The organism is Microvirgula sp. AG722 (assembly GCF_003269145.1).
Classification (GTDB): Bacteria; Pseudomonadota; Gammaproteobacteria; order Burkholderiales; family Aquaspirillaceae; genus Microvirgula; species Microvirgula aerodenitrificans.
Genome location: NZ_QLTJ01000016.1, coordinates 1 through 57,671 on the forward strand (window position 1 = coordinate 1; position 57,671 = coordinate 57,671).

The 57,671-nt window shown below is 64.3% G+C and carries 44 protein-coding genes (1 of these 44 running past the window's edge); 15 read left to right on the forward strand and 29 right to left on the reverse strand.

From position 1 onward, the window contains the following. Window positions 1–1,608: RHS repeat-associated core domain-containing protein (locus DFO50_RS15665; protein ID WP_199489861.1), on the forward strand; the 1,608-nt coding region annotated here is incomplete at its 5' end. An 8-nt stretch (window positions 1,609–1,616) separates the two neighbouring features. Then, window positions 1,617–5,870 carry a hypothetical protein gene (locus tag DFO50_RS15670; protein WP_107889676.1) on the forward strand — a complete coding sequence of 1,418 codons (4,254 nt, stop codon included), beginning with the start codon at window positions 1,617–1,619 and terminating at the stop codon, window positions 5,868–5,870. 48 nt (window positions 5,871–5,918) lie between these two features. Here DFO50_RS15670 and metG read toward each other — a convergent pair whose 3' ends face one another. The 3 genes from metG to DFO50_RS15685 all read right to left on the reverse strand — a co-directional run bounded on the left by metG (window position 5,919) and on the right by DFO50_RS15685 (window position 9,945). Next, entirely contained in the window at window positions 5,919–7,976 is a 2,058-nt protein-coding gene (metG, locus tag DFO50_RS15675) for a methionine--tRNA ligase (protein WP_199489862.1), read from the reverse strand. Window positions 7,977–8,063: 87 nt separating this feature from the next. Further along, entirely contained in the window at window positions 8,064–9,314 is a 1,251-nt protein-coding gene (locus tag DFO50_RS15680) for an MFS transporter (RefSeq protein WP_112692844.1), read from the reverse strand. Window positions 9,315–9,642: 328 nt separating this feature from the next. Then, on the reverse strand, window positions 9,643–9,945 hold the full coding sequence (locus DFO50_RS15685; RefSeq protein WP_028498915.1) for a hypothetical protein: 303 nt from the start codon (window positions 9,943–9,945) through the stop codon (window positions 9,643–9,645). A gap of 181 nt (window positions 9,946–10,126) precedes the next feature. Between DFO50_RS15685 and apbC the strand changes: the two genes are divergently transcribed. The 3 genes from apbC to DFO50_RS15700 all read left to right on the forward strand — a co-directional run bounded on the left by apbC (window position 10,127) and on the right by DFO50_RS15700 (window position 12,069). Beyond that, window positions 10,127–11,269, forward strand: a complete 1,143-nt coding sequence (apbC, locus tag DFO50_RS15690; protein ID WP_084299963.1) for an iron-sulfur cluster carrier protein ApbC — start codon at window positions 10,127–10,129, stop codon at window positions 11,267–11,269. 93 nt (window positions 11,270–11,362) lie between these two features. Next, a complete protein-coding gene (locus DFO50_RS15695; protein WP_107889672.1) occupies window positions 11,363–11,803 on the forward strand; it encodes a ribonuclease domain-containing protein in 441 nt (146 codons plus the stop codon). Further along, window positions 11,794–12,069: a barstar family protein gene (locus tag DFO50_RS15700; RefSeq protein ID WP_028498918.1), complete on the forward strand. Its 276-nt coding sequence runs from the start codon at window positions 11,794–11,796 to the stop codon at window positions 12,067–12,069. Before DFO50_RS15695 ends, DFO50_RS15700 begins: the two co-directional genes overlap by 10 nt. A 69-nt stretch (window positions 12,070–12,138) precedes the next feature. On the opposite strand, the gene cydX is transcribed toward DFO50_RS15700, so the two are convergent. The 5 genes from cydX to DFO50_RS15725 are packed head-to-tail and all read right to left on the reverse strand — an operon-like array spanning window position 12,139 to window position 15,852. Beyond that, window positions 12,139–12,321 (reverse strand): cytochrome bd-I oxidase subunit CydX, encoded by a 183-nt coding sequence (cydX, locus tag DFO50_RS20010; protein WP_112692845.1) that lies wholly within the window; start codon window positions 12,319–12,321, stop codon window positions 12,139–12,141. 18 nt (window positions 12,322–12,339) lie between these two features. Beyond that, window positions 12,340–13,473 (reverse strand): cytochrome d ubiquinol oxidase subunit II, encoded by a 1,134-nt coding sequence (gene cydB, locus DFO50_RS15710; RefSeq protein ID WP_107889670.1) that lies wholly within the window; start codon window positions 13,471–13,473, stop codon window positions 12,340–12,342. Window positions 13,474–13,486: 13 nt separating this feature from the next. Then, entirely contained in the window at window positions 13,487–15,064 is a 1,578-nt protein-coding gene (locus tag DFO50_RS15715; RefSeq protein ID WP_028498923.1) for a cytochrome ubiquinol oxidase subunit I, read from the reverse strand. Window positions 15,065–15,082: 18 nt separating this feature from the next. Then, window positions 15,083–15,301, reverse strand: coding sequence for a cytochrome oxidase putative small subunit CydP (gene cydP / locus DFO50_RS15720; RefSeq protein WP_028498924.1), 219 nt, complete (start codon window positions 15,299–15,301; stop codon window positions 15,083–15,085). Between the two features lie 5 nt (window positions 15,302–15,306). Further along, entirely contained in the window at window positions 15,307–15,852 is a 546-nt protein-coding gene (locus tag DFO50_RS15725) for a GbsR/MarR family transcriptional regulator (protein WP_028498925.1), read from the reverse strand. A gap of 215 nt (window positions 15,853–16,067) precedes the next feature. Here DFO50_RS15725 and DFO50_RS15730 point away from each other — a divergent pair, with 215 nt between their 5' ends. Continuing rightward, complete coding sequence (locus DFO50_RS15730; protein ID WP_051528774.1) at window positions 16,068–17,519, forward strand: sigma-54-dependent Fis family transcriptional regulator; 1,452 nt, start codon at window positions 16,068–16,070, stop codon at window positions 17,517–17,519. On the opposite strand, the gene DFO50_RS15735 is transcribed toward DFO50_RS15730, so the two are convergent. The 6 genes from DFO50_RS15735 to DFO50_RS15760 all read right to left on the reverse strand — a co-directional run bounded on the left by DFO50_RS15735 (window position 17,516) and on the right by DFO50_RS15760 (window position 23,861). Then, entirely contained in the window at window positions 17,516–18,475 is a 960-nt protein-coding gene (locus DFO50_RS15735) for a branched-chain amino acid ABC transporter permease (protein WP_112692846.1), read from the reverse strand. The two genes, DFO50_RS15730 and DFO50_RS15735, sit on opposite strands and share 4 nt — an antisense overlap. A 1-nt stretch (window position 18,476) precedes the next feature. Beyond that, complete coding sequence (locus DFO50_RS15740; RefSeq protein ID WP_036385643.1) at window positions 18,477–19,385, reverse strand: branched-chain amino acid ABC transporter permease; 909 nt, start codon at window positions 19,383–19,385, stop codon at window positions 18,477–18,479. Window positions 19,386–19,457: 72 nt separating this feature from the next. Beyond that, window positions 19,458–20,660, reverse strand: coding sequence for an ABC transporter substrate-binding protein (locus DFO50_RS15745; RefSeq protein ID WP_028498928.1), 1,203 nt, complete (start codon window positions 20,658–20,660; stop codon window positions 19,458–19,460). A gap of 33 nt (window positions 20,661–20,693) precedes the next feature. Next, complete coding sequence (locus tag DFO50_RS15750) at window positions 20,694–21,437, reverse strand: ABC transporter ATP-binding protein (RefSeq protein ID WP_112692857.1); 744 nt, start codon at window positions 21,435–21,437, stop codon at window positions 20,694–20,696. Continuing rightward, a complete protein-coding gene (locus DFO50_RS15755) occupies window positions 21,430–22,161 on the reverse strand; it encodes an ABC transporter ATP-binding protein (RefSeq protein ID WP_084299969.1) in 732 nt (243 codons plus the stop codon). The genes DFO50_RS15750 and DFO50_RS15755 overlap by 8 nt, the downstream gene beginning before the upstream one ends. A 41-nt stretch (window positions 22,162–22,202) precedes the next feature. Then, window positions 22,203–23,861 carry an AMP-binding protein gene (locus DFO50_RS15760; RefSeq protein WP_107889668.1) on the reverse strand — a complete coding sequence of 553 codons (1,659 nt, stop codon included), beginning with the start codon at window positions 23,859–23,861 and terminating at the stop codon, window positions 22,203–22,205. Between the two features lie 316 nt (window positions 23,862–24,177). Here DFO50_RS15760 and DFO50_RS15765 point away from each other — a divergent pair, with 316 nt between their 5' ends. Further along, window positions 24,178–24,969 carry an MOSC domain-containing protein gene (locus DFO50_RS15765; protein WP_112692847.1) on the forward strand — a complete coding sequence of 264 codons (792 nt, stop codon included), beginning with the start codon at window positions 24,178–24,180 and terminating at the stop codon, window positions 24,967–24,969. Between the two features lie 9 nt (window positions 24,970–24,978). On the opposite strand, the gene pncB is transcribed toward DFO50_RS15765, so the two are convergent. The 5 genes from pncB to DFO50_RS15790 all read right to left on the reverse strand — a co-directional run bounded on the left by pncB (window position 24,979) and on the right by DFO50_RS15790 (window position 34,829). Next, window positions 24,979–26,202: a nicotinate phosphoribosyltransferase gene (gene pncB, locus DFO50_RS15770; protein WP_112692848.1), complete on the reverse strand. Its 1,224-nt coding sequence runs from the start codon at window positions 26,200–26,202 to the stop codon at window positions 24,979–24,981. Between the two features lie 342 nt (window positions 26,203–26,544). Continuing rightward, window positions 26,545–28,197, reverse strand: coding sequence for an acyl-CoA synthetase (locus DFO50_RS15775; RefSeq protein ID WP_028498934.1), 1,653 nt, complete (start codon window positions 28,195–28,197; stop codon window positions 26,545–26,547). 422 nt (window positions 28,198–28,619) lie between these two features. After that, on the reverse strand, window positions 28,620–30,062 hold the full coding sequence (gene tldD, locus DFO50_RS15780; RefSeq protein WP_028498935.1) for a metalloprotease TldD: 1,443 nt from the start codon (window positions 30,060–30,062) through the stop codon (window positions 28,620–28,622). 91 nt (window positions 30,063–30,153) lie between these two features. Then, entirely contained in the window at window positions 30,154–30,960 is an 807-nt protein-coding gene (locus DFO50_RS15785; protein ID WP_112692849.1) for a carbon-nitrogen hydrolase family protein, read from the reverse strand. After that, the gene (locus DFO50_RS15790) at window positions 30,957–34,829 is read right to left on the reverse strand and encodes a YhdP family protein (protein WP_112692850.1); all 3,873 of its coding nucleotides are present in this window, start codon (window positions 34,827–34,829) and stop codon (window positions 30,957–30,959) included. The genes DFO50_RS15785 and DFO50_RS15790 overlap by 4 nt, the downstream gene beginning before the upstream one ends. Window positions 34,830–34,887: 58 nt before the next feature. Between DFO50_RS15790 and glnE the strand changes: the two genes are divergently transcribed. Continuing rightward, entirely contained in the window at window positions 34,888–37,560 is a 2,673-nt protein-coding gene (gene glnE, locus DFO50_RS15795; RefSeq protein WP_107889664.1) for a bifunctional [glutamate--ammonia ligase]-adenylyl-L-tyrosine phosphorylase/[glutamate--ammonia-ligase] adenylyltransferase, read from the forward strand. Between the two features lie 18 nt (window positions 37,561–37,578). Here the strand turns inward: glnE and DFO50_RS15800 are convergent, their stop codons facing one another. Further along, on the reverse strand, window positions 37,579–39,507 hold the full coding sequence (locus DFO50_RS15800; RefSeq protein WP_112692851.1) for a Cache 3/Cache 2 fusion domain-containing protein: 1,929 nt from the start codon (window positions 39,505–39,507) through the stop codon (window positions 37,579–37,581). Between the two features lie 209 nt (window positions 39,508–39,716). On the opposite strand from DFO50_RS15800, the gene DFO50_RS15805 reads away from it, so the two are divergent. Then, entirely contained in the window at window positions 39,717–40,655 is a 939-nt protein-coding gene (locus DFO50_RS15805; RefSeq protein WP_028498939.1) for a DUF808 domain-containing protein, read from the forward strand. Between the two features lies 1 nt (window position 40,656). Here DFO50_RS15805 and DFO50_RS15810 read toward each other — a convergent pair whose 3' ends face one another. Further along, window positions 40,657–41,844, reverse strand: coding sequence for a DUF418 domain-containing protein (locus DFO50_RS15810; RefSeq protein ID WP_199489864.1), 1,188 nt, complete (start codon window positions 41,842–41,844; stop codon window positions 40,657–40,659). 23 nt (window positions 41,845–41,867) lie between these two features. Next, on the reverse strand, window positions 41,868–42,470 hold the full coding sequence (locus DFO50_RS15815; RefSeq protein ID WP_112692852.1) for a TetR/AcrR family transcriptional regulator: 603 nt from the start codon (window positions 42,468–42,470) through the stop codon (window positions 41,868–41,870). Between the two features lie 176 nt (window positions 42,471–42,646). Here DFO50_RS15815 and DFO50_RS15820 point away from each other — a divergent pair, with 176 nt between their 5' ends. Both DFO50_RS15820 and DFO50_RS15825 read left to right on the forward strand, forming a co-directional pair. Further along, window positions 42,647–43,756 (forward strand): OmpA family protein, encoded by a 1,110-nt coding sequence (locus DFO50_RS15820; RefSeq protein ID WP_112692853.1) that lies wholly within the window; start codon window positions 42,647–42,649, stop codon window positions 43,754–43,756. A 454-nt stretch (window positions 43,757–44,210) separates the two neighbouring features. Further along, window positions 44,211–44,954 (forward strand): siderophore-interacting protein, encoded by a 744-nt coding sequence (locus tag DFO50_RS15825; RefSeq protein ID WP_028498943.1) that lies wholly within the window; start codon window positions 44,211–44,213, stop codon window positions 44,952–44,954. 120 nt (window positions 44,955–45,074) lie between these two features. Here DFO50_RS15825 and DFO50_RS15830 read toward each other — a convergent pair whose 3' ends face one another. Genes DFO50_RS15830 through pdhA form a run of 3 tightly spaced genes read right to left on the reverse strand, consistent with a single transcriptional unit; the run spans window position 45,075 to window position 48,266 of the window. Further along, window positions 45,075–46,178: a dihydrolipoamide acetyltransferase family protein gene (locus tag DFO50_RS15830; protein WP_028498944.1), complete on the reverse strand. Its 1,104-nt coding sequence runs from the start codon at window positions 46,176–46,178 to the stop codon at window positions 45,075–45,077. A 41-nt stretch (window positions 46,179–46,219) separates the two neighbouring features. Next, window positions 46,220–47,197, reverse strand: coding sequence for an alpha-ketoacid dehydrogenase subunit beta (locus tag DFO50_RS15835; protein ID WP_028498945.1), 978 nt, complete (start codon window positions 47,195–47,197; stop codon window positions 46,220–46,222). Then, entirely contained in the window at window positions 47,190–48,266 is a 1,077-nt protein-coding gene (gene pdhA / locus DFO50_RS15840) for a pyruvate dehydrogenase (acetyl-transferring) E1 component subunit alpha (RefSeq protein WP_028498946.1), read from the reverse strand. Before pdhA ends, DFO50_RS15835 begins: the two co-directional genes overlap by 8 nt. Before the next feature lie 222 nt (window positions 48,267–48,488). On the opposite strand from pdhA, the gene DFO50_RS15845 reads away from it, so the two are divergent. The 3 genes from DFO50_RS15845 to dnaE all read left to right on the forward strand — a co-directional run bounded on the left by DFO50_RS15845 (window position 48,489) and on the right by dnaE (window position 53,654). After that, a complete protein-coding gene (locus tag DFO50_RS15845) occupies window positions 48,489–49,193 on the forward strand; it encodes a hypothetical protein (protein ID WP_112692854.1) in 705 nt (234 codons plus the stop codon). 158 nt (window positions 49,194–49,351) lie between these two features. Next, the gene (locus tag DFO50_RS15850; protein ID WP_112692855.1) at window positions 49,352–50,164 is read left to right on the forward strand and encodes a 3'-5' exonuclease; all 813 of its coding nucleotides are present in this window, start codon (window positions 49,352–49,354) and stop codon (window positions 50,162–50,164) included. Between the two features lie 52 nt (window positions 50,165–50,216). Then, window positions 50,217–53,654 (forward strand): DNA polymerase III subunit alpha, encoded by a 3,438-nt coding sequence (gene dnaE, locus DFO50_RS15855; protein WP_028498948.1) that lies wholly within the window; start codon window positions 50,217–50,219, stop codon window positions 53,652–53,654. 110 nt (window positions 53,655–53,764) lie between these two features. Here the strand turns inward: dnaE and panB are convergent, their stop codons facing one another. Continuing rightward, complete coding sequence (gene panB / locus DFO50_RS15860) at window positions 53,765–54,661, reverse strand: 3-methyl-2-oxobutanoate hydroxymethyltransferase (RefSeq protein WP_107889658.1); 897 nt, start codon at window positions 54,659–54,661, stop codon at window positions 53,765–53,767. Between the two features lie 10 nt (window positions 54,662–54,671). Further along, complete coding sequence (locus tag DFO50_RS15865; RefSeq protein ID WP_028498950.1) at window positions 54,672–55,289, reverse strand: LysE family translocator; 618 nt, start codon at window positions 55,287–55,289, stop codon at window positions 54,672–54,674. Between the two features lie 214 nt (window positions 55,290–55,503). Here DFO50_RS15865 and DFO50_RS19910 point away from each other — a divergent pair, with 214 nt between their 5' ends. Further along, entirely contained in the window at window positions 55,504–55,956 is a 453-nt protein-coding gene (locus tag DFO50_RS19910; protein WP_028498951.1) for an Lrp/AsnC family transcriptional regulator, read from the forward strand. A gap of 63 nt (window positions 55,957–56,019) precedes the next feature. Here DFO50_RS19910 and DFO50_RS15875 read toward each other — a convergent pair whose 3' ends face one another. Further along, window positions 56,020–56,694, reverse strand: coding sequence for a M24 family metallopeptidase (locus DFO50_RS15875; RefSeq protein WP_036385647.1), 675 nt, complete (start codon window positions 56,692–56,694; stop codon window positions 56,020–56,022). A 230-nt stretch (window positions 56,695–56,924) separates the two neighbouring features. Then, window positions 56,925–57,671, reverse strand: the 3' portion of a protein-coding gene (locus DFO50_RS15880) for a RidA family protein (protein WP_028498953.1). The gene runs 525 nt beyond the window's last position; the window shows 747 of its 1,272 coding nt (coding positions 526–1,272); its start codon lies off the right edge, out of view; its stop codon occupies window positions 56,925–56,927.

Consider the following 57,671-nt stretch of genomic DNA (forward strand, 5'->3'; position numbering starts at 1 on the left):
GTGGCGAGCTACCTGCCGGGTGGCCTGACGCCGGAACAGGCCAGCGTCTCGGCCAGCGACGCGCTGCAGGGCATGGCCGAAGTGGTGATTTACGCCGCGGGCAGCTGGACCGGCAACGTCAATACCCGCCAGCCGGCACACCGGCTGGTACTGAGCGCTGACCGGGTGAGCACGGATCCGGCACGGCAGATCCGGCAGCGGATGGATTACCGGGACGGGCATGGCCGGCCATGGCAGCAATTGCAGCAGGTCGGGCCTGGAGACGCGTATCTGCTGACCGCCTCTGGCGCTTTTATCCTCGATGAGAATGATGAACCGATGACAGGCCCGGCGGACCCACGCTGGCGCATTGCCGCCGGCGACGAACGCAGTGCTGGCGGCGTGCCGCTGCGCCACTATCCGGGCTATTTCGTCAATCGGGCCCGGTCAGTCAGTGTCCGCCCGCAGCTCCCCTACGAGCAGACGCTGCATGGCGCCCTGGGTCGACGCACTCTGGTGCATTCCGCAAACGGCAGCTACAGCTTGTCCCGGACGCAGCCATGGTACCGCGTCACGCTGGACGAAAATGACAGCTATCTGATTGACGCCCCGCAAGCCAGTGTAAAAGTCACGTCCAATCAGCCAAAAATTGGCATGCACGGCGAACATATCGAGTGGATAGGCGAGCTCACACAGCTATATAACCTCGGCAAAGGCATACGCAGTTACGAACCGACTTCTCGCCGCTTTCTGAGCATGGACCCATACAGCCCATTCTCCATCGGCGGAATAAATCCGTACGCCTTCTGTGCTGCTGACCCGATCAACCATTCCGATCCCTCCGGGTATGCCAGCATCGAAACACTCTCCATCTGCCTGGCGCTACTCACCTTTTTCACCAGCATCATGACATTTGGCATAGCTGCGGCAACCCTCTCTGGCATTTTCGGGGCCATTACTCTGGCCGCCTCATTGCTGGGCGCAACAAGCGGGGCAACCGGACTGGCCGCAATCAGCCTGCAAACCAGTGACCCCGCGACGGCCCGCATTCTGACTTATGTGTCGCTGGGGACGGGTGTGGCATCACTGGTAACGGGACTGCTGGGGAGCAGCGCCCTGGCATTACTCCGGTCAACAGGTCGCCTGATTCATGGCGTCTCATCGGGGCAGCGATATTATCTGAACACGCCAGGAAACTGGTATGGAAAAGGCAGCAAGGTTTTTCTGTATACAGAGAATTTTCGCGATGGCAGCCTGTTCATGGTTCATGGCAGCAAAACTGCAAAGCTGCAAAATCATTTAGGAGAGATGATTACGGCCAAAGCCTGGGCAAAAGAGGTCGCTCAGCTCCCTGTCTACATAAACAGCACAAACCGCGGCCCCATCTACCTGATGGCATGTGGCTCCACCTATCGCGGCTGCCGCTCTGCTGCCGCCATCGTGTCCACAGAGCTGGGAAGAGACGTCATCGCTTTTGAATCCCGCTATACCATGCTGGCGATGAGCAAACTGGGAGGGGGGGTCAGACTGGCGCCGATCCGGGAATCCATGCACGCCTTCTATGTACATAGTTTCATGGGGTCCGACCTGACTGCGCCAGCCTGTTTCGTCAATGGCAAGATCATTTAGGACAAGCCATGCTCTTCTACTCCAATGTATTCAACATGATCGACTGGCTAGCCAACGGCGTTGAGCCTTGCACCGGCATGTATATCCAGAACATCAAGCTGGTTCATATTTCAGCCAATAATCTGCAAGGGCCGAATCTGGATATTTTTATCCGTTTCAATCAATTCAGCCAGGTCAACGATGGCTTCGGTGCAGGTTGGGAGTTCAATCTGTCAAAAATTGAAACAGAAGATGGAGTGCAGACTCTCATCCTGTCTGATGGCCGGCGTTACAGAATGACGGAAACAGATAATGTCATTGCATTGCAATACAAGCAAGCCAATGATTTCACCATTCAGAAAAAAAGTGACAACACCTATCTGCTGACAAACAAAAGCAATACTATTGAAACGATTACCGATGGGAAATGTACAGAAATTTCCTATCCAAACGGAAAAAAAATCAGCTTGGGCTGGAATACACCAGACGGCTTGCTTCTCAATATTTCTGACGATAATAAAAAAACATTTCTTACTGCAAAATCGGTTACTGCGTCATCCACGACGACTGTCACCGTCAATACATTCAACGGGATTTTCGTTTATTCAATAAAGCTCACCGCGGGGTTGATTCCGTCACTATGCAGCATTGCCTACACTCCACCCGCCCCTGAAAAACCCGTCCAACTTTACTCGGTTGAATATACCACACACAATACCAGTTATTTGCTGATCACATCATTTACTTCGGATATTAAATACCATCAAAAAGAGATCGTGACCTATACCCCACTCCCCGGACCTGAGGGTCTGGATAAAACCATTTATTCCGCGATGACTCTCAAGAAAATTTTGACAACAGACGATCTTGCGCCGTCCTGCAGAGACATTATCTACAACAACCCGAAAAGCAACTATCTGGGCAGCGGCCAAGTCACGGCATGGAAACAGGACGAAGACAATCTGCAGTTCCTGCCTGATGATTTTTACTTTACGCACACCACACAGGAAGGCAGTGAGCGAACCACATGGTGCGATTACAATAAATTCTATCTGCAAATCCGGGAAGAGCCCATGCTGACCACGGATACGCCCAGCGCAGGATCATCGACGACAAGAAAATTCAAGGTGTATGACTATGATCTGGTTGCAAATAGCACCATCGCGGCTCAGCCCCCCTCTTTTATGTTCCCCATTACACAGCACAATAATGTGCAGCAACGTCTGCAGGGAAAGATCAAATCCCGAACGGCCCTGATACAGTTCAAGTATGACACTTTTGCCAATCTGGTTGAATTTGTCGATGTAACAGGCATCAAGGAAACCTGTACGTATTATCCTGCTGCAGGAGAGATTGACTCGGTGACCGGGCGCGTTCTTTGCCCCCCCGACCCGACCAACAGCATCAACTATATCAAGGAAAGGACTATCACCCCATTTCCTGGTGCGCCCTACTCGACACTGACAAGACTTTTTCATTACGAATACCTGTCCAGCAACAACCTGATTCTGTTATCCACAGAACAATTTTATGAGATTACTGTCGACGGCAAGCGTTCTCTGCTGAAACAGAACATCTACAGTTATGACAGCAGCACTCTTTTTTCTGGCCAGCCAAGTCAGTTAACAGAAGGCATGCCCCCCTTCACCCAGGATGAAGCAGGCAATGAAATTCCAGCCCAGTCAACACGGTTCAATTATAGCCGCACACTATCCAGCGACAACAGCACCCTGACAACGACAAAAACGAATACTGGTTTTGACGGTCAATCAATAACAGACAGCGTCACCCAGGCGACGACAACCGGCGCCGTTGTTTCATCAACAGACAAAAATCAATTGACAAGCACATTCAAATACGACGCTCTGGGGCTGCTTGTTGATACGACCTGCGCAGACAGCAATGGCAACAAAAAAACGACAACCATCAGCTATGACCCCCTCCATAATAAAATCACGACCCGGCATTCTTCAAATCAGTTTAGTGAAATACAGGTCGTCGATGGCCTTGGCAATCTGACACAAGAGTGGCTGATGGTGCCCTCTGCCACCACGCCAACCGGGTTTAATATCCGTGCGTTCAGCTATAACGCTCTAAACCAGCTCATATCAAAAACCGAGTACGACTACACACAGGATAATGTGCTGCTCAGCACGGAAATCACGCAGACGACCTGGAATATATTCGATGAACCAATAGCAGAAAAAAATGCAGACAAAAGCAAAAAAAAGTACCAATACAATTATATAAAAAACACATGCACCGAGCTTTGTCGCCCTGGTCGCAGTAAAATTATCAGCCGATACAATGATCAGGACCAGTTGATCATGAGATCAACTTACCCGAAGCACAGCAGCATGGGTGCTGATATTACCGAAATTTTCAGCCACGATGGCTTCTGGCGTCTCAGAAAGTACTTGCACACCGGCCAGGAAGATCAGCAGTACGAATATGATGCCTTTGACAGACAAATCAGGCAAACCGGCAGTGTCAGCGGAATCAAGCTCACCAGCCATGCAACCCACACCAGTGCCGACTGCCCCACTGCAATCACACTCAGCGACGTCGATGGCAGCAACAGCAAGGTAATCGGTCAGCAATATTATGACGGGCTTAATCGAAAAATCGAATCGTCCACCAATGGCAGCATCACTACCTATAATTATTCAGGAACGCCGCTGTTCGACTCTCCGCTCCAGGTCACAAGTGGTCGTCAGTACAATTATGAATACAATGCATTATTCAACCAGGCTACCAAAAGGTCCGTCCGCTATCCAACAGGCGCGTCGTCCCTCCAGAGCCAGCAAGTCTTTTCATACGATGTAAAAACAGGATTATTGTCTGAAAGCGAAACGGCCTCGGCAACGCCTACCGAGCATTTTTATTCCCAATTAAAGTATGACCAATTCAATCACTTGAATCATGAAACTTCCGTTTTCCACCAGCAATATCAGGCGTGGCACGTCAAAAGCGAAACAGCCGCAACACTGACGGTCAAAGGCAAACCACTGCAGTCCACTACCACTGTCAGTTACGCTGAAGGAATGAAATTCAATCCGGCCATCGACGTCAAAACCGTGTATTCATATGAAAAGGACGGCGCCATCCAGCAGGTTGACTACTACATCAATGCCATACTGGCCACGCGCAGTATATTTCATAGAGCGGCCAATGGAAATTTGACACACATAGAAAACTATATGCAATGGCCTAACGCGCGCTACGCGAGAATTGATAAAAGAATCGCCTTTACCAGCTACAACCTGATTGATACCATTACTTATCAATCTCCTGATGAGAGAGAAAACAAGGAAGTCTTTGGCTCCCACTGCATCCTGAGAGAACAATACCAGTATGATCGTCAGCAACGATTATCCCGGCTTTATTGTCGATTTGAGACCAGTCCACCGCAAACCAGCACGGAAAATTATAGATACGACAGGAAAGGACAGCTTGTCACCTGGAAAAAACGTGGCGATCTGCTTTACTCTGACAGCCATTACAACCGACTGTTTTATCAGAAATTCTCTTACGATCTGTATGGAAACCTGCTTGATGAAAAAACGGAGTACCATCACCCCCCCAGTCAGGGGGCCAGCAATATCGCAACTTATAGTTACAAAAACATTTCCACTCTCGTTTCCATCAGCAACAAAACAGTCAATGCATCCCCAACCCCGGCCAACATCCAATTCACCACCGACAATGAAGGAAATGTGATTGAGCGCCTGGAGTATGCAGCGGATGGGGCAATGACCAAGAGCGTTTCATATCGTTTTACAGGGGATAATAATTTCTCATCCATAACGGAGAAATTTATTGGAAGGAACATAAAATATGAACATTATCATTATTATGATTCCTATAACCGGCATATTTCCACAGTCATTCGCTACGCAGAGGATCCGCAGGACAAGCATCGGATCGTAAAGTCAAAAATTTACGCCGGCGACGTACCTTTGATTGAAGACCGGTATGTTCTGAAGGACAAGAATAATATTGAACACACGGTTTATCATTACGTTAATGGCGAAGTCATGTTCATTTCTCTGGTGGACAGCAAAAAGAACATCAAGACTTTTCCCTGCCTCAACCAGGCTGATGGCACCCTGCTGGCGCAAGGCTATCCCGTGGCAAGGCGGGTGTACTGGTACAAATACGAACCCACATACAAATTCAGAACCACCGGGAAAAACGCTTACGGATTGGCAATGGGACTGTCAACGGTGCAGTTTTCCATTCCCCGGATGTATCCGATCGATGCGCTCCCCGATCAGCAATGACCGCCTGCCCGACAGCGGAGGGCTGCCGGCAGCCCTCCGCACATGGAATCAACTCACGCGCATGCCCGGCTTCGCGCCGTTGTCGACATCGAGCAGGAACAGCCCCTGCGAGTCGTCATTGCCACTGGCGCAGACAATCATCCCCTCGGACACGCCGAAGCGCATCTTGCGCGGTGCGAGGTTGGCGACGACGATGACCTGACGGCCAATCAGTTTTTCCGGCTCCGGATAGGCGCTGCGGATGCCGGAGAAGATCTGCCGGGTTTCAAAGCCGAGATCGACCTTGAAGCGCAGCAGCTTGTCGGAACCCTCAACCAGCCCGGCTTCCAGCACCGTGCCGACCCGCAGATCGAGTTTGGCGAAGTCGGCGATGCCGATGGTATCGTCCAGCGGCTCGACGCCGAGGCTGGCCGGCGTCACGGCGGCAGGCGTGCTCTGCTTGTTCGCCTCGACCAGCTTTTCGATCAGCACCGGTTCGACGCGCTGCATCAGATGCTGGTACGGCTTGACTGCATGACCCAGCAGCAGCGTCTGCGCATCGTTCCAGTTCAGCGGTGCGACATCGAGGAAGGCCTCGATATCGGTCGCCAGCTTCGGCAGTACCGGTTTCAGGTAAATCGCCAGGATGCGGAAGGCATTGATCAGCACGGTGCACACATCGTGCAGGCGCGCTTCCTCCCCTTCCTGACGGGCCAGCTCCCACGGCTTGTTCGCGTCGACATAGACATTGACCGCATCGGCCAGCGCCATGATGTCGCGCAGCGCACGGCCATATTCGCGGGCCTCGTAGGCGGCGGCAATGCCGTCAGCCTGGGCGCGCAGGGTATCGAGCAGCGGGAGGTCGGCAATCTGTGCGGACAGGCGGCCCTCGAAGCGCTTGGTCAGGAAACCGGCGGCGCGGCTGGCGATATTGATGAACTTGCCAACCAGGTCGGCATTCACCCGGGCGACGAAGTCGTCCAGGCTCAGGTCAATGTCCTCGATGCGGCTGTTGAGCTTGGCGGCGATGTAATAGCGCATCCACTCCGGGTTCAGACCGCAATCGAGATAGCTGCGCGCGGTGATGAAGGTGCCGCGCGACTTCGACATCTTCTGGCCGTCGACGGTCAGGAAGCCGTGTGCGAACACGCCGGTCGGCGCGCGATAGCCGGCGAACTTCAGCGTGGCCGGCCAGAACAGCGCGTGGAAATACAGGATGTCCTTGCCGATGAAGTGGTACAGCTCGGCGTCGGAATCGGCATTGAAATAGCTGTCGAAGTCGATGCCGGTGCGGTCGCACAGGTTCTTGAACGACGCCATGTAGCCGATCGGCGCGTCCAGCCACACATAGAAATACTTGCCCGGCGCATCCGGAATCTCGAAGCCGAAGTACGGCGCATCGCGCGAGATGTCCCAGTCCTGCAGACCGCCTTCGATCCACTCGTTCATCTTGTTCAGCGCTTCCGGCTGCAGGTGCGGCTGCGACACGCCGTCGGCGCGCAGCGTGCTGCCGGTGGTCCATTCACGCAGGAAGTCGGTGCATTCGCCGAGGCGGAAGAAGAAGTGCTCGCTGCTGCGCAGCACCGGCGTCGCGCCGGACACGGCCGAGTACGGATTTTTCAGTTCGGTCGGGCTGTAGGTCGCGCCGCAGACTTCGCAGTTGTCGCCGTACTGGTCCCTGGCCGCGCACTTCGGACACTCGCCCTTGACGAAGCGGTCCGGCAGGAACATCTGCTTTTCCGGGTCGTACAGCTGCTCGATGGTGCGGCTGACGATCTTGTCGTTGGCACTGAGCTTGCGGTAGATCTGCTCGGAGAACTGCTTGTTCTCCGGCGAATTGGTCGAATAGTAGTTGTCATAACCGATATGGAAGCCGCTGAAATCGGCCAGGTGCTCGGTCTTGACCCGCTCGATCAGCTGTTCCGGCGTTACGCCCTGCTTTTCCGCCGCCAGCATGACCGGCGTGCCGTGGGTGTCGTCGGCACAGACATAGTGGCATTCATGCCCGCGCATCTTCTGGAAACGCACCCACACGTCGGTCTGGATGTGCTCGACCATATGGCCGAGGTGGATGGCCCCGTTGGCGTAAGGGAGGGCACTCGTCACCAAAATTTTGCGTTGCGTCATCAGGATGTCTCTTCTGGAATCTCAAGCGAACGATTATAGCGACAAAGCACGCCGTACCGGGGAGCCGGGACGGCGCGCAGCCGTGGTCTACGACTGGCTGACGAGGGCCGGCTCGCCGGATTCGCGAGCGCGGGCGGCCATCGCGCGCTGCAGCACGCCGCGCGACAGCCACAGGTACAGCGCGGTCGAACAGGCTGACAGCGCGGCATAACCGACCTCGCCCCACTGCAGATAGGCGAACTTCAGCCCCTCGATGCCGAACACGTACACCACCATCGACAGCATGCCGACCGAGGCGGCGACCGTGCCCTTGGCGATCGGACTGGCGGTCAGCGCAAAACGGTACAGCACCGCAAAGCACAGCCCCTCGCCCAGCGAGGTCAGGCTGATGCCGGCAATGATCCAGAACCACGGCACGCTGGTCAGCAGACAGCCGGCCAGCATCAGCGTCGCGCCGAGCATTTGCGGCAGACGGCCGACCACGACCGAACGGCCGAGTTGCCAGCGGTCGGAAACCCGGACCAGGATCAGGTTGCCGGCAATCAGCGCGCCGAACACCGGGATCTGCCACAGCCCGTATTCCAGCGTGCTCATGCCGCCGTCCTCGATCAGGAACACCGGCGACAGCGCGATCCAGCCGAGCAGCGGCAGCGCCATGAACGGCATGCACAGCGAGGCGGCGATAAAGCCGCGGTCGGTCAGCACCGCACGGTAGTCGCGGCCGATCTGTGACAGCGGCAGCGGGCCGCTGCCGGGCTGTACCGTCTCCGGCATGAAATACCACAGGCCCAACCAGCCGAGTGCGGCGATGGCGGCAATCAGCACGAAAATCGAGCGCCACGGCCAGATTTCGATCAGCACCGCCCCGGCCACCGGCCCCAGCAGCGGCGCGATCAGCGCCACATTGGCCATCAGCGCCGTGACCTTGATCGCCGTATTCTCGTCAAAGGCTTCCTGCACGGCGGCATAGCCGACTGCGGCGATAAAGCACAGGCCGACGCCCTGCAGCACGCGCATCGCAATAAAGGATTCGATGCCGCCGACCCACAGCATGGCCAGACAGCTGAGCACGAACAGCGCCACGCCGGCGAGCATCACCGGCCGGCGGCCGATACGGTCCGACAGCGGCCCGAGCAGCCACGGCACGGTGATGCCGCCCAGCAGGAAGGCGGTCATCGACGTGGCGACCCACGAAATGTCGACGCCGAACTCGGCCACCACGTGCAGCATGCCGGGCTGGATCATGTCGTTGGCGATATAGACCGCAAATTCGAACAGCACCAGCGCCAGCGGGAAGCACAGGACGGACAGGGTCAGGGTAGTGATTTTCTTCTGCATGGTTTTCAGCCAGTTGCGACGCCCCCGGCATGCGGCCTCCTGATCGGAAGGCCGGGCGGAGCGGGCCCGTGCGGCAGCCAGGCAGCGGCAGGGGCGGTTCTGTACGGGGAAGGAAGGCCGGCGCGCAGCGGGCCTGTTCCGGGAGATATCGAGCCTGACGGCCGCGCGTGACGCGACCATGATGGCGACAAGAAGCGGCGATCCGGGCAGGAGAAGGGCCGGGCTCGCGGCGGCGTCACGGCCTGGACGGGAGTTGTTCCGGGCGGACGTAGCGGGCGATTATACCAGCGGGCACGCAAGCGAACGTTCAGATACGGGACATGTCCGTTCAGTAACCGCCGCGTTCATCCACCGGCAGCGGGCTGGCCGGCACGGCCGGCGGCGAGTCGCTCCGCTCCGACGGGCGGCGCAGACGCCGTCCGTCGCGCTCGACCCGGCGTGGATTGCGTTCGACCCGGCGGTCGACCTGACGCCCGTTGCGTGCCGCGCCATCGTCCGGCACCGCCGCGTCGCCATCGCCGGGCATGCCCTGCACCAGCGGCGCGGGCTGCGGCACCAGCGGCAGCACCAGACCGTTGGCGTCGACGGTGGCGGCCAGCGTCGACAGCATCACTGCCAGCAGACGTGGCATCAGGGCATCCCCGTTTCATTCGCACTGTTTTCATCATGGCCGACCGGCCGTCCCGTCGCCAGTGTACGCTGCCGCCCCCTCTGCCCTCCAGCCCGCGCGAACCGGCGTGCAGCGTAGACGCTGGCGCGATAAACCGAGTAAAGTGCTCGGGTATTCGTATCATCCGCCCGGAATTCACACCATGCTGTCCAAACTGACCCAGCTGTTCAAATCCGCCGACGCGCCCGCCGCCGACCACAGTGGCGAAGCCGAGCTGCTCGATGCCGTCCAGGCCCTGGTCGATCCCGACACCGGCAAGACCTATGCCGAGGCAAAGGCGATCAGGAATGTTCGCCAGTCCGCATCGGCCATCGGCCTCGACATCGTGCTCGCCTACCCGGCGCAAAGCCGCCATGACGCGATCCGCGCCCAGTTCGCCGAGGCACTGGCCACGCTGGCCGGCACGCGCCAGATCGACATCGCCGTGTCCAGCCAGATCACCGGCCACGCCGTGCAGCGCGGCATCCCGCTGCTGCCGGGCGTCAAGAACGTCATCGCCGTCGCCAGCGGCAAGGGTGGCGTCGGCAAGTCGACCACCACCGTCAATCTGGCGCTGGCGCTGGCGGCCGAAGGCGCGCGGGTCGGCATTCTCGACGCCGACATCTACGGCCCGTCCCAGCCGCTGATGATGGGGCTGCAGGGCCAGCGTCCCGCGTCCCCGGACAACAAGTCGCTCGTCCCGGTCGAGAACTATGGCGTGCAGACAATGTCGATGGGCTATCTGGTCGATGACGACCAGGCCATGGTCTGGCGCGGCCCGATGGTCACCCAGGCACTGATGCAGTTGCTGAACGACACCCGCTGGGACGCGCTCGACTACCTGCTGATCGACCTGCCCCCGGGCACCGGCGACGTACAGCTGACGCTGTCGCAGAAGATCCCGGTCACCGGCGCGGTCATCGTCACCACGCCGCAGGACATCGCACTGCTCGATGCCAAAAAGGGACTGCGCATGTTCGAGAAGGTCGGCGTGCCGGTACTCGGCATCGTCGAGAACATGTCGGTCCACATCTGCTCGAACTGCGGCCATGTCGAAGCGATTTTCGGCGAAGGCGGCGGGCAGAAAATGGCCGAGCAGTACCACGTCGAGCTGATCGGCCAGTTGCCGCTCGACCTGTCGATCCGCCTCGCGGTCGACGAAGGCCGCCCGAGCGTGATCGCCGATCCTGACGGCACGATCGCCGCCATTTACAAGCAGATCGCCCGCCGCGTCGCGGTCAAGGTCGGGGAAAAGGCGCGCGACTACAGCTCGCGACTGCCGAAGATCGTGGTCCAGAACACCTGACCCGCGCAGCGAACATGCGCGCTGTCGCATGTTCGCTCTTGCCGCCGGTCCGCTGCTTCGGCAGAATCGGCGGACTCATTCCGTTGTGGCGCCATGTACCGTTTCCTTTCTCTCGTTGTCGCCGTTGCCCTGTCGCTGCCGGTTCAAGCCGGCTCATGCGATCGTGTCGCGCGCGAAATCAACGCCAAGCTCGCCACACCGGTCAATGTCACCCAGTTCGCCGGTGTGCTGACCGCGCTGGGCGGCACCGGCCAGTTGCCGAACCGCTACGTCTCCAAGCAGACGGCGCGCGATGCCGGCTGGCGTCCGGGCCGCAAGCTGTGGTCCGTACCCGGCCTGCAGGGCAAATCCATCGGCGGCGACCGTTTCGGCAACCGGGAACACCGTTTGCCAGCGGCCGACTGGCATGAAGCCGACCTGGACTACCAGGGCGGAAAGCGCAACGGCAAGCGGCTGGTCTATGCCGGCAACGGCCTGCGCTATGTCACCGTCGATCATTACCAAACCTTCACCGAGATCCCGCCATGTCGCTGACCTGCGAGCTGAAAAATGTCCGTTCGACCCAAGACTTCTACACCCAGCTTGCCCGCGGCCTGCAGCTGCCGGCGCACTTCGGCAAGAATCTCGACGCCCTGTTCGACGCACTGACCGGTGACGTGAAGGGCCCGGCCACGGTGTTCTGGCACGAGTCGATCGCCGCCCGCAACGAAATGGGCGAGGAACACTTCGAGGAAATCATCGGCGCGCTGTACGAGGCCGCCGGCGAACGCGACGACCTGCAGATCTGGCTGGGTCTGTAAGCACCGCAACAGCCAAAAAAACAGGGCATCACCTGATCGGTGATGCCCTTGTTCACGTTTGCGGGTCACTCAGCCGGGTTTCCCTGCCCGCCGCGCCGCCCCCCGACCGGCAGCCCGGTGATGACGGAAACTGTCCTCCGTCCCCTTTGCACTGCGCGAGCCGAACGCGTACTGGCTCTCCAGCCACATCACATTGATGATCCCCAGCGCCAGCGCCAGCCCGAGTCCCAACAGCCAGGCGAAATACCACATCGTTGCGTCCTCCGGTAATCAGTAACTGTGCGTATCGTTTTTCAGGCGCTCGACCGTCACCGGTCCGCGCATGACCCGATACACCCAACTGGTGTACAGCATGATCAGCGGCACGAAGATCACCGCCACCCCGAGCATCACGCCCAGCGTCTTGTGACTGGACACCGCATCCCACAGCGTCAGGCTCGATACGGCATCAAGGCTGGACGGCAGCACGAACGGGAACAGGGCTGCGCCAGCAGTCAGGATCACCCCGGTGCAGGCCAGTCCGCTGGCCACTACCGTCAGCCGCGGCGCCCGTCCGGCCAGCGCCACGGCGGCGAAGGCACCAAGGATGCCCAGCAGCGGCAGCACCCACAGCGTCGGCCACGCCGCATAGTTGGCCAGCCAAGCGCCGCCGGTGATCGTCACCGCCTTGCCGAGCGGCTCCAGCGCCTCGTTCAGCGCGCCGATGGCGGTCAGTTGCCAGCCCGGCAGCCGGGCGGTCCACAGTCCGCCCAGCGCGAACAGCACCAGGGTCAGCAGGCCGAACACCCGGGTCGCGAACACGGCTCGCCCGCCGACCGTGCTGCCGCCGGTCTTGCTGGCCAGAAAGGCCGCACCATGCAGGGTCAGCATCGCCACCGACAGCACGCCGCAAAACAGGCCGAACGGGTTCAGCAGGTCGAAGAAACTGCCGGCGTAACGCACGTGCATGCTGCTGTCGAAGGCGAACGGCAGGCCGATGAACAGGTTGCCGATGGCAACGCCGAAGACCAGCGCCGGCACGGCGCCGCCGACGAACAGCGCCCAGTCCCAGTTGTTGCGCCAGCGCGCGCTCGGCAGCTTGCTGCGGTAGTCGAAGCCGACCGGGCGCAGAAACAGCGCAAACAGCGTCAGCATCAGCGCGACATACAGCACCGAGAACGCCGCCGCGTACACCAGCGGCCAGGCGGCGAACAGCGCACCGCCAAAGGTGATCAGCCAGGTCTGGTTGCCCTCCCAGGTCGGACCGACACTGTTGATGACCAGGCGGCGCTCGTCGTCGTTGCGGCCGATGAACGGCAGCAGCACGGCGACGCCGATGTCGAAGCCGCCGGTGACGGCAAAGCCGATCAGCAGCACGGCCATCAGGCCCCACCAGATGAGTTTCAGCGTTTCATAGTCGAACATGGTCCGGTTCCCCTCAGGACTGTTGCGGCACGGTGACGTCCGGCGTTTCGCCGTGATAGCGGCCGGTATGCAGGCTGGCCGGTCCCAGCCGGATGTACTTCAGCATCAGGTACATCTCGATCACGAACAGCAGGCTGTAGATGCCCACCAGCCCGATCAGGCTGAAGTGAAGCTGGCCCGGGTCCAGTTGCGATGCCGACAGATGGGTCGGCAGCACGCCGGAAATGGTCCATGGCTGACGTCCGTACTCGGCCACGATCCAGCCCAGCTCGATCGCCACCCACGGCAGCGGGATCGCCAGCACGCACAGCTTCAGGAACCAGCGCTGCGGGGCGAGGCGGCGGCGCACCAGCAGCCAGCAGGCGGTGGCGAAGATGGCAAGGAACAGCATGCCGAGCCCGACCATGATGCGGAAGCTCCAGAACAGCGGCGCGACGTTCGGAATGGTGTCGCTGGCGGCGGCACGGATCTGCGCCGGGGTCGCGTCGACCACGTTCGGCGTGTATTTCTTCAGCAGCAGGCCGAAACCGAGGTCGGCCTTGTGCTGCTCGAAGCGCTCGCGCACTGCCGGCGTGGTGTCGCCGGCCTTCAGCGCGGTCAGTGCCTCGTAGGCGATCATGCCGCTGCGAATGCGCACTTCGTGTTCGCGCTTCAGGTCCTTGATGCCGGTCACCCGGGTGTCGGTCGAGCGCGTGGCGATCAGCCCGAGCAGGTAAGGAATTTTCACCGCGTAATCGGTGCGTTCCTCGGCCTGGTTCGGCCAGCCGATGGCGGTAAAGGCCGCCGGTGCCGGTTCGGTGTTCCACTCGGCCTCGATCGCTGCCAGCTTGACCTTCTGCACCTCGCCGGTGGTGTAGCCGGACTCGTCACCGAGCACGATCACCGACAGGATGGACGCCAGCCCGAAGCCTGCCGCCACCGCGAACGAGCGCAGTGCGAAGCCGGTGTCGCGCGCCTTCAGCAGGTACAGACTGGACACGCCGAGCACGAACATCGCCGCCGCCACATAGCCGGCCGCCACGGTGTGCACGAACTTGACCTGGGCCACCGGGTTGAAGAACACCTCGCCCAGGCTGACCAGCTCCATGCGCATGGTGTGATAGTTGAACTCGGCCCCGACCGGATTCTGCATCCACGCATTGGCGATCAGGATCCACAGTGCCGACAGGTTGGAGCCGAAGGCGACCAGGAAGGTCACCAGCAGGTGCTTGTTCTTCGACAGCCGGTCCCAGCCGAAGAAGAACAGGCCGACAAAGGTCGATTCGAGGAAGAAGGCCATCATCCCCTCGACCGCCAGCGGTACGCCGAAGATGTCGCCCACATAGTGCGAGTAGTACGCCCAGTTGGTGCCGAACTGGAATTCCAGCGTGATGCCGGTCGTCACCCCCATGGCGAAGTTGATGCCGAACAGCTTGCCCCAGAAGCGGGTCATGTCCTTGTAGACCTGCTGGCCGGTCATCACGTACACCGACTCACAGATCACCAGGATCCAGCTCAGCCCCAGCGTCAGCGGTACGAACAAAAAATGAAACAGGGCAGTCAGCGCGAACTGCAGGCGTGACAGCTCCACTACCTCGGACACGGGCAGCATGGTTCTCTCCGTTTGCGGTCAATTCTTGTGGACAGGCGGGGCATCGCGACCGGGGGTGCCAAGCAGTTGCTGCTCGATCGCGGACTCGGGGACGGTCATGTGCCGGGCCAGCGGTTCGGAGAACCACAGCACTTTCGCGCCCCACAACAACAACAGCTTCACCGTCAGCACCACCGAGATTTCAAGCCACAGCGGCATGCCGCGCCGGGTCCGGCGCTGCAGGATGGACGGTGTCATGGTCTTTACTCCCGGCTTCCCGGACGCAGCCGGTCAGCGAATTCCAGCACCTTGTGCACCTTGCTGCCGAGCCGCATCAGGCTGGCCAGCGTGTCCGGTGACAAGCGCTGCACGTCGTCGAACCAGCCGGTCGCCAGTTCGATCAGTTCATGCATGTCGCGCATCCGCTCCTGGGCATGGCGCTCCTGCTCGTCACAGGGATCGGCCATCAGCGTATCGCGCAGCAGCGACAGGGTCGGGTCGATCTCGCGCCGGCGCTTTTCCTCGATCAGCGTGCGGAAGATCTCCCAGGTGTCGTCCGGGGTGGTGAAGTAGTCGCGCCGGTCGCCGGGATGGTGCGCCATGCGAACCAGTCGCCAGGACTGCAGTTCTTTCAGCCCCATGCTGACATTGGAGCGCGACATGCCAAGCTCGTTCACGATGTCGTCGGCATTCAGCGGCTTTTCGGACAGGAACAGCAACGCATACATCTGCCCCACGGTGCGGTTCACGCCCCAGCGGCTGCCCATCTCGCCGAAGTGCAGCACGAAGCGTTCGATCAATGGCGTCATGTCACGCGTTCCTGTTCTTTCAGAAATTTGTGAAATCATCGCCACTTTTTTGACGCAGGTCAATCTTAAGGTCAAGCAAATTTACTTGTCAGTCCCCCGGCGCACGCACTTCCCGCTCCGGTTCCTCACGCGGTGATGCTACATTGGACACATCCCGCCATGACAACAAACCGGCGCGGCCAAAGGTCGCAGCACGGATAAACGAGGAGACACGGGTGGAAGAAACGGAACTGAACCCTCCCGGACCGGCGCCGTTGTGCCAGTCCCTGCAGCACGGTCTGCTGGAGCTGTTCGAGCAGCAGTTCGTCGGCGCCCTGCTGGTCGACCGCGAGGCGCGCGTGCAATGGATCACGGCGCGCTACGCAGCCCTGCTCGGGCTCGACGATCCGGCCGGGGCGCTGAACCGGCCGGTGGAAGACATCCTGCCGCACAGCCGCATGCGCGAGGTGGTGCAGAGCGGCGAACCGATCGTGCTCGACTTCATGAACTACAAGCAGCACCACTTCGTGGTCAGCCGCTTTCCGCTGCAGGACGGCGACGGCCAGGTGGTCGGCGCATTCGGCATCCTGCTGTCCGAACGCTGGCAGCCGCTGAAACCGCTGGTCGACAAGCTTTCACAGCTGCAGGAAACCCTGGACCGGGTCCGCCGTGACAACGCCGGCAGCCGCCGCGCGCGCTACGGCTTCGACGACATCATCGGCGCCGGCGCCGCCTGCCGCGACATGCAGCGCCTGGGCCAGCGTGCGGCCGCGCTCGATACCACCGTGCTGCTGCTCGGCGAGACCGGCACCGGCAAGGAGTTGCTGGCCAATGCCATCCATGCCGCGTCGCCGCGCCGGCAGAAGCCCTTTGTCGGCCTGAACGTCGCCGCGGTGCCGGAAACGCTGCTGGAAGCGGAATTCTTCGGCGCCGTCGCCGGTGCCTATACCGGTGCCGAGCGCAAGGGCCGCGACGGCAAGTTCAAACTCGCGGACGGCGGCACGCTGTTTCTCGACGAAATTGGCGACATGTCGCTGCCGATGCAGGCCAAATTGCTGCGCGTACTGCAGGAGCAGGAAATCGAACCGCTCGGCTCGAACCGCCTGCTGCATATCGATGTGCGGGTCATTGCCGCAACCAGTCGCGACCTGCGCGCGCTGGTCGATGCCGGCCTGTTCCGCGCCGACCTGTTCTACCGCCTGAATGTGCTGCCGATCCGGCTGCCGCCGCTGCGCGAGCGGTCGGAAGACCTGCCGGCGCTGGTCGATTCACTGCTGGCGCAGATTGCCGACCGCACCGGCCTGCCGCAGCGCAAGCCGGGTGCCGCCGCACTGGCACTGCTTGCCGCCTATCCGTGGCCGGGCAATATCCGCGAACTGCGCAATGTGCTGGAACAGGCGGTAATGCTGTCCGATGGCGTGGCGCTGGACGCCCCGGTCCTGCAGCGCATCCTGCCGGTGGCCGCGACAGTCGACCCGCCGCCGCTGGCCGGCGGTGGCACCCTGGCACAGCGGCTGGCGGAAACCGAACGGCGCGTGATCAGCGAGACGCTGGCGCTGGCCGGCGGCAACAAGACCGAGGCCGCGCGGGCGCTCGGCATCTCGCGGGCAACGCTGTACGAAAAACTGGCCGATCCGCGCCTGTTTCCGGCGCAGACCGGCCCGTCGCTGGCCGGGCTGGTGCGCTAGAAGTCTTTCTTCAGCAGCCGCCCGGCTTCGCCGATGAAGCCGCGGCGGAACGCCAGCACGCAGATGACGAAAATCGCGCCGATGATCACCGTCACCCACGAGCCGAGCGACGCCAGTTCGTTGTGCAGCGCCCGCACGGTGAACGCGCCGACCACCGGACCGAGAATGGTACCCATGCCGCCGAGCAGGGTCATCAGCACCACTTCGCCGGACATGTGCCAGCTGACATCGGTCAGCGACGCCAGCCGGAACACGATGGCCTTGGTCGCCCCGGCGGTGCCGGCCAGCGAGGCCGACAGCACGAACACCAGCAGCTTGTAGCGCTCCACCCGGTAGCCGAGCGACAGTGCCCGCGCCTCGTTTTCGCGGATCGCCTTCAGCGTCTGGCCGAACGGCGAGTACACCGTGCGGTAGATCAGCCACATGCCGGCCAGGAATACCGCATAGACGAACAGGTACAGCGTCAGCGGCACGTCCTGCCCCCCGACCGACACCGTATGCGCCAGGTCGAACAGGCCGAACACCCTGCCCTGCGGAATCCCCTGCAGACCGTCCTCGCCGCCGGTCTGCGGCGCCTGCACGCAGAGGAAGAACACGATCTGCGCCAGCGCCAGCGTCACCATGGCGAAGTAGATGCCCTGGCGGCGGATCGCCACCGCACCGATCAGCAGGCCGAGCAGCGCGCAGCAGGCGGTGGCGGCGAGGATGCCGAGTTCCGGGCTCAGCCCCCACTCCTTCAGCAGGTAGCCGCAAATGTAGGCGCCGCTGCCAAAAAACGCCGCGTGGCCAAATGACAGCAGGCCGCCAAAGCCGAGCAGCAGGTTGAACGCGGCGGCGAACAGCCCGAAGCACAGCAGTTCCATCATGAAAATCGGGTAGACCGCAAACGGGGCGATCAGCCCGGCGACAACCAGCACCGCCCACAGTGCCGGATGGCGGATATCGAGCGGGAACATGTCAGGCCTCCTTGCCGAACAGACCGGCCGGGCGGTACAGCAGCACCAGCGCCATGATGATGAAGATCACCGTATTGGACAGCGGCGGGTACACGACCTTGGTCAGGCCCTCGATGATGCCAAGACCGAAACCGGTCACGATTGCCCCCATGATCGAACCCATGCCGCCAATCACCACCACGGCGAAGACGACGATGATCAGGTCCGCGCCCATCTTCGGGCTGACCGAGTAGATCGGCGCCGCCACCACGCCGGCCAGCGCCGCCAGCGCCACACCGAAGAAGTAGGTGAACGAGATCAGCACCGGCACGTTGACGCCGAAAGCACGGACCAGATCCGGCCGCTCGGTCGCCGCGCGCAGGTAGGCACCGATCCTGGTGCGTTCAATCATGAACCAGGTGCCGACGCAGACCGAAATCGACAGCACGATGGAGAACAGCCGGTAGGCCGGGAACAGCATGAAGCCAAGGTTCACTGCGCCGGACAGGCTTTCCGGCTTGGCGTTGTACGGCTCGCCGGACACGTTGAAGCCGAGCGCGACAAACACGCCTTCCAGCATCAGCGCGACACCGAAGGTGAACAGCAGCCCGTACAGCGGGTCAACCCGGTACAGCCGCGACAGCATGAAGCGCTCGATCACCAGCCCGAGCAGCCCGACCACGGCCGGCGCCACCACCAGCGCCCACCAGAAGCTCAGTTGCGCATCCGGGTTGCCGGTCCACTGGCCGAGATAGTCGGCGCCGATCAGCGCCACCATCGCGCCGAGCATGTACAGCGCACCATGCGAGAAATTGACGATATTCAGCATGCCGAATATCACGGCCAGCCCCAGGCTCAGCAACGCATAGAACGCGCCGTTGTTGAGTCCAAGCATCAGCTGCGACAACACAGCCTGTGCGGTGATCTCCATCTGTCACCTCCATTGGTATGTTCTGTCGGCCGGACGGGGCGCCCTGTCCCCGTCCGCCCCTGCTGCCGGTGGTCAGGACTTCTTGACCAGCGGGCACTCGCTGCGCGACAGCGGCATGAACGCCTGCGCCCCCGGGATGGTCTGCATCACCTTCAGCATGTCCCATTTGTTCTTCGAGTCGGCCGGCTTCTTGACCTCGACCAGGTACATGTCATGGACCATGCGGCCGTCCTCGCGGATCTTGCCGTTCCGGGCAAAGAAGTCGTTGATCGGGGTGGTGCGCATCTTGGCCATCACCGCGCCGGCTTCGACCGTCCCGGCGGCCTTGACCGCCTTCAGATAGTGCATGGTCGACGAGTAGTCCCCGGCCTGGACCATGGTCGGCATGGCGCCGGTCTTCTTGTAGTAGCGCTGGGAGAACGCGCGGGTATCGTTGTTCAGATCCCAGTAGAACGCCGTGGTGTACTTCATGCCCTGGGCGGTGGCCAGGCCCAGGCTGGCGATGTCCGAATCGAACACCAGCATGCCGACCACGGTCTGCTTCGGCATGATGCCGAACTCGCGCGCCTGCTTGACCGCATTGGTGAAGTCGGCCCCGGCATTGGCCAGCGCCACCACATTGGCGCCCGAGCCCTGCGCCTGCAGCAGGTAGGACGAGAAGTCCGAGGTCGACAGCGGATGGCGTACCGTGCCGACCACCTTGCCGCCCATCTCGCGCACCACGTCGCTGGTGTCCTTTTCCAGCGACTGGCCGAAGGCATAGTCGGCGGTCAGGAAGAACCAGTTTCTGGCGCCGGTCTTCATCATCGCCCGACCGGTACCGTTGGCCAGCGCGAAGGTGTCGTAGGTGTAATGGACCCCGTACGGCGAACATTCCTTGTTGGTCAGCGCGGTCGAACCGGAGCCGTTGTTGATGACGATGCGCTTCTTCTCCGTGCCGAGCTTCTGCACGCCGATGCCGACCGACGAGTTCAGCAGGTCGACGACCATGTCCACGCCCTGGGTGTCGAACCATTCGCGCGCCTTGGCCACGCCGATATCGGCCTTGTTCTGGTGGTCGGCCGACACGACCTTGATCGGCTTGCCGAGCACCTGGCCGCCGAAATCGTCGACCGCCATCTGCACGGCCGTGACCGCGCCCTTGCCACCGATGGCCGAGTACACGCCGGACATGTCGGTCAGCACGCCGATCTTGACGCCGTTGGCGTCGGCCTGCGCCTGGCCGGCAATGGCACCGAGGGTGGCCAGCAGCGCGAGTTGGTGTTGTCTTCTCATCTTGGAGTTTCTCCTGGGTATGGGATGGGTTGCCTACACGCCGAGATAGCGGTTCAGCAGCTCGGTCTTTTCGCCGAGTTGGTCACGACTCACGCATTCCGCCACCCGGCCGTGTTCGATCACGTAGTGGCGATCGGCCAGTGACGCCGCGAAACGGAAATTCTGTTCAACCAGCACGACGGTATAGCCGCGCGCCTTCAGCTCGGTCAGCACCCGGCCCAGCGTCTGCACGATCACCGGCGCCAGTCCCTCGGTGATTTCGTCCAGCAGCAGCAGGTTGGCGCCGGTGCGCAGGATGCGCGCCATCGCCAGCATCTGCTGCTCGCCGCCGGACAGCCGCATGCCCGGGCTCTTGCGCCGTTCGAGCAGGTTCGGGAACATCCCGTAGATCTCGTCCAGCCGCATGCCGTCCGAGCGCACCTGCGGCGGCAGCATCAGGTTTTCCTCGACCGACAGATTGGCGAAGATCCCGCGCTCCTCCGGGCACCAGCCGACACCGAGGTGGGCGATGCGGTGGGTCGGCATGTTGATGACCTCGCGGCCATTGACCATGATCGAGCCGCTGCGCCGGCCGGTCAGGCCCAGGATGGCCTTCAGCGTGGTGGTACGGCCGGCGCCGTTGCGACCGAGCAGGGTCACCAGTTCGCCACGCGCCACGCTCAGGTCGATGCCGTGCAGGATGTGCGATTCGCCATAGAAGGCGTGCAGCCCGGTCACCCGCAGCATTTCGGTCGCCGCCGGCCCGTGCGGGCTGGCCACGACAGTGTCTTCAGGCATGAGCATGGTCGGCCTCCCCTTCAGTCTGCGTGCCCAGATAGGCTTCCATCACCAGCGGATTGGTCGACACGCTGGCGTAGTCGCCCTCGGCCAGCGTCTGCCCGCGCGCCAGCACGGTGATGCGGTCGGCCAGCGATGCCACCACGTGCAGATTGTGTTCGACCATCAGGATGGTGCGGCCGGCCGATACCCGCTTGATCAGCTGGGCGATCCGGTCGACATCCTCCACCCCCATGCCCTGGGTCGGCTCGTCGAGCAGCATCAGTTCCGGCTCCAGTGCCAGCGTGGTGGCAATTTCCAGCGCGCGCTTGCGGCCGTAGGCCAGCTCGACCACCAGCACGTCGGCAAACTCGGCCAGACCGACCGAATCGAGCAGCGCCATCGCCTGGTCGTTCAGCCGGTCCAGCGTGCGATCGCTGGTCCAGAAGCGGAACGACACGCCGAGTTTGCGCATCAGCGCGATGCGGACGTTTTCCAGCGCGGTCATGTGCGGAAATACCGCCGAGATCTGGAACGAGCGGATCACGCCCTTCAGCGCAATGTCCGCCGGCTTTGCCGCCGTGATGTCGTCACCGTTGAACAGGATCCGGCCGGCAGTCGGCGCATGAAACCTGGTCAGCAGGTTGAACACCGTGGTCTTGCCGGCGCCGTTCGGTCCGATCAGCGCATGGATGTGACCGCGCCTGACTTTCAGATCGACGTCGCTGACCGCGCGAAATCCCATGAAGGTCTTGGTCAGTCCGCGCGTTTCGAGAATGATGTCGTTCACGCCTCCCCCTCTCCGTGGCGGTTGGCTGCCTCACGCAGCAGAAATTTCTGAATCTTGCCGGTGCTGGTCTTCGGCAGCGGGCCGAACACGAACACCTTCGGCACCTTGTAGCCGGCCAGCCGCTCGCGGCAGAACGCCAGCAGTTCGGCGGCATCCGGCGCCGGCACGCCGGGGCGCAGCGCGACGAAGGCGCACGGCACCTCGCCCCAGCGCGGGTCCGCGCGGGCAACCACGGCGCATTCGAGCACGGCCGGATGCTGGTACAGCACCGCCTCGACTTCGAGGCTGGCGATGTTCTCGCCGCCGGAAATGATGATGTCCTTGGCACGGTCCTTCAGTTCGAGGTAGCCATCGGGGTGGATCACGCCGAGGTCGCCGGAGTGGAACCAGCCGCCGGCAAACGCCTGCGCGGTCGCCTCCGGCGCGTTCAGATAGCCCTTCATCACGATATTGCCGCGGAACATCACCTCGCCGACGCTGCGGCCGTCGGCGATGACTTCCTGCAGGGTGTCCGGGTTGCGCACCGTGACCGCCTCCAGCACCGGATAGCGCACGCCCTGGCGGCGCAGCACGTCGCCCTGCGCGGCATCGTCCAGCTCGTCGAACTGCGGCTGCCATTCGCAGACCGTCGCCGGGCCATAGGTCTCGGTCAGCCCGTACAGGTGCAGCACCTTGAAGCCGATCGCCTCGGCGGCACGGATGACCGGCACCGGCACCGGCGCGGCGGCCGCATTGAAATGCACCGTGCGCGGAAACGGCAGCCGCTCTTCCGCCGCCGCATTGACGAACAGGTTCAGCACCACGGCAGCGCCGCACATCAGGTTGACGTCGTGCTCGGCGATCAGCCGGAACATGGCGCCGGCCTCGACCCGGCGCAGGCAGACGTGAGTACCGCCGATCGCGGCCAGGCTCCAGACAAAGCACCAGCCGTTGCAGTGGAACATCGGCAGCGACCACAGCTTGACCGTATCGGCGGTCAGACCGGCCACGATGATGTTGCCGAGCGCATTCAGATAGGCGCCACGATGGTGGTAGACCACGCCCTTCGGGCTGCCGGTGGTGCCGGAGGTGTAGTTCAGCGCGATGGCGTCCCATTCGTCGGCCAGCGGCGGCGGCGTGAAGCCGGCATCGCCTTCGCGCAGCAGCGCGCTGTACTCCGGCCCCGGCAGCCGCTCGCCGTTGTCGCACTCGCTGTCAACGATGGTGATCAGCAGCGGTGTGCGCCGGGCCAGGGCCAGTGCGGCGCGCGCCAGCGGCACGAACTCGCTGTCGACCAGCCAGGCTTTGGCGTCGCCATGGTCGAGCTGGAAGGCCAGCGTCGCCGCATCCAGCCGGTAGTTCATGGTGTTCAGCACCGCGCCGAGCATCGGCACGCCGAAATGCGCCTCGATCATTTCCGGGATGTTCGGCGCCAGCACCGCCACCGTGTCGCCGGCGACGATGCCGCGCCACGCCAGCGCGGCGGCCAGCTGCCGGCTGCGCCGCTCGACCTCGCGCCAGCTGTAGCGCCGCTCGCCATGGATGACGGCCACCTTGTCCGGATGAACCTGGGCGGCACGGGCCAGGAACGTGACCGGTGACAACGGCACGTAGTTGGCCGCATTGCGGTCCAGTCCTTGCCGGTACGGTTCTGGCCGTTGGCGTTGTGCGGGCATGGCAGGTGGTCTCCGGTGGCTCCCTGACCCCCTTTAGCGCAACCCGCGTGCCATGCGTTACCAAGTCATTGTTTTTTCAATGATTTATATCATGACCTGGCAAAAACGGATGGGTTTCCGCTGCCGGAGACGGGCCGGCGTGTCTGCCTGGCCGGACATGCGGCAATGCAGCAACATGAAATTTATTAATAAACAGTCACTTGAGCATGACCGATGTGCAAGACACGGCGTCGACATCGCCGGAACGCGCCCGCGTTCTTTGCCTGCCGGCCTGCGCCGGCATAAGCTGGGGGCGATTCTCAATCAGGTTCCTGCCATGCCCATGCTGACTGCGCTGTACCGCTATCCGGTCAAATCCGCCCACGGCGATGCGCTGGCCCACTGCCGCGTCGACGCCCGCGGCCTGCCCGACGATCGCAGCTGGATGGTCGCCGATCCCGACGGCCGCTTCATCACCGGCCGCGAGTGCCCGCAACTGGTCACGGTAGCGGCGACGGTCGACGAGGCCGGCCTCCATGTAGCGGCCCCCGGCCGCGAGCCGCTGACGGTTTCCCGCGCGGCCTTCACCGAGCCGCATCCGGCCGTGGTGTGGCGGGATGGTTTCGAGGCCTGGCATGGCCCGCACGCCGCCGATGACTGGTTTTCCGACTTTCTCGACCGTCCGGTCCGCCTGATGCATACCGGTGACACCCGGCGCCGGGTCAGTGCTTTCCCGGACATTCCGCTGTCGTTCGCCGACGGTTTCCCGCTGCTGCTGATCGGCGACGCATCGCGCCGGCAGCTGGAACACTGGGTCGGCCGACCACTGGAAATGGCACGCTTTCGCCCGAACCTGGTCATCGACGGCGCCGACGCCTTTGCCGAGGACGGCTGGAAGCGGCTGCGCATCGGCGAGGTCGAGCTGGAGCTGGTCAGGCCGTGCGAGCGCTGCGTATTCACTACCATCGATCCTGACACCGGCGTCAGGTCGGCCGATGGCGAACCGCTGCGCACGCTGGCCCGCTACCGCCGTGGCGAACGCGGCGTGCTGTTCGGCCAGAATGCGCTTGTGCGTCGTGGCGGGATGCTGACGGTCGGCAGCGCGGTCGAGGTTCTGAAAGCGGCCTGAGCGGCCGCGTCAGATCCGTTCCAGATTGAAAATCTGCCGCAGATAAGCCAGAAACACCGGGTCGTCGCACATCAGCTTGTTTGCGGTATCGGACAGCTTGGCGACCGGGCGGTCGTTGCAGCGCACCAGCTTCATCACGATCTGCAGTGGCTCGATGCCGAGGTCGTTGGTCAGATTGGTGCCGATGCCGAAGCTGACCTGGGTGCGGGTGGCGAAATGACCGTACAGCGCGATGGCGCGGTCGATGTCGAGGCTGTCGCTGAAGGTCAGCATCTTGGTTGCCGGATCGATGCGCAGCTTGTGGTAGTGCTCGATCATCTTCTCGCCCCACACCACCGGATCCCCGCTGTCGTGGCGCAGGCCATCGAACAGCTTGGCGAAATACAGGTCGAAATCGGCCAGGAACGCATCCATGCCAACCACGTCGGTCAGCGCAATGCCGAGGTCGCCGCGGTACTCCTGCACCCAGCTTTCCAGCGCCGCCTTCTGGAACTGGCGCAGGTTCACGTCCAGCGCCTGGAAGGCCTGCAGGAACTCGTGCGCCATGGTGCCGATCGGCGTCAGGCCGAGCCGGCGGGCCAGGTCCATATTGCTGGTGCCGCGGAACACGTCGGGCACGCCGGCGTGCAGTACCTTGACCACTTCTTCCAGCCAGTCGCGCGAGAAGCGGCGGCGGGTGCCGAAGTCGGCCAGCAGGAGCGGCGGCGCATTGGCCGGCAGGCTGGTCTGGAAGGCGCGGATCTTGTCGACCTTGGCGCTGATCCGGCGCCGGCCTTCTTCCAGCGTCGCCTCATGACCGCCGGCAATGCCCTGGCGGCGGATCAGTTCATCGAAATACAGCTCGTTGACGATGGCCAGCACGTAGATCTCGAACATCATCGCCTGGACCATCGGCCCGCGCGCATGGATGTCGAGCCGGCCATCGGCGCGCGGCGTCACCGAAATGAAACGGCGGTTCAGATGGAACAGTTCCAGGTAGTCGACGTAGTCCGGCTTCAGATAGCGCAGGCTGCGCAGATAGGCGATTTCGTCCGGGGTGAAACGCAGTTCGCACAGCGCATCGAGCTGGCGGTTGACCGCCGGCAGCAGTTCGGCCATCGGAAACGCCGGCGTGTTGCGGCAGCGGAACTGGTATTCGGCCTGCACGCCGGGGAACTGGTGCAGGACCACTTGCTGCATCGTCAGCTTGTAGAGATCGGTGTCGAGCAGCGAGCGAATGATGGGGTCGGACATGGGATGGCGTCGGCAATGAAGGGAACCGCCACCGCCCGTCGGGCGTCAGCGGACCGTAACGGTACCACCTCCGCCGCCGGCGTGCCGTGCCGAGCGTGGTACCGGGACGATACTGCTGCGTTTTCAGACGATGCCATGCCGGTTTTCAGCATTGCCTGCTGGCCGATTCCCTGCAAATCAGCGAAAGTGATGACGCATCCATCAGACGGGGATGCCAGCGACCGTCGCATGTTCATCGCATGCGCCATCAACGGGGGCCGGATGGCGTAACCGGTATTTTCAGGTGGAAGTTACCCAAGTTGACCGCCTTGCTCACGCAAGGCGGCCTTTTTTCGCCGGCTACTAGTTCAGCTTGAAACCGCCGTCATTGACCTGGTCGCGCAGCACGAACTTCTGGATCTTCCCGGTGCTGGTCTTCGGCAGCGGACCGAACACGAACATCCGGGGCGCCTTGTAATGCGCCAGCCGTTCACGGCAGAACTGGGTCAGTTCGATCGGCGTCGGTTCCGGCGCGCCCATCTTCAGCGTGATGTAGGCGCACGGGATCTCGCCCCACTTGTCGTCCTTCTTGGCCACCACCGCGCACTCGAGCACCGACGGATGCTGGTACAGCACCGCCTCGACCTCGATCGACGAGATATTCTCGCCGCCGGAGATGATCACGTCCTTGCTGCGGTCCTTCAACTCGATATAGCCGTCCGGATGCAGCACGCCGATATCGCCGGTATGGAACCAGCCGCCGGCAAAGGCCGCGTCGGTCGCCGACGGGTTCTTCAGATAGCCCTTCATGACGATATTGCCGCGGAACATGACTTCACCCAGCGTCTGGCCGTCGGCCGGCACCCGGGCCATCGTTTCCGGATTCAGCACGCTGGCGGCTTCCTGCACGTGGTAGCGCATGCCCTGGCGCTTGAGGATCTCGCCCTGCTCGTCATCGCCCAGCGCGTTGAATTCGTCCTTCCACACGCAGGCAGTCGCCGGCCCGTAGGTCTCGGTCAGGCCGTAGACGTGGGTGACCTTGAAGCCGATCGCCTCGGCGGCACGGATGATCGGTACCGGTACCGGCGCGGCGGCGGCAATGAAACGCACCGTGCGCGGGAAATCGCGCCGGTCGGTTTCGGCCGCATTGATGAACATCGACAGCACCACGGCGGCGCCGCACATGTAGTTGACGTTGTGCTCGCTGATCGCCTTGTACATCGCCCCCGCCTCGACCCGGCGCAGGCAGACGCTGGTGCCGCCGACGGCGGCGATCGACCAGTTGAAGCACCAGCCGTTGCAGTGGAACATCGGCAGCGACCACAGCTTGACCGTGTCCGGCGTCATCTGCGTCGCCACCACATTGCCGAGCGCGTTCAGGTAGGCGCCGCGATGGTGGTAGACCACGCCCTTCGGGTTGCCGGTGGTACCGGACGTGTAGTTCAGCGTGATCGCGTCCCACTCGTCTTCGAGGGCCGGCCACTCATAGTCGGGATCGCCCTCGTTCAGCAGCGCCTCGTAGGTCAGGCTGCCAAGGCGGTCACCGGTATCGTATTCGCTGTCGGCGATGTCGATGATCAGCGGCTTGCGCTGCGAACGGGCCAGCGCATCGCGCGCCAGGCCGGCGAACTCGCTGTCGACCAGGAACACGCTGGCTTCGCCGTGTTCGAGCTGGAACGCCAGCGTGGCGGCATCCAGACGGAAGTTCATGGTGTTGAGGATCGCACCGAGCATCGGCACGCCGTAATGCGCTTCGACCATTTCCGGGATGTTCGGCGCCAGAATGGCGACCGTGGCGCCCTTGCAGACACCGCGCTGCGCCAGTGCCGACGCCAGCCGGCGGCTGCGCGCATACACCTGCGACCAGGTCAGACAGCGCTGGCCGTGGATGACCGCCGGCTTGTCCGGATACAGCTCGGCACTGCGGGCGACGAAGCTGACCGGACTCAGCGGCACATAGTTGGCGGGGGTCTTGTCCAGGCCGATCGAATACGGGTTGTGGGGAGTGCTTGCCATAGATCGTTTCTCCTTGCGGGCATCGCCATGCGCCATCGACTCGCGACGGTCGCCGGCCTGCCCTTTTTATGCGGGAACGCCGGTCACGGCGGCCTGGCGGCCGGACGCGACATGCCCGGTGTCTTCGGGCTCCCGACAGCATGCTGTATGTATGCGGATCGTCGTGGCGATCCATATGGCTTGAGGCGGACGCATCCGCCCACACTCCCCGTGCGCGCCTTGTAGTCCTGCTGTCGGACAAACTGATTATGCAATGTGGAATGGGCGGCGGATAGCCCCTGCCGGCCCGGCGGCGAAAAAAACCCGTATCTAAGTAGGGGTTAAGGATCGGGCAGCAGGAAAAAAGCAGCGGGTCTGCAAGGCCGCTGCTTTTTTCTGCCGGCCTCTCCGTGCCAGCCTCACCAGACGGAGTCGTGCCGCCCTCAGGCCGTCCCGCCCACCGTCAGTCCGCCATCGATGCGCAGCGTCGGCTGGCCGACGCCGACCGGCACGCTCTGGCCTTCCTTGCCGCAGACGCCGACACCGGCATCCAGCGCCATGTCGTTGCCGATCATCGACACGTAGTTCAGCACTTCCGGGCCGGAGCCGATCAGGGTCGCGCCCTTGACCGGATAGGCGAGCTTGCCGTTCTCGATCATCCACGCTTCGCTGGCGGAGAACACGAACTTGCCGCTGGTGATGTCGACCTGGCCGCCGCCGAAGTTGGCCGCGTACAGCCCGTGCTCGACCGAGGCGATGATTTCTTCCGGCGCGCGCTCGCCGGCCAGCATGTAGGTGTTGGTCATGCGCGGCATCGGGATGTGCGCATAGCTTTCGCGACGCGCATTGCCGGTCGATTCCACCCCCATCAGCCGTGCATTCAGGCTGTCCTGCATGTAGCCGGTCAGGATGCCATCCTCGATCAGCGTGGTACATGCGGTCGGCGTGCCCTCGTCGTCGATGTTCAGCGAGCCGCGACGCAGCGCCAGCGTACCGTCGTCGACCACGGTCACGCCCCGGGCGGCGACGCGTTCGCCGATGCGGCCGGCGAATGCCGACGTGCCCTTGCGGTTGAAGTCGCCTTCCAGTCCGTGGCCGATCGCCTCGTGCAGCAGCACGCCGGGCCAGCCCGAGCCGAGCACCACGGTCATCTGCCCGGCCGGAGCCGGTCGCGCATCGAGGTTGACCAGTGCCTGGTCAACCGCTTCCTTCGCGTAGCGATGCAGCATCTCTTCGCTGAAATAGCTGAAGTCGAGCCGGCCGCCGCCGCCGCTGGAGCCCTGCTCGCGGCGCCCGTCCTGCTCGACGATGACCGAGATCGACAACCGCACCAGCGGCCGCACGTCGGCAGCATGGGTGCCGTCGCGACGGGCGATGTAGACCACGTCGTATTCGGCGGCCAGCCCGGCCATCACCTGGCTGATGCGCGGGTCGAGTGCGCGGGCGATGCGTTCCAGCCGTTCCAGCAGCGCGACCTTGGCCGCCGAGTCCAGACTGGCGATCGGGTCCATCGGCGCGAACAGCGCGTGGCCCCCGACACGGCGGACCGCCTGCACGCGGCCGTCACCACCGGCGCGGCCGATGGCGCGGGTCGCATCGGCGGCGGCGAGCAGCGCCGGCAGCGAGATTTCATCCGAGTAGGCAAAAGCGGTTTTCTCGCCGCTGACCGCCCGCACGCCGACCCCTTCGTCGATGGAGAAGCTGCCGGCCTTGACGATGCCCTCGTCGAGACTCCAGCCTTCCTGACGGGTGTACTGGAAATACAGGTCGGCATAGTCGATCTGGTGTTCACCCAGCCGGGCGAACACCCGGTCCAGCTGTTCCGGGTTCAGCCCGTTGCGGGCAAGCAGCAGTTCATCGGCAATGTCGAGATGTTGGACGTTCATGGCAGCTTTCGCAAAATCGGGTGACGTCGCCCACAGGGGTGACGATGAAATGGGGATGATTCGGGCAGGTTCCAGTGACAGCGGCGCGGCGTCACAGCACCCGGTGCCTCAGCGCCGGCAGGCGGGTGCGCACCGATGCCATGTAGCCCGGGTCGAGGTCGGCGGTAATCACGCCCTCGCCCTGCGCCAGTTCGGCCAGTACCTTGCCCCACGGATCGACGATCATGCTGTGACCGTGGGTCTTGCGTCCGCTCGGGTGGGTGCCACCCTGGGCGCTGGCGATCGCATAGCACTGGTTCTCGATCGCGCGGGCGCGGATCAGCGGCTCCCAGTGCGCCTCGCCGGTCACGGCGGTAAAGGCGGCCGGCAGCGCGAAGGCGGCGATCTCGCCGAAGCCCCGGTACAGCTCGGGGAAGCGCAGGTCGTAGCAGACGCTGAGGCCGACCCGGCCGATGACGGTATCGACCACCACCGGCGTACTGCCGGGATCGATGGTGTCGGATTCGCTGTAGCGCTCGCCCAGCCCGGAAAAACCGAACAGGTGGATCTTGTCGTAGCGCGCACGGCAGACACCGGCCGGATCGAACACCAGCGTGGTGTTGCGCACCTTGTCGGCCACGTCGGCGCGCAGCGGCAGGGTGCCGGCAATCAGCCATACGCCGGCATCGCGCGCGATGGCGGCGGTGGCGGCCTGCAGCGGCCCGTCGCCGGGGGTCTCGGCGATCGCCAGCTTGTCGCGATCGCTCATGCCCATCAGCACAAAGTATTCCGGCAGCACCACCAGCCTGGCGCCGCGGGCCGCGGCGTCGAGCACCAGCGTGCGGGCGGTGGCGAGGTTGGCATCCGGATCGGTACCGGACACCATCTGGACCGCAGCAACCGTTATCGGTGTGTTCATCTGTGTCCCTTTCCTTTGCCCTTGCCGTTACCGCTGCTGCCGTCGGTACGGGCGGGTGACGACTTGTCGGCCTTGCTGACCTGCGGATCGGTCAGGCTGCCGGTGACCAGGTAGTCGACCGAGAACAGCTTGCCCAGCGGGTCCTGCAGCAGTTTCTGCGCCGCCAGCGCACCGACGCCGATCACAGGGTTCAGCATGGCGGCACCGGCGGCGATGGCCACCCCTTCGGACAGGTGCGGTTCGACCCTCACCCGGATCAGTTGCGAGTCCTGGCGCAGATTGGCCGTGCCGGCGAAGGTGATGGTCGCAGCCGGACTTCTGGCCTTGAGTTCGGAAATCTCGGCAATGCCCTGATCAATGCCGATGCTGCCACGGACCGAGTCGAACGCATAGCCTTCGCCGAAGATATCGCGGAAATCGAATCGCACCCGCCGGCCGATCGACTGCAGGGTGGTCAGGCCGATCAGCCGCCCGACGCCGGGATCGAGTTTGGTGAACAGCACGTTCTCGGCGTCGAGGTCGAGCTTGCCGGACAGGCTGGCGCTGTCCGGGTCGACCAGCGCGCCATGCCAGCGCAGCTGGCCATTGAGTTTGCCCTTGCCGCCGCGCACCATTTCCGGCGCCCCGACCCGGGTCAGGAAGCGGCCGAGATTGCCGCTGTCCATCTGCACGTCGAGGCGGGAATTCAGCGCCTCGCCATCGCGGCGCTGCACGCCGGACAACTGCAGCTGCCCGTCCGGCGACGACAGGTTCAGCCGGTCAAGCCGCCAGATGTCCTTGCCCTGCCGCTCGGCATTGATGCCGAGCCGGCCGACGTCACGGTCACGCCAGTTCAGCCGTTCCACCTGCACGTCCAGCCCCGGCAACCGTTCCAGCGCCCGGTTGTCGGCAGCGGTATTCTGCACCGCGTCGGTCTTGCTGCGCGGCAGTGGCAGCGTCAGCTGCGACAGCCGGACCTGGACTTTTTCCCCCCGGCCATCGAAGGCAAAGGCGCCGGCCGCCTCGCGGGCGTCAAGACGTCCGCTCCAGCCGCCATCGCGCGGCGACATGCTGATCCGGACCGCATTCAGCTGCCGGCCGAAGGCCAGCAGCTCGTCGGTGCGCAACGCCAGCGTGACCGGGAAGGCCTGCCCGCCGCCATCCGTGCTGTTGCTGCCGCCGCCGAACAGTGCCAGCCACGGCGCCAGGTCGATGCGCCGGTTGGCGACATACACCGTCAGACCGCGCGCCGGGACCGGGCCGTTGCCGTCGCCGACCCGCACGCTGCCGCGCACCAGATCGCTGCCCTTCAGCCAGATATTGGCCGAAGCCTCGCCGCCAAGCCGGATGTTCAGCCGGTCCAGCTTGCCGTCGGGGCGCATGTCGATCGCCAGCGGCAGCGTCTCGCTGGCCCGTTTGGCAAACGGCGCCGGCAGGTCGGAGGTCACGTCCTCCAGCCGGCTGACCACCTTGATGCTTTCCAGTGTCTTGCCGATCGTGACCGTCGCCGTATACGGCGCCATGCCGCCGACGTGCGGCACCAGCAGCGGAAAATAGGTCGCCAGCGCCGCGCGCGAATCGGCGCGGCCGGTCGCGACGAAGCGCATGGTGCCGTTGGCCTGGGTGTCCGCGTTGAGGCGGCCAAAGCCACCGAGCGCCTGCAGCGCAATGCCGCGTGAGCTGACGCCATGTTCGGTAAAGCCGAGCACGCCCGTGACCTGCTCCAGCGGCGGCACGCCGCCGCCGAGTGTGACCCGGTTGTGGTTGAAGGTGAAGTTGCCGGCCACGCGGGTCGCTTCGGCCTGGAGCAGCGGAATGTCCAGCTTCAGCCCCAGCTTGCCGCGTCCGTCGATGCCCATCGTGTCCGCCAGATTGTCGAGCCGCGCGTTCAGCGGGCTGTTGCGCAGGAACCTGACGAACTCCATCCCGGCACCGTCGACCTGGCCATCGATCAGCAGATGCGGTTCATCCGCACCAAGATCGGGAATGCTGACCCGGGTATTGCTGACGGCGGCGGCACCGATCCGGCCGCGCTGCGCGGTAATCAGCATGCCGGCATTCTCGAAACGCAGATCGGCGTCGATTTCGCTGACCATCGGCCAGGCACGATCGTATTCAAGCCCGACCCGGCTGGCCCGCGTGGTGACCAGGAAGCGGCCACCGCCGTGCTCGAACGGAAACTTGTCCAGATTGCCTTCCAGCAACAGGCTGGCATCACGTGCCGTGCCGCTCTTCAGCGCGGCCGCCAGCCAGTTGCGCGTGTCGCGACCGACCACCAGCGGCAGGTACTGCGGCACCCGGCTGGCAGCAACGGCCGGAATGCTGGCGGTCAGATCGATCAGCCCGGTCCGGCTCTGCGCCGGCAGCCACTGGTAGCGGCCGGATATCGTCGCGTCCAGATCGGCATTGGTCAGTGCGACCTTTTTCAGCCGCACATCGACATTGTCGCCGCTGCGCGTCCAGCGGACATCGGCATTCAGGCGGCTCAGGTGCAGCGGTTCGGCAAACACGTGCGGCAGCGTCAGCGTGGTACCGCTGTTGTCCTCGATATCCAGCGAGCCGCCCTTCTGGTCGAACTCGATGTCGCCGTCGACACCGGCCATGCCCGGCAGTGTATTCAGCGGCTGCCAGCCGAGGCCGGCAAAGCGCCCCTTCAGCGCATAGGACGTCGGGGCCTTCAGTTCACCGCGCCAGCTGGCTTCGACATGGTCGACAAAGCCGACCGGGTCCAGCGCATTCCACGACGCGTTCTCGCCCAGCGGCAGCACGCGCAGCAGCGGACGCAGCGCGCCGAGATCGGCGCGCGACACCGACAGCTTGCCCTCGCCGTTGCGGCCGGGTCGCCATTCCGCCTGCAGGGCCGCATTGTCGAACAGCATGCCGGTACTGGTTTGTGCCAGCAGCTTGCGCGCCGCCAGGGTGTGGCGATTGCCGCGGCCGGTTTTCAGCTCGATCTCGCCGGACAGGCGCGGGACCGAGACCGGGTCACGGTGCGCGTCCGGTCGCAGCAGCACATTGCGCAGATCGAACGCGGCGTTGCCGGCGGTCAGCTCGCCGGCGGCGAATTCGCCGCTCAGCCGCGCCCGGCCTTCGCCGGACGGCAGATGCGCCATCCACGGCAGATAGCGCTGCCATGGCGCAAAGCGCGCGCCGCCGATATCGAGCGAGAAGCTGCCGCGCCAGGTGTCGGTCCAGCGGGTGATATCGTCGCCCGACCACGACAGCTCGGCATCGAATCGCGAGAACCAGTCGGCCGGCGGCGTGGCCGACAGCGTCAGCGTATGCGTCAGCAGGCCGCGTCGCAGCACCAGTCGGCCATTGCGCAGATCGAGCGCGGCCAGCCCGGCCAGATCGTCGCGCCAGTGGATGCCGGCCTGGTTGATGCGGATTTCATGCTGGCGCAGCAGCCAGTTGATCAGATGGCCGTCATGACTGCCCTGACCGAACTGCAGCCCGTTCAGGAACAGGCGACCCTGGCCGTCGCGATAGAGGTCGAGCAGCGGCCGGTTCAGTTCAATAAGGTGAAAGCGCGGTTCGAGGTGGATCAGGCTGGTCCACGATGGCTGCGCCTGCATCTGGTCCAGCGTCAGTGCCCGGCCATCGACCGGATTCTCGATCCGCACCCGGTCCAGGGTCAGGGTCAGCACCACGCCGTCGACACGGCCGCCGAGCGCACCGATGCGCACCCGCTGCCCCACGGCATCAGTCAGGGCCGCCTCGATGCGCGGCTTGAACGCATCCAGGTTGGGCAGCAGGTATTGGGTCATCCACAGCCATACCGCGGTCATCAGCACAGCAATGACCGCAGCAAGCAGTGCCAGCACGCGCGCAGTGCGCTTGAGCAGGGCACCCACCGGCCATGAGGGCAGCGAGAAACGGGAGGCGTTCAAAATCTTCTGGACGGTAGAATGGACGACGAGTCGCCCAATACGACAAAGGTCCGCAATTATGCCAGTAAACACGCTTGCCCATGCCCTTGCCCACAGTGCCTGGTTACGAAGAACGCTCGCCGCCGACCCCGAACTGGCTGCCGAACTGCCCGCACGGCTGCATGCGCCGTTCACCCGGGCGGAAATGAGCGAACGCTATGCGGCGTTCGCGGTGGCCGACGAAGCGATGCTGAAGACTGCACTGCGCCGGTTGCGCCGCGCGCTGCTGGCCCGGCTGATTGCACGCGACATGGAAGGGCTGGCCACGCTGGACGAGGTCATGGCGACGATTTCGGACTTCGCGCTGTTTGCAGTCGACACGGCGCTGGCGGCACTGAAGCCGGAACTGGCGCGCTATGGCCGGCCGATCGGTGACGAGTCCGGCCGCGAGCAGGAAATGATCGTGATCGGCATGGGCAAGCTCGGCGGTGACGAGCTGAATGTGAGTTCCGACATCGACCTGATCTTCATCTATCCGGAATCCGGCGAGACCGACGGCAATCGCAAGATCAGCAACCACGAGTACTTCACCCTGCTCGGCAAGAAGCTGATTGCCGCCCTGTCCGAGCTGACCGCCGACGGCTTCGTGTTCCGCGTCGACATGCGGCTGCGCCCGTATGGCGATTCCGGACCGCTGGTGATGAGCTATGCGGCGCTGGAAAACTACCTCCTGACCCAGGGCCGCGAATGGGAACGCTATGCGTGGATCAAGGCGCGGGTGATGACCGGCGACGATGCCGTGCTCGCCGACCTCGCCCGTCCGTTCGTTTATCGCAAGTATCTCGATTACAACGCCTATGGCGCAATGCGCGAGCTGTACAAGCAGATCCAGCGCGAAGTCGCGCGCCGCGACCTGATCGACAATATCAAGCTCGGCCAGGGCGGTATCCGCGAGATCGAATTCATTGCCCAGGTATTCCAGCTGATCCGGGGCGGGCGCGAGAAAAGCCTGCAGACCCGCTCGACGCGCGAGGCGCTGGCACGGCTCGGCGACATGCGCCTGCTGGAGCCGGAAGCAGTCACCGAGCTGGCCGACAGCTATGACTTCCTGCGCCGGCTCGAACACCGGCTGATGTACCTGGACGACCAGCAGACGCAGACCCTGCCGGTCGATCCGGCACAGCGGGCGTGCATCGCCACCAGCATGGACTGTGCCGACTGGGACGCGTTCGTCGCCCGGCTGAACCGGGTGCGCGCCACCGTGCACCGTCATTTCGAACAGGTATTCTTCCTGCCGACCGAGGAACATGTCAGCCACCCGCTGTCCGGCCTGTGGGCCGATATCCAGGAAGACGGTGCGGCAGCGCAGCTCGGCGAGCTCGGCTATGACGATGCCCCCCAGGTGATGCGCAGTCTGGCCGCCTTCGCCAATTCGCAGCGCTATCGCGACCTGCCGACCAAGAACCGCCAGCGCATCGATGCCCTGATTCCGGCGCTGATCGAGGTCGCCGCCGGCTGCGACGGCCCGGACACCACGCTGACGCGCATTCTCGGCCTGATCGAGGCCATCAGCCGCCGCTCCAGCTATATCGCGCTGCTGACCGAGTACCCGCAGACGCTGAAACGGCTGGCCTCGCTGTACTCGGCCAGCCCGTGGGTATCCAACTACCTGACCAAGCACCCGATCCTGCTCGACGAGTTGCTCGACGCGCGGGTGCTGTATGCCGAACCGGACTGGCCGCAACTGGCGGCCGGACTGGCGCACCAGCTCGACGAGGCGCGCGGCGACGTCGAGGCGCAGATGGATATCCTGCGCCACTTCCAGCACGCGCAGCAGTTCCGGCTGGTGGCGCAGGATCTGGCCGGCATGTGGCCGCTGGAAGCGCTGTCGGACCAGGTCTCGCTGCTGGCCGACACCGTGCTGGCCGCCTGCGTGCGGGCCGCGTGGCTCGATATCGGCAAGCGCCACGTCGAGGTACCGAAATTCGCCGTTATCGGCTACGGCAAGCTGGGCGGCAAGGAACTCGGCTACGGCTCCGACCTCGACCTGATCTTCCTGTACGACGATCCGCACCCGGATGCGCCGGACCTGTACGCGCGGCTGGCGCGCAAGCTGTCGACCTGGCTGACCGCCGCCACCCCGGCCGGCATCCTGTACGACATCGACCTGCGCCTGCGCCCGGACGGTGCAGCCGGGCTGCTGGTCAGCACCGTCGACGCCTTCGCCAACTACCAGCGCGGCAAGGCGTGGCTGTGGGAACACCAGGCGCTGACGCGCGCCCGCTTCGTCGCCGGGGATGCGGCAGTCGGCGACCGCTTCGAGAAAACCCGTTTCGACGTGCTGACTATGACCCGCGACCCGGGCTCGCTGCGGGCCGAAGTGCTGGCCATGCGTGAGCGGATGCGCGAATCCCACCCGCCGCGCGACGACGACATCAAGCACGCGCACGGCGGCATTGTCGACGTCGAGTTCATCGTCCAGTACCTGGTGCTCGGCCATGCGTGGCGCTTCCCGGAGCTGACCGGCAACCTCGGCAATATCGCCCTGCTCGGCCTGGCCGCCAATGCCGGCCTGATCGACCACGAGCTGGCGAAACAGGCTCAGGATGCCTACCGCCACTACCGGCGCCTGCAGCACGCGCTGCGGCTGCAGGAAGGCCGCAAGGTCATGCCCGATGCGGCGCTGCTGGTGCACTACGCCCAGGTAACGCGGCTGTGGGAGCAGGTGATGCAGCCCGGCCCCGGCGACTGACTGCCGGTCGCCGGCGACTCAGAGCCGGAAAGCGGCAATCGCGTCGCGCAGGTCGTCGGCGAGCTTTTCCATGTCCTGCGCCGAGTGCGCCAGCGCCTGCAGCGCGCCGTTGTTCTCGACGTCCATGCTGGCCAGATGCTCGACGTTGCCGGCGATCTGCCCGGTCGCGCTGCACTGCTCGGTCAGCGCGGCCGAGATGTCGGCCACTGCGCCGACCACGGTCAGGGTCGCCTCGCGCACGCCGGCCATGCTGGCGCCGGCGGCATTCGCCAGCTCGACGCAATCGCTGACCTGGCGGTTGCCGCTTTCCATTTCTTCCATCGCCCGCCGGGTGCGGGTCTGGATGTCGCCGATCATGCGTCCGATCTCGGCCGCCGAACTGGACGTGCGCTCGGCCAGCTTGCGCACCTCGTCCGCCACCACGGCAAAGCCGCGGCCGGCCTCGCCGGCCCGCGCCGCCTCGATCGCCGCATTCAGCGCCAGCAGATTGGTCTGGTCGGCAATGTCGCCGATCACGCCGATAATGCGGGAAATTTCCTCCGAACTGCCCGACAGCTCGGCAATGGTGCCGGCCGAGCGACTGACCGAATCGGCGCTGGTACGCATGCCCGCGACCGTGCGTTCGACCACATTGCCGCTGTCGACGGTCTGCTGACCGGCATCGCCGGCCTTCTGGTGGGCGAGGCCGGCATTGTTGGCCACTGCCGCCGCGCTGGCATTGATCTGCTGCAGCGCCAGGGCCAGGTCGGCGGTGATGTCACTCTGCCGGGTGACCCGGCCGGACACATCGGACGAGGTCGCCGCCAGCCGGGCGGCATTGTCCGCCACCCGCCCCGCCAGTCCATTGATGGTGCCGACCATCCGCTTCAGTGACGACTGCATGTCGGCAATGGCGCCCAGCAGGCTGTCCGGCCGCGCCGGCGGCACGGTGGCCCCCAGGTTGCCGCCGGCGATATCGTGGGCGATGGAGATCGCCAGCTCCGGCTCGCCGCCAAGCGGCACCAGCACCATCCGGTTCAGCTGCCAGTACAGCAGTATCGCCAGCAGCACGGCCAGCAGCAGGCCGACGCCGACCACCGGCAGCACGATATCCAGTTTCATGGCCCGTGCCTGCTCGAGCGGAAACGCCATCAGCACCGAATAGCTCCACGGCGCAAAGTCCCGCTTCGACACCTGCCAGCCATCACTGTTCTGCTGGATCGCCCTGACCGTGCCCTCGTCGCTGCTGGAAGAATGGAAGCGGATGCGGTCACGGTCATCGATCAGCGCGACCACGCCATGATCGAGAATGCCGGCGGCGGCGATCGCATCGCCCAGCACTTTCAGGTCGGCCTTGTAACCGACATACCAGGCGCCGATGACCTCGCCGGCCGCATTGTGGATCGGCTCGTAGCCGGTGATGAACGGATTGCCGAGAATGTCGACCTGGCCATAGAAAGCCTTGCCCTGCTTCAGATCGGCAATGGCACGCCCCTTCGGGTCGAGCAGCGTGCCGATAGCCCGGCTGCCGTCGGGCTTTTTCACATTGGTGGAGATGCGGACGAAATCGTCGCCCCGGCGGACGAACAGGGTGGCGGTCCCGCCCATGATGCCGGTCACGCCATCGACCAGCTCGAAACGGCTGGCCTGCCCTGCCGCACCAAGCTGCAGGTCGGGGACGGACTGGCCGGATACGGTCACCACCGGGCCGGCGGCAGCCGGGCCGAGGGCCTGACCACGCATCATCAGCAGCCGCATCGAGGCCTTGACCTCGGCCATCATCAACTGGTCGATGACCGTCAGCGAGTCGATAACCGTCTGTCCCTGCCTGGCGGTTTCCTGCTGGATGGCGCCATCGATGCGTTTCGATTCCAGATAGGCCATGGCGCCGGCAGTGATCGCCAGCAGCAGGCAGGCCAGGCCGAGAACGGGGAGCAGAACGCGGGTTCTGAAGCTGAGTCGGGACATGTTGATTCCTGGGGGGTGACAGACGCAGTGCTGCCGTTACTTGAGACGCACTTCCAGCACGAGAAACCCCCGGCCAGACATAGCCATAGTCGCTATCGACTAATTATCAACTAACTTTATGACAAAAACCGGTCTCCGCAGCACGGGCGAAACCGCTACACTCGCGCCCTGCCCGGGCACCCCGCCCATCCCCCCGAACGGAGATCCCCATGGCTGGAGCCAGCCTGCTTGCCCTGCTTGACGATATTGCTTCCATTCTTGATGACGTCGCCGTCATGACCAAGGTTGCCGCCAAGAAAACCGCCGGCGTGCTTGGCGACGACCTGGCCCTGAACGCCGAACAGGTTTCCGGTGTCCGCAGCGAGCGGGAATTGCCGGTGGTCTGGGCGGTGGCCGTCGGTTCGCTGAAGAACAAGGCGATCCTGGTGCCGGCCGCCCTGGCGATCAGCGCCTTCGCCCCGTGGGCCGTCACGCCGCTGCTGATGCTCGGCGGACTGTACCTGTGCCTGGAAGGGGTGGAAAAACTGGCGCACAAATGGCTGCACAGCGCGGACGACACGGCCCGCCAGCATGCCGAGCAGCTTGCCGCCGTGGCTGATGAGCAGGTCGACCTCGCCGCCTTCGAGGCCGACAAGATCAAGGGCGCCATCCGCACCGACTTCGTGCTGTCGGCGGAAATCATCGTCATTGCGCTCGGCACCGTGGCCGACAAGCCGCTGACCAGCCAGTTGAGCGTGCTGGTGGCGATTGCGCTGGTCATGACCGTCGGCGTCTACGGCCTGGTGGCCGCCATCGTCAAGATGGACGACCTCGGCCAGCACCTGCTGGACAAGACCGGCGCCGTGGCCCGGGCGATCGGTCGCGGCCTGCTGCTGGCCGCGCCGAAACTGATGAAAGCGCTGACGGTGATCGGCACCGTGGCCATGTTCATGGTCGGTGGCGGCATCCTGACCCACGGCATCGGCCCGCTGCACCACGCCATTGCCGAAGCCGGCACCACGGTTGCTGCCGTCGCCGGCATCGGTCCGCTGCTCGGCATCGGCGTACCGCTGCTGCTCGATGTCGTCACCGGCATCGTCGCCGGTGGTCTGACCCTGCTGGTCGTCGAAGCGTTCGGCAAGCTCCGCGCCCGCCTGTCCGCAGCCTGAGTCAGTCCCTGCGCCAGCGCGGCCAGGCCGCATGCGTGACGGCGCGCAACAGCCATTCGGCCGGCCCGTAACCGTGCCGCGTCAGCCACCAGGCGCTGACGCGGAGCTGGATGGCGAACAGCGCAAGGGCGATCAGCAGTGTCTGCCACGGCGCCAGCCGGCCGATCAGTCCCAGCCCGTAACCGGTGAACAGCAAGGCGCAGACCAGCGACTGCAGCAGGTAATTCGACAGCGCCATGCGGCCGGCCGGTGCCAGCGCCGCGGCCAGTGCACCGCCAGCAGCGCTGCGGAACCCGCGCAGCGCCAGCCCGACATAGGCGCCGGTCAGCAGGGGGGCGCTGAGCAGGCCGACCGCCATGCCCAGCACCCCGAGCGCCGATGCCCGACAGAACACGGCCGCATACGCATAGACCACCGCACCGGCCAGGCCGAGCGGCAGACCGATGGCGACCAGTCGCCCGGCCGGCATCTGCCGCGCCCCGTCGGCCAGCAGCCGGCGCCGGCCGGCTGCCAGCCCGAACAGGAACATGGCCAGTGTGCCCGGCGCCTGCAGCAGCACCAGCCCGGGCCACACGACGCCGGTCAGGTCCTGCCAGCGCCAGGCGATGATCGTGGCCGGCGTCCCGCGGTAGGCGGCCAGTGCCTGCCCGGCCTGCTGCTGCACCAGCGCCGGATCGACGCCATCGCCGAACACCAGCATCAAGCCGCCCAGGGCGCCCCAGACCAGCCCCGACACGAGAATGCAGGCCACGCCGAAGCGGACCGCCCCGGCCGGCGTCCAGTTTCGCCAGGCAAGCAGCAGCAGGCCGAGCAGCGCATAAAGCAGCAGAATGTCGCCCACGTACAGCAGCAGCGCATGCAGCAGGCCGAGCAGCGCCAGCCCGGCCAGCCGGCGGCAGAAGCGCGGCACGAAGGCGCGACCGGCACGCTGCGCCGAGTCGATCTGCAGGGTGAAGCTGTAGCCGAACAGGAATGAGAACAGCAGATAGAACTTGGTCTCGAACAGCAGGGCCACGGCCAGTTGCACCGCGCGGTCCAGCGGCCGGTCGAAGACCGGGTCCGGCATGCCGCTGCCGTAATAGCTGGAAGCGAACACGCCGATATTGACGACCAGAATGCCCAGCAGGGCGAAGCCGCGCAGCGCGTCGACTTCGGCCAGCCGCGGCGGCGGGGAAGGTATTGGCATCATGTCGCAGGTCCGGTCATGCGGGCTCACGCCGCTTCGCCGCGCAGGAAGTGAAGAATCGAGGCTCGCAGCCGCGCGCGGGCGACCCCGGCATCGAAAGCCGGGTCGATGACGGCACGGTCGAAGTAACCGTCCAGCAGCATCAGGACCCAGTCCACGGCGGCAGCGATATCCAGGCCGGCCGCCAGTTGTCCCTGCGCCTGCGCCCACTCCAGCAACCCGGCCAGCGCCGTGCGCCGGACGGCCTCGTTGCGTGCCGCACACGCCATCATCGCCGGATTGCGCACCGCCTCGGCCACCACTTCCAGCGTGATCCGGACCTGGATCGGATCGGTCGCCAGCGCCAGCGAGGCGTCGATGCGCGCCATCAGCGCCGCGATGGCGTCGGTTTCCCCGTCTGTCCGCGCAAAACGGGCGGCGGTCTCGCGGCCATCCTCGTCAACGATGGCGGCGATGATGTCATCCTTGCCGGCAAAGTAATGGAAGACATTGCCGGGGCTCATGCCCGCTTCGGCGCAGATTTCCGCGGTCCGGGTCTGATGAAAACCACGTCGGGCAAAACACAGGACAGCGGCGTCGAGAATCTGTCTTCGTCTGGCCTCGTGCTTTTCCGGATCGACTGTGCGCATGGCGGCTCCCGCTGGATAATTAATAGATTGACTAGTCGATCAATTAAACACCCGGACCGGCTGACCGTCAAGCCGGCCGGGCCGGCCATCCTGCTCCCGCGCAATCTGGTCTACGGTAATACCAGGGGGCCGCCCGTCCACCGCGCGCCCCCTTCCCCCGTTCCGGAAAGACCACCATGACCATCAATCTGCTGGGCACCCTGTCACAGGCACTGGACGGCCATTTCGCCGACATGGCCGCCACCGCGGTGGCGGATACGCAGGGCAGCACCCGGCGTGCCATCGACGCCGTCGTCCCGGTGCTGCTGGGCGGGCTGGTGCGACTGGGGACCGGCCCCGCGGGCGCGGGCGCTGTCATCGACCTGCTGCAGCGCACCGACCCCGGTCCCGGCACCAGCGAACTGCCGCAGGGTATCGATACCGGCACCCTGATGACGACCGGGCGCACCCTGCTGTCGTCGCTGTTCGGCGAGCGGCTTGGCGCTATCACCGAAGCTCTCGCCGCACGGCACAGTCTCGCCACCTCGACCGTAGGCGGCGTGCTGGCGCTGGCGGCGCCGCTGCTGTCCGGCAAGCTGAAGGCCCTGATTGCCGAACGGCAACTGGATGCGGCCGGGCTCGGCCAGTTGCTGGCCGAACAGAAACCGTCGCTTGCCGGCGCGCTGCCGGCCGGCCTGCCCGGCCTCCTGGGCCTCGATGGCCTGACGGCCAGCGTCGGCACCACCGCAGCCGATGCCAGTGAGCGCATCCACGCCATCGCGCCCGATCTTCCGCCGGACAGCCCGTCGCCGCCACTGCTGCGCCGCTGGCTGCCATGGATCATTGTCCTGCTGGTGCTGCTGATGGCACTGACCCAGTTGCGCCAGTGCGGAACCGGCACGACAGCCATCGGCATCGTACCCCCGCCCGCGGCACCGGCACCGGCACAGCCGCCTGCCGCCCCGGCCAGCACCATGCCGCAGGCCGCCGCCCGCCCCGCCCCGGTCCGGCTCTACTTCGATGTCGCCTCGGTCAGCGTGCCGGATGACAGCGAGCTGCAACTGCAGGCCGTCATCGACTACGCCACGGCCCACCCGGATGCCCGGATCGCGATTTCCGGCTTCCACGACAAGACCGGCAACAGCGACCGGAATGCGGCGCTGGCCAGGGATCGCGCCAAATCGGTCAAGGCGGTTCTGGTGCTGGCCGGCATCGCGGAAGAACGCATCGATCTGGAAAAACCGCTCGAATCGACCGGCTACACCAGCGACAGGGAAGCCCGCCGCGTCGAAGTCACCGTCAGGTAGGCGGTCTTTCATTGCGCTGGCGCAATGAGCCCCCACCCGGGCAAGGCGTACCGTCATGGTGGTCCCCGCGCCGGCCCCGGCCGGCGACAGCGGGCCCGGACGGGAGAAGGCATGCGCATTGAATCGATGTCGCCAGTCGTAATACCTGCTTCAAGCTGACAGCGCTGCCGCTGGCGTACTTCCCGTGGCTGCTGGCCCTGCTGCTCGGCTACGGCCTGCTGGTGCAGGCAGAGAAAGGAGTCTACGCCCGCCGCATCGCCGTGCATGGCCGGAACGCGAGCCATGGCCACGGAAAGGCGCTCGACCCTGTGCGGAAAATGTGCCCGGAGCGGCTGTTTGCGGGGTTTTGACGGGGGTTTCGCTGCCGTTGGCAATGCGAGTTTCCAGAGACAGGGATCGCTTTTATGCTAACCGGAATTCATGAGCAATTGCTCGCATTTATCCGGAACCTGTCATGACCTTCTCCCTTCCCCGCCGCCAGCCACAAATCGTGGCCCAGGTTGTTGCCGCCCGGACCGTCACCCCGCACATGCGTCGCCTGACCCTGGGCGGGCCGACGCTGCATACGCTGCTGTCGACCGACGGCATCGACGCCCCGGCCGCCTGGGTCAAGATTTTCCCGCCCGGACGCGAAGGCCGTGCCTATACCGTGCGCCACGTGGACCGCGCCGCCGGCACGCTGGATATCGACTTCGTGCTGCATGGTGATGAGCGCCATGACGACGGTTCGGTATCGGCCTGGGCACGGCAGGCCGCCATCGGTGCCGGTCTCGGCATTGCCGGCCCGCGCCACGGCGGGTTTGCCCTGCAGGCCGATGCCCGCTGGCTGTGGCTGGCCGCCGACGCCAGCGCGCTGCCGGCCATTCAGCGCATTCTGGAAACCCTGCCCGCCGATCTCGATGTGCACGTACTGGCGCTGGTCACCGACGCACGCGAACGCCAGCCGCTGCCGACCCGGGCCCGCCTGCAGGAAACCTGGCTGTATGCCGATGCGCCAGGTGCCGACATCGACGCCCTGCAGGCCGACGTCTTCGACCGCGCACGACGGCTCGGCCATGACGGCCAGGTGTGGATCGCCGGGGAGTCCGGTCTGGTCAGGCACTGGCGCAGCCTGTGGTCGCCGCTGACGCCGGCGCAGTTGAGCGCCAAAGGTTACTGGAAACACGGAGAGCGCGATCACCGCGACCGGGAGGGCTGAAATCATCCCGCCGCCACGGACGGTGTCATCCGGAGGGCGAGCGCCGACGCCACCGTGGCCGCCGTCGCTCGCCGCCATGAGTCTGGCCGGGCGGACCTTGCATCCGCCCGGGGGGCACGCTTATGCCCCGGCTTCGAGATCCGCGATCAGGACCTTCAGGAAACGCGCAGCCTCAATGCCGGTGGCCGCGCGGTGGTCGAAGGTCAGCGACATCGGCAACAGCCGGTGCACCGCCACCTGGTCACCGACGGCCACTGGCTGCTTGCGCGCCCGGCCGGCGCCGACAATGGCGACGGTCGGCGGCACGATGACCGGGCTCGCGTAACGACCGGCCACCATGCCGAAGTTCGACAGGGTGATGGTATTGCCGCGCAGATCCTCCGGTGCGACCGCGCGGTTGCCGACATCGACCTTCATCTGTTCGATCGCCGCCCGCAGATCGTCCTTGTCGCGGCCACCGACATCGCGCAGCACCGGCACGAACAGCGCATCGGCCATGTCCAGCGCGATGCCCAGATCGACCTGGGCCAGCTTGCGGATGCCGAGCGCCTTGGCGTCGTACCACGCATTCAGTACCGGCACCGCCCTGCAGGCAGCGACGATGGCGCGGATCAGCCGCCAGGTGGTGTCCTCGCCGGCCGCCCAGCCGTGGATGTCGGCATCCTCGGTCAGGGTGACGGCGGCGACTTCCTCGTGCGCCCGCGCCATGATCTGCGCCATGGCCCGGCGCGGACCGCGCAGGGTTTCCATCGGCGTGACGCTGGCCAGAATCTTCGACACCCGTTCGACATCACTGGCGAGAATGGTGCCGTCCGGACCGCTGGGCGTGACAATGGCCAGATCGATGCCGAGCTTGGACGCCAGCGCCCGTACCGCCGGCATCGCCCTGACGCCACGACCGGCGGCCGCCTGTGCCGGCTCGATATCTTCGCGCACCGACTCGCTGACCGCCTTGACGTCGCCGACCACGGTGCCGCTGTCGCCGGCCTCGCCGTCGTCGATATCGATCAGCGCCGACGCCAGCGGCACGATGTCGCCGGCCTTGACGTGCAGGCGGGCCACACGGCCGGCAAACGGTGACGGTACATCGACGATGGCCTTGGCGGTTTCCACCGACAGCAACGGCTGGTCGACCACCACGTGGTCGCCCTCGCCGACATGCCAGCTGACGATTTCGGCTTCTTGCAACCCCTCGCCGAGATCGGGCAGATGGAAGGTTTTCATGGTTTTCCCCTTGTAGGTATGCAGCAGCGCGGCAAGGCCGCTCAGAAAGACATCGTCCGCGACACGGCGGCCAGGATGCGTTCCACGCTGGGCAGGTATTCGTCCTCGCGCCGCGCCAGCGGCAGCGGAATATCGAAGCCGGTCACCCGTTCCACCGGCGCCAGCAGGCTCATCAGTCCGCGTTCGGCCAGCTGGGCGGCGATGTCGGCGCCGACGCCGCCGGTGCGAGCCGCCTCGTGCACGATCACGCAGCGACCGGTGCGCGCCACCGAGGCAAGGATGGTGTCGATGTCCAGCGGCTTGACCGTCGCCACGTCGATGACCTCGGCGCTGATGCCCTGCCCGGCCAGCCGGTCGGCCGCCTGCAGCGTCTCGCGCACCGCCGCGCCCCAGCTGACCAGGGTCACGTCGCTGCCTTCGCGCAGCGTGAAGCAGGCGCCGAGTGGCAGCGCCGTGCCGTCATCGCTGACCGGCTCCTTAAGCAGCCGGTACAAGCGGGTCGGCTCAAGGAAAATGACCGGGTCGGGATCGCGGATCGCCGCCAGCAGCAGCCCGTAGGCACGCACCGGCGAGCTGGGGATCACCACTTTCAGACCCGGCACATGGGCGAGCCAGGCTTCAGGCGATTCACCATGGTGTTCCGGCGCGTGGATGCCGCCGCCGACCGGCGTGCGCAGCACCATCGGGCAGGTCAGCCGGCCACGGGTACGATGGCGCATGCGTGCCGCCTGGTTGATCAACTGGTCGAAGGTCGAATACATGAAACCGGCGAACTGGATCTCGCACACCGGCTTCATGCCCTGGGCCGCCATGCCGACCGCCATGCCGGCAATCAGCGTTTCCGCCAGCGGCGTATCGAACACCCGCGCCTCGCCAAAGCGGGCCTGCAGCCCCTGGGTGGCGCGGAACACGCCGCCATTCGCCCCGACATCCTCGCCGAACACGGCAACGTCCGGATCGGCTTGCAGCTCATGCGCCAGCGCGGTGGTGATGGCTTCGAGCAGGGTCATTTCAGTCATGGCCGGCTCCTTCCGCATCGAGCAGGAATGCATCGCGCTGCCGGCGCAGATCGGCCGGCAACTCGGCGTACAGATAATCGAACAGGTCCTGGCGCGGCATCAGCGGCGTGGCCAGGTAGCGCTCGACGGCCGCGGTCACCTGCGCGCCGATTTCGGCGATCAGCGCTTCCTCGTCCTGCTTGCTCCAGCGCTTCTGGTCGGCCAGGTAGTGACGCAGACGCGCTACCGGTTCATTGGCCCAGGCCGCGCTGACTTCGGCTTCGTCGCGATAACGGCGCGCATCGTCGGCAGTGGTGTGATCGGACAGCCGGTAGGTCACGCACTCGACCAGACTGGCGCCCTCCCCGCGCCGGGCGCGTTCGACCGCCCGGCCGATCGCGTCGCGGACGGCGATCGGATCATTGCCGTCGCACTGCTCGCCGGGAATGCCGGCGGCGATGGCCTTCTGCGCGAAACTGACCGCCAGCGTCTGCCGGCTGCGCGGCACCGAGATGGCCCACTGGTTGTTGGTGATGACGAAGACCACCGGCAGCTGCATCACCCCGGCCGCATTCATCGCCTCGTAGAAATCGCCCTTGGATGACGCACCGTCTCCCAGGCAGCACACTGCCACCCGGGGCGACTGGCGAGACTTGAATGCCTGGGCCACACCGACAGCGTGACAGCACTGGCTGGCGATCGGCACCGCGATCGGAAAGTCTTCGCGCGGGCCGGCAAAATCGCTGCCGCGCTCGTCACCGCCCCAGTACAGCAGGATTTCCTCCATCCGTACCCCGCGCCACAGCATGGCACCGGTTTCACGGTAGGTCGGCAACAGCACGTCCTCGGGCCGCATCACACTGGCGAGGCCGACGCTGACCGCTTCCTGGCCCAGTGACGACGGATAAGTACGCAACTGGCCGGTACGCTGCAAAGCGACCGCCTTGGCGTCGAAGGCGCGGGTCAGCATCATGCCGCGATAGACCGGTACCAGCCGGTCGGGGTCGAAACCGGCCGGCGGGGCCGGCAGATGGCCGTGCGAGTCCAGATAGGCCACGCGCGGGACCCGGAAGGTAGCCACAGTATCCATTTTCAGGGGTCTCCTCTTTATTTTGGATAGGGAATGGCAAGTTCGATTGTCAGACACCTTGTGGGCGTCAGCTCAAAGGTAGGCGGGAAAAAGCGGCGTGTCATTCTGCGTTGCAGCAGGATGCGGATCGGGGCGGCATTTGCCGGCAAAGAGATGATGAGTGGATAATTGGCGGCGAAAATAAATTCAATTGCTATTCACCCATACCCCCGGGAAATCCTGATGTTGATACTCACTGGCCTCGCCGCCCTGATCGGACTCGTGTTTCTGCTGATCGCCGTGCTGGGATTGATTGCGCCGGCCCTGTTCAGGAACCGGAAAACCGGCGACACCCCGCCCCGTACCCATCTGCTGTCGGGTGGTCTGCTTGCGGCCCTGATCGCCTTCGGCGTTGCCGGCGGGCTGTATCCGAAAGCCGGGGATGGCGCGGCAGCGCCCGCGCCGGTCCTCGACCCGGCGGAAGCCGTGCAGTCGGGCAAGGGGCTGGGCATGACGCCGGAAGGATTCCGGAAATCATTCAATGCCATTGCCGGTGAAGAAGATCCCCGCTACGCCATTCCCAGGCTGACCATCAGCTCCGGAGAAAAAAACGATACCTTTACCCATCAGTTTTCCAGGCAGGCCGGCATCATGGGCGCGGTCAGCAAGCAGGACGGTTCCCTGGAATATGTGATGCTGGTCACATCCGGTTCAAAAACAGACAATTCGGAAAATGTGCGGTCGCTGGCCATGCTGCTGTTCGCCGCCCAGGCCTTGAACCCGGCCGTCCCCAGGGACGAGAACAATCAGGCGGTCATTGCGCTGGTCAAGGAAGCTGTCGCCAATATCAGCAGCCCGAAACCCGTCTCGCAACGGGTCGGCAAGCTCGAATACAGCGCGACAGCCTCCGACGTGACCGGACTGATGTTCTCCATTGGCCGCCCATAAGGCCGTTTCCGGCCTTGCATTGCTGAATGCGGTCCCGGACATGCCGCCAATGCCGACGGCATGCTCCCCGTTTCTCCCGCGCCACATTCCTGCACGCAGACACGACAGCCCGCCCCCCAGGCTCTAGAATCCGGGCACGATTTTCCGGATTCTTCCCCATGCACGCCGTTCTCGCCTTCGACATCGAAACCATCCCCGACATCTCCGGCCTGCGCGCCATCCACGACCTGTCGCCGGACATGCCCGACACCGACGTGGCCGAATGGGCCTTGCAGCGCCAGCGCGCCAGGAACGGCTCGGATTTCCTGCCGCATCACCTGCACCGGGCGGTGGCGATTTCCTGCGTGCTGCGCTGGGGTCAGGACAAGCTGCACATTGCCACGCTCGGCAGCGCCGACAGCAGCGAGCGCGACATGATCGCCGCGTTTTTCGCCCTGGTGGAAAAGTACACGCCGCAGCTGATCAGCTGGAACGGCGGCGGCTTCGACCTGCCCGCGCTGCAGTACCGTGCGCTGATCAACGGCATTGCCGCGCCGCGCTACTGGGACCAGGGCGACGGCGACTACGCCGACAGCCGCGATTTCAAGTGGAACAACTACATCAGCCGCTATCACTCCCGCCATCTGGACCTGATGGACGTCATGGCGCTGTACCAGCCGCGCGCCAGTGCGCCGCTGGACGACATCGCCAGGCTGTGCGGTTTCCCCGGCAAGCTCGGCATGGACGGCAGCAAGGTCTGGCAGGCCTTTCAGGACGGCCGGATCAACGATATCCGCGACTACTGCGAAACCGACGCAGCCAACACCTATCTGGTATTCCTCCGCTTCCAGCTGCTGCGCGGCGCGCTGTCGCCCGACGAGTACGCGGCAGAAGTCGCCCGCGTCCGCGACTGGGTCGCGCAGCAGGCCGGCGACCATCCGCACTGGCAGGCGTTTGCCGGTGCCTGGCCGGCAGAGGGTCGGCCAGTCTGAGCCGGCGAGCAGCAATTTTCGTCCTGCCGCCATCGCAAGGTAAAATGCCCGGATGACTACACCCCGTTTCGTTCACCTTCGCCTGCACACCGAATTTTCCGTCACCGACGGCATCACCCGCGTCGATGACGCGGTGAAGCGCGCCGTTGGCGAACGCATGCCCGCGCTGGGCATCTCCGACCTGATGAACCTGTTCGGCATGGTCAAGCATTACAAGGCCTGCCTGAAGCAGGGCGTGAAGCCGATTATCGGCGTCGACGCCTGGCTCGAAAACGAGACTGACCGTGACCAGCCGTTCCGCCTGCTGCTGATCGCGATGAACCGCACCGGCTATCACCGCCTGTGCGAGCTGATGACCGATGCCTACCGCACCAACCAGTATCGCGGCCGCGCCGAACTGAAGCGCGAGTGGCTGGATGCGGCATCGTGCGAACACCTGATCCTGGTGTCCGGCGCCCAGTTCGGTGACGTCGGCCAGGCCCTGCTGGCCGGCAATCTGGAACAGGCGCGGCAACGCGCCACCGAGTGGCAGACACGTTTTCCCGGCCGCTGCTATCTGGAGATCCAGCGCATCGGCAAACCGGAGGTCGAAACCTGCGTTGACCGCACGCTGTGGCTGGCCGGCGAAACCGGACTGCCGGTGGTCGCCACCCACCCGATCCAGTTCCTCGACCAGGACGACTTCAAGGCGCACGAAGCCCGGGTCTGCATTGCCGAGGGCGAAATGCTCGGCAACCCGAAGCGCCCGCGCCGCTATACCGACCAGCAGTACTTCAAGTCTGCCGACGACATGGCGGCGCTGTTTGCCGACGTGCCGGAAGCACTGGAAAACAGCGTCGAGATCGCCCGTCGCTGCAATATCGAGATCGAACTCGGCAAGAACTACCTGCCGCTGTTCCCGACCCCGGCCGGCATGACGCTGGACGACTACCTGGTCCACCGCGCCGAAGAAGGTCTGGTCGAGCGCATGCAGGCGCTGTACCCGGATGAAGCGCTGCGCGAGCAGAACATGCCGCGCTACCGCGACCGGCTGAAGTTCGAGCTCGACACCATCATCCAGATGGGCTTCCCGGGCTACTTCCTGATCGTGGCCGACTTTATCAACTGGGCCAAGGGCAACGGCTGCCCGGTCGGTCCGGGCCGGGGTTCCGGCGCCGGCTCGCTGGTTGCCTTCAGCATCGGCATTACCGACATCGACCCGCTGGCCTACGCCCTGCTGTTCGAGCGCTTCCTGAACCCGGAACGGGTGTCGATGCCTGACTTCGACATCGACTTCTGCCAGGACAATCGCTGGCGCGTGATCGAGTATGTGCGCGAGAAATACGGCGCCGACGCCGTCAGCCAGATCGCCACCTTCGGCACCATGGCCGCCAAGGCCGTGGTGCGCGACGTCGGTCGCGTGCTCGATCTGCCGTACTCGTTCTGCGACGGGCTGTCGAAGCTGATCCCGGCCGCGCCGGGCAAGCAGTACTCGCTCGACGACGCGGTCGAGATGGAGCCGACGCTGAAGGAACGCATCGCCAACGAGGAAGAAGTCGCCGAGCTGTGGACGCTGGCGAAGAAACTCGAAGGCGTGACCCGCAATATCGGCATGCATGCCGGCGGCGTGCTGATCGCCCCGGGGCAGATCGTCGACTTCTGCCCGATGTACCAGGCGTCCGGTGATGACGCATCGCCGGTGTCGATGCTCGACAAGGGCGACGTCGAGGAAGTCGGTCTGGTCAAGTTCGACTTTCTCGGCCTGCGCAACCTGACCATCATCGAGCTGGCAGTCGAATACATCCACAAGCTCGATCCGAAGTTCGACATCGACCTCAACCACATGGGCTTCGACGACGTCGCCGCCTATCGCATCCTGCAGCAGGCCAACACCACCGCCGTGTTCCAGCTCGAATCGGACGGGATGAAGAAGCTGCTGGAAAAGCTCAAGCCCGACCGCTTCGAAGACATCATCGCCGTGCTGGCACTGTATCGTCCGGGCCCGCTCGGCTCGGGCATGGTCGACGACTTCATCCTGCGCAAGGCCGGCAAGCAGGCCGTCGACTACTTCCACCCCGACCTGACCGCGTGTCTCGATCCGACCTATGGCGTGATCGTGTACCAGGAACAGGTGATGCAGATCTCGCAGATCATCGGCGGCTACACGCTCGGCGGCGCCGACATGCTGCGGCGGGCGATGGGCAAGAAAAAAGCCGAGGAGATGGACAAGCACCGCGGGCTGTTCGTCGCCGGCGCGCTGAAGAACGGCTACAAGCAGGAACTGGCCGAGTACCTGTTCGACCTGATGGCGAAATTCGCCGAGTACGGCTTCAACAAGTCGCACACCGCCGCCTACGCCGTGGTCAGCTACCAGACCGCATGGCTGAAGGCGCACTACCCGTCGGCATTCATGGCCGCGACCATGTCGTCGGAACTGGACAATACCGACCAGTTGCGGGTGTTCTACGACGATTCGCTGAAAAACGGGCTGGTGTTCCTGCCGCCGGACGTCAACGAGGGCTTCTACCGCTTCGTGCCGACCGATGGCAAGCACATCCGCTATGCGCTCGGCGCGGTCAAGGGCACCGGCGAAGCCGCGGTCGAGCATATCGTCGAGGTCCGCCGCGAAGGCCGCTTTACCGACCTGTTCGACTTCTGCCGCCGCACTGACAAGCGTCTGGTCAACCGCCGCACCATCGAGGCGCTGATCCGTGCCGGCGCCTTCGACGCCATCGACGACAACCGTGCCAAACTGCTGGCCAACGTCGAACTGGCGATGTCGGTCGCCGAGCAGGAAGCCGAGAACATCAACCAGGGCGGCCTGTTCGACATGTTCGAGGCCGAGGACGTGCCGACGGTGGACATGGTCGACGTCAAGCCGTGGGACGAGGCCACCCGGCTGACCGAGGAAAAGACCGCCATCGGCTTCTTCCTGTCCGGTCATCCGTTCCATGCCTACGAATCAACCGTGCGCCGCTTTATCCGCACGCCGCTGAACCGGCTGTCGCCGAAGAAGGAACCGCAGTGGCTGGCCGGCACCATTACCGGCATCCGCACCAAGATCGGCAACCGCGGCAAGATGGCATTCATCCAGCTCGACGACGGCTCGGCCAAGGTCGAAGTGTCGATCTTCAGCGAGGCGTTCGACGAGGCCCGCCACAAGCTGAAGGAAGACGTGGTGCTGGTGGTGTCCGGCAAGGTCAGCCATGACGACTTTACCGGCGGCATGCGCATCGTCGCCGACACCGTGTTCGATCTGGCCGAGGCCAAAAGCCAGTTCGCCAAGGCGCTGACCGTCGACATGCCGTCGTCGCGCGCCGACCTGAACCGGCTGCGCACGCTGATCTCGCCGCACGTCGGCGGCGGCTGCCCGCTGCGCATCGACTACCGCAACGCCGACGCGCGCTGCCTGCTCCAGCTTGGCGACGACTGGCGGGTCAAGCTCGACGACGGCATGCTGGCGGCGCTGCGCGAATGGCTCGGCGAGCAGGCGGTGAAGGTGGTGTTCTGATTCCGGGAAGGGAAAGTTCCTCGCCCCGGTAAAGAAAAAATGGCTGCGCCCTGTCAGGGCGCAGCCATTTGACCATCCGGACATGCCGGAGCAGCCCGGTGCGGCAAACATCACCAGCCATGCAGCCCGTTATCGGGAAATGACCCGTCCTTGACCGCCCGGACATAGGCGGCGAACGCCGCCCGCACCTCGCCGGTCTCCAGCATGAAGTTGCGCACGAACTTCGCCATGCGCCCCAGATTGAGGCCCAGCATGTCATGCATGACCAGTACCTGCCCGGCAGTGCCGTTTCCGGCGCCAATGCCGATGGTGGCGCAGGCAGTCATGTCACCGGTAACGGTCGCGGCCAGCCGGGCGGGCACCATTTCCAGCACCATCATCGTGGCGCCGGCCTGATCCAGCGCCACGGCATCCGCCCGCAGACGCTGCGCTGCCACGTCGTCGCGGCCCTGCACCCGGTAGCCGCCCAGCGCCGAGACCGTTTGCGGCGTCAGCCCCAGATGCCCGCAGACGGGGATGCCCCGCTCGACCAGAAAAGCCACGATATCGGTGGTCCAGCCGCCGCCCTCCAGCTTGACCATCTGTGCGCCGGCCTGCATCAGCTGCACGGCGGAACGGATCGCCTGATCGCGCGAGACCTGATAAGCGCCGAAAGGCAGATCGGTCACGATCAGCGCTCCGCCGCCCGCCCGGGCCAGCCCTTGCGCAACACAGCGGGTGTGATACTGCATGCTCTCCAGCGACACGCCGACGGTACTGGTCTGCCCCTGGCACACCATGCCCAGCGAATCGCCAACCATGATGCAGTCGACGCCGGCCGCATCGGCCACGGCAGCGAAAGTGGCATCATAGGCGGTCAATATGGCGATTTTCTCGCCGCCGGCCCGCATCCCGGCAATCTGCCGGGTGGTGACCTGTCCGCGCGGGCGCGTCGACGGACCTGGCGCCTGGTCACTGGGCGGCTGTGCTTCACCGCCAAGGCTGGCGGGAATCCGGTCTTTGCTCATGGGAACCCCCTCAGTGAATGGCCTGTTCGGTGAACAGCAGCAAGGCGATAACGACCATTGCCGCACCGGAAAACCGGCTCACGACCCGCGCGGCCTGCGGGCGGGTCTGCAGCACGGCCTGGGCACTGAAACCGACCAGCAGATAGACCACGGCGCAGCTGAGCAGATGCACCATCCCGAGCGCCATGATCTGTGCCGGTATCGACCAGGCCGCGGCCGGATCGGTGAACTGCGGCAGCAGTGCCAGGAACAGCAGGAACACTTTGGGGTTCAGCCCGCTGACACAGGTGCCCTTCAGCGTCCAGCGCGCCCATGAGCGGGACCCGGCGGTCTCACCGGCACGCGGCTGCGGCGGATGACGCAGCATGCCGATCCCCAGCCACAGCAGATAGGTGGAACCGGCCACGGTCAGCACGGTCAGCACCGCCGGATTGCTGGCCACCAGCGCCCCGACGCCAGCCGCCACCACCAGTGTCGCGATCAGATGACCAAGCAGCAGCCCGGCCACGGCAGGCACCACCACCCGGCCCAGCATGCCGGCGGAAATCGCATAGGCCCAGTCCACCCCCGGCGTGATGATGAACAGGATCGACACCACCCAGAATGCCGCAAAGATGCTGGGCGTCATGATTGCCGCTCCTGACCCGACCAGCAGATACAGCACGGCGCACCAGCGCGGCCCGCCTGTCCCCGGCATCGACACCGAGATTTTTCCATTTCATTCCGCTCCAGAAGTAAATATTTCCAAATTCATGTTGCTGTTGGAAATAATATTCTCCGGAAGCTAGAATGTGCTTTCAATTCCTTGTGCCGGCATTACCGTTTTTGGGAAAATTTTCTACATGGACAAGATTGATTGCAGGATTCTTGCCGAGCTCCAGGCCGACGGGCGCCTTTCCGTCACCGAGCTGGCAGAGCGGGTCGGACTCAGCGTCTCCCCCTGCCACCGCCGGGTCCGGGCGCTGGAGCAGTCCGGCGCCATCCAGGGCTATCACGCCCGTCTCGACCCGGTGAACCTCGGGCTGAATTTCTCCGCCATCGTCTTCGTCACCCTGCGCGACGGCGATCACAACGCCGTCCAGGCCTTCGAGGCCTCGCTGGCGGACGTGCCGCAGGTGGTTCAGGCACAACGGCTGTTCGGCGATCCCGACTACCTGCTCCACGTCATCACCCGCGACCTGCCCGCCTTCCAGCAGCTGTACGATGAACGCCTGTCGACACTGCCCAGTGTCCAGCGGCTGATCTCCACCCTGGTGATGAAGAATGTGGTGCAGGACCGGCAGTTGCCGCTGTGAGCGGGCACGGCGCTCCGGCAGCGTCGAATAAAGGGCAAGGCCGATCACCGTCGGCCGATCGGGTTACGCCCGGACCAGCAGGTCCTCGTAAAAAGCTCCGTATTCACCGGCCGGATCGGCAATCTGGATTTCAAGAATCCACAAGCCCGTATCCGGGCAGTCGGCGAAATCGCCCAGATTGCCGGCCTTGTAGATCGCATGCGGAAAGTCGGACACGCGGTGGCCCCTGATCTCGGGATTGAGCACCCAGCCCATCGCGCTGGCGCGTTCCTCCGCAAAGCGGTAGAGCGCCGGTCCGGCCAGATTGTCGTGCAGCCATTTTTCCCTGACCTCATCCCAGAGTTGCCGCGCCGCCGCCGCACAGGCCAGCTTGCGCGGGTCCTGACCGACGACAAAGGTCGCGCCGGCATCCCCTTCATGCCCTTCCCACACCACGCCCAGGTCGATAAAGAAAATGTCGTCTTCCCCGAGCCGGTTGTCCGGGTCGATCTTCTCGCTGAAGATTTTCAGGGTGCTGCGGCCGAAGCGGACCAGGATGCCGTGCCAGATGCGGTCCATGCCCATGTCTTCGAGCACGGTCCTGGCCAGCTCCTTCGCCTGCAGCTCGGTCATGCCGGGCCGGACCCGTCCGGCAATCCGGTGCACGGCTTCCATGGTCCTGTCGCGGGCAAGCTTCATCTTGTCCAGCGAGAACGAAGCACCGACGGCTTCTTTTGCGGCAAGGGCGATCTCTGACATGCAATGCTCCATCCGGATGGGTAGCCGATGATCTTATTCCAGAAGAATCAGCCGGCCCAGCGCGGTGCGGGCATCAGGCAGGGAGCGCCGAAAGCCGGCCGCCGTAAAACGGAAAAAGGAAGCCGAAATGAATTTCAGCTTCCTTTTTCACGGTCGGGACAGGCGATTACGCCTTCCCGCAGGCATCAACAGGCAACGATGGCCGTTGCCTGTTCAACAGCTTGTGCCTGTTATGCCTTGCGCGGGGTGCCTTCAGCATGCGCGACAACGGCTTCGATCTGGACCAGGGCATTGTTCGGCAGAACGGAAACGCCAACGGTCCGGCGGGCCGGCACGCCGCCCGGGAAGTATGCCGTGTAGGCTTCGTCCACAGCGCTCATGTCGTCGATGTTCTTGACGAAGACGTTGACCTTGACCACATCAGCCATGACGTGGTTGATGCTTTCCACGATAGCCTTGATGTTTTTCAGGCACTGGGCAGCCTGTTCCTTCACACCACCGGCAACCAGAGCACCCGTTTTCGGGTCCAGCGGCAGCTGGGCCGAAATGTGGTTGTAATGGGAGAAAGCAACGGTTTGCGTCGAAAGGGCGCTCTGCGGTGCATTTTCGGTGTTGTTCGCCTTGATGACGATCCCGTGACGGTCTTCAACCAGTTGCGGCGGCGTACCGTCACCGTGCGACACGACGGCTTCGATTTGCACCAGCGCATCCAGCGGCAGGCCGGCGACGGCAACGGCAGTGCGTGCCGGCACATAGGCGACGGCGCGGGCAATGGCCGAATCCGGGAAGAACGTCGTATACACTTCGTTCACGGCGTCAAGATCCGAGAAGTTCTTGAGGAAGATGTTGATCTTGACGATATCGTCGAAAGGAACGTCGATGCTTTCCAGAATGGCCTTGATGTTCTTGAGGCACTGGGCAGCCTGTTCTTTCACGCCACCGGCGACCAGCTTGCCGGATTCCGGATCGATCGGCAG

Coding starts and splice junctions, on each gene's coding strand:
- DFO50_RS15825 (WP_028498943.1), top strand. CDS start 44,211: ATGACCTTCTCCCTTCCCCGCCGCCAGCCACAAATCGTGGCCCAGGTT.
- DFO50_RS15725 (WP_028498925.1), bottom strand. CDS start 15,852: ATGACGCCATTGATCGAACGCTTCGTGCTGCACTTCGGCGAGATGGGC.
- DFO50_RS15680 (WP_112692844.1), bottom strand. CDS start 9,314: ATGCAGAAGAAAATCACTACCCTGACCCTGTCCGTCCTGTGCTTCCCG.
- DFO50_RS15820 (WP_112692853.1), top strand. CDS start 42,647: ATGACCATCAATCTGCTGGGCACCCTGTCACAGGCACTGGACGGCCAT.
- DFO50_RS15750 (WP_112692857.1), bottom strand. CDS start 21,437: ATGCCTGAAGACACTGTCGTGGCCAGCCCGCACGGGCCGGCGGCGACC.
- panB (WP_107889658.1), bottom strand. CDS start 54,661: ATGAGCAAAGACCGGATTCCCGCCAGCCTTGGCGGTGAAGCACAGCCG.
- DFO50_RS15735 (WP_112692846.1), bottom strand. CDS start 18,475: ATGTTCCCGCTCGATATCCGCCATCCGGCACTGTGGGCGGTGCTGGTT.
- DFO50_RS15755 (WP_084299969.1), bottom strand. CDS start 22,161: ATGGGATTTCGCGCGGTCAGCGACGTCGATCTGAAAGTCAGGCGCGGT.
- DFO50_RS15865 (WP_028498950.1), bottom strand. CDS start 55,289: ATGACGCCCAGCATCTTTGCGGCATTCTGGGTGGTGTCGATCCTGTTC.
- metG (WP_199489862.1), bottom strand. CDS start 7,976: ATGACGCAACGCAAAATTTTGGTGACGAGTGCCCTCCCTTACGCCAAC.
- DFO50_RS15685 (WP_028498915.1), bottom strand. CDS start 9,945: ATGCCACGTCTGCTGGCAGTGATGCTGTCGACGCTGGCCGCCACCGTC.
- DFO50_RS15845 (WP_112692854.1), top strand. CDS start 48,489: ATGTTGATACTCACTGGCCTCGCCGCCCTGATCGGACTCGTGTTTCTG.
- DFO50_RS15785 (WP_112692849.1), bottom strand. CDS start 30,960: ATGAACACACCGATAACGGTTGCTGCGGTCCAGATGGTGTCCGGTACC.
- pncB (WP_112692848.1), bottom strand. CDS start 26,202: ATGTCCGACCCCATCATTCGCTCGCTGCTCGACACCGATCTCTACAAG.
- DFO50_RS15715 (WP_028498923.1), bottom strand. CDS start 15,064: ATGCTGCCCGTGTCCGAGGTAGTGGAGCTGTCACGCCTGCAGTTCGCG.
- tldD (WP_028498935.1), bottom strand. CDS start 30,062: ATGAACGTCCAACATCTCGACATTGCCGATGAACTGCTGCTTGCCCGC.
- DFO50_RS15765 (WP_112692847.1), top strand. CDS start 24,178: ATGCCCATGCTGACTGCGCTGTACCGCTATCCGGTCAAATCCGCCCAC.
- DFO50_RS15850 (WP_112692855.1), top strand. CDS start 49,352: ATGCACGCCGTTCTCGCCTTCGACATCGAAACCATCCCCGACATCTCC.
- DFO50_RS19910 (WP_028498951.1), top strand. CDS start 55,504: ATGGACAAGATTGATTGCAGGATTCTTGCCGAGCTCCAGGCCGACGGG.
- DFO50_RS15695 (WP_107889672.1), top strand. CDS start 11,363: ATGTACCGTTTCCTTTCTCTCGTTGTCGCCGTTGCCCTGTCGCTGCCG.
- DFO50_RS15760 (WP_107889668.1), bottom strand. CDS start 23,861: ATGCCCGCACAACGCCAACGGCCAGAACCGTACCGGCAAGGACTGGAC.
- cydX (WP_112692845.1), bottom strand. CDS start 12,321: ATGTGGTATTTCGCCTGGCTGTTGGGACTCGGGCTGGCGCTGGCGCTG.
- cydP (WP_028498924.1), bottom strand. CDS start 15,301: ATGACACCGTCCATCCTGCAGCGCCGGACCCGGCGCGGCATGCCGCTG.
- cydB (WP_107889670.1), bottom strand. CDS start 13,473: ATGTTCGACTATGAAACGCTGAAACTCATCTGGTGGGGCCTGATGGCC.
- DFO50_RS15700 (WP_028498918.1), top strand. CDS start 11,794: ATGTCGCTGACCTGCGAGCTGAAAAATGTCCGTTCGACCCAAGACTTC.
- glnE (WP_107889664.1), top strand. CDS start 34,888: ATGCCAGTAAACACGCTTGCCCATGCCCTTGCCCACAGTGCCTGGTTA.
- DFO50_RS15810 (WP_199489864.1), bottom strand. CDS start 41,844: ATGATGCCAATACCTTCCCCGCCGCCGCGGCTGGCCGAAGTCGACGCG.
- DFO50_RS15805 (WP_028498939.1), top strand. CDS start 39,717: ATGGCTGGAGCCAGCCTGCTTGCCCTGCTTGACGATATTGCTTCCATT.
- apbC (WP_084299963.1), top strand. CDS start 10,127: ATGCTGTCCAAACTGACCCAGCTGTTCAAATCCGCCGACGCGCCCGCC.
- DFO50_RS15745 (WP_028498928.1), bottom strand. CDS start 20,660: ATGAGAAGACAACACCAACTCGCGCTGCTGGCCACCCTCGGTGCCATT.
- DFO50_RS15815 (WP_112692852.1), bottom strand. CDS start 42,470: ATGCGCACAGTCGATCCGGAAAAGCACGAGGCCAGACGAAGACAGATT.
- pdhA (WP_028498946.1), bottom strand. CDS start 48,266: ATGGATACTGTGGCTACCTTCCGGGTCCCGCGCGTGGCCTATCTGGAC.
- DFO50_RS15800 (WP_112692851.1), bottom strand. CDS start 39,507: ATGTCCCGACTCAGCTTCAGAACCCGCGTTCTGCTCCCCGTTCTCGGC.
- DFO50_RS15670 (WP_107889676.1), top strand. CDS start 1,617: ATGCTCTTCTACTCCAATGTATTCAACATGATCGACTGGCTAGCCAAC.
- DFO50_RS15830 (WP_028498944.1), bottom strand. CDS start 46,178: ATGAAAACCTTCCATCTGCCCGATCTCGGCGAGGGGTTGCAAGAAGCC.
- dnaE (WP_028498948.1), top strand. CDS start 50,217: ATGACTACACCCCGTTTCGTTCACCTTCGCCTGCACACCGAATTTTCC.
- DFO50_RS15835 (WP_028498945.1), bottom strand. CDS start 47,197: ATGACTGAAATGACCCTGCTCGAAGCCATCACCACCGCGCTGGCGCAT.
- DFO50_RS15740 (WP_036385643.1), bottom strand. CDS start 19,385: ATGGAGATCACCGCACAGGCTGTGTTGTCGCAGCTGATGCTTGGACTC.
- DFO50_RS15775 (WP_028498934.1), bottom strand. CDS start 28,197: ATGGCAAGCACTCCCCACAACCCGTATTCGATCGGCCTGGACAAGACC.
- DFO50_RS15875 (WP_036385647.1), bottom strand. CDS start 56,694: ATGTCAGAGATCGCCCTTGCCGCAAAAGAAGCCGTCGGTGCTTCGTTC.